At 51.4% G+C, this 57,671-nt stretch carries 52 protein-coding genes, 1 pseudogene and 1 riboswitch (1 of these 54 running past the window's edge); of the genes and pseudogenes, 38 read left to right on the top strand and 15 right to left on the bottom strand.

Going from position 1 to position 57,671, the window contains the following annotated elements; genetic code table 11:
- Positions 1-151, top strand: the 3' end of a protein-coding gene (locus HII30_RS20535; protein ID WP_169506910.1) for an NAD(P)-dependent oxidoreductase. It extends 482 nt beyond the left edge of the window; the window shows 151 of its 633 coding nt (coding positions 483-633); the start codon falls outside the window, past its left edge; its stop codon occupies positions 149-151.
- Between the two features lie 14 nt (positions 152-165).
- On the top strand, positions 166-1,818 hold the full coding sequence (locus tag HII30_RS20530) for an NAD(P)H-hydrate dehydratase (protein WP_169506909.1): 1,653 nt from the start codon (positions 166-168) through the stop codon (positions 1,816-1,818).
- On the opposite strand, the gene HII30_RS20525 is transcribed toward HII30_RS20530, so the two are convergent.
- Positions 1,813-2,268: a hypothetical protein gene (locus HII30_RS20525; RefSeq protein ID WP_169506908.1), complete on the bottom strand. Its 456-nt coding sequence runs from the start codon at positions 2,266-2,268 to the stop codon at positions 1,813-1,815. The genes HII30_RS20530 and HII30_RS20525 overlap by 6 nt on opposite strands.
- A 513-nt stretch (positions 2,269-2,781) precedes the next feature.
- On the opposite strand from HII30_RS20525, the gene ssuE reads away from it, so the two are divergent.
- The 7 genes from ssuE to HII30_RS20490 all read left to right on the top strand — a co-directional run bounded on the left by ssuE (position 2,782) and on the right by HII30_RS20490 (position 7,871).
- Complete coding sequence (ssuE, locus tag HII30_RS20520) at positions 2,782-3,333, top strand: NADPH-dependent FMN reductase (protein WP_169506907.1); 552 nt, start codon at positions 2,782-2,784, stop codon at positions 3,331-3,333.
- 31 nt (positions 3,334-3,364) lie between these two features.
- On the top strand, positions 3,365-3,955 hold the full coding sequence (locus HII30_RS20515; protein WP_169506906.1) for a P-loop nucleotide/nucleoside kinase family protein: 591 nt from the start codon (positions 3,365-3,367) through the stop codon (positions 3,953-3,955).
- A gap of 101 nt (positions 3,956-4,056) precedes the next feature.
- Positions 4,057-4,806, top strand: coding sequence for an AAA family ATPase (locus HII30_RS20510; protein WP_169506905.1), 750 nt, complete (start codon positions 4,057-4,059; stop codon positions 4,804-4,806).
- A 66-nt stretch (positions 4,807-4,872) separates the two neighbouring features.
- Positions 4,873-5,352: a hypothetical protein gene (locus HII30_RS20505; protein WP_169506904.1), complete on the top strand. Its 480-nt coding sequence runs from the start codon at positions 4,873-4,875 to the stop codon at positions 5,350-5,352.
- Positions 5,345-5,656 carry a helix-turn-helix domain-containing protein gene (locus tag HII30_RS20500; protein ID WP_169506903.1) on the top strand — a complete coding sequence of 104 codons (312 nt, stop codon included), beginning with the start codon at positions 5,345-5,347 and terminating at the stop codon, positions 5,654-5,656. Before HII30_RS20505 ends, HII30_RS20500 begins: the two co-directional genes overlap by 8 nt.
- A 299-nt stretch (positions 5,657-5,955) precedes the next feature.
- Complete coding sequence (locus tag HII30_RS20495) at positions 5,956-6,414, top strand: MarR family winged helix-turn-helix transcriptional regulator (RefSeq protein ID WP_246246789.1); 459 nt, start codon at positions 5,956-5,958, stop codon at positions 6,412-6,414.
- Positions 6,415-6,452: 38 nt separating this feature from the next.
- The gene (locus HII30_RS20490; RefSeq protein WP_169506902.1) at positions 6,453-7,871 is read left to right on the top strand and encodes a DHA2 family efflux MFS transporter permease subunit; all 1,419 of its coding nucleotides are present in this window, start codon (positions 6,453-6,455) and stop codon (positions 7,869-7,871) included.
- Between the two features lie 83 nt (positions 7,872-7,954).
- On the opposite strand, the gene HII30_RS20485 is transcribed toward HII30_RS20490, so the two are convergent.
- On the bottom strand, positions 7,955-8,986 hold the full coding sequence (locus HII30_RS20485; RefSeq protein ID WP_211184710.1) for a FecCD family ABC transporter permease: 1,032 nt from the start codon (positions 8,984-8,986) through the stop codon (positions 7,955-7,957).
- The gene (locus tag HII30_RS20480) at positions 8,986-10,023 is read right to left on the bottom strand and encodes a FecCD family ABC transporter permease (RefSeq protein ID WP_169506901.1); all 1,038 of its coding nucleotides are present in this window, start codon (positions 10,021-10,023) and stop codon (positions 8,986-8,988) included. The genes HII30_RS20485 and HII30_RS20480 overlap by 1 nt, the downstream gene beginning before the upstream one ends.
- Positions 10,024-10,194: 171 nt before the next feature.
- On the opposite strand from HII30_RS20480, the gene HII30_RS20475 reads away from it, so the two are divergent.
- The 6 genes from HII30_RS20475 to HII30_RS20455 all read left to right on the top strand — a co-directional run bounded on the left by HII30_RS20475 (position 10,195) and on the right by HII30_RS20455 (position 15,088).
- Positions 10,195-11,187: an ABC transporter substrate-binding protein gene (locus HII30_RS20475; protein WP_169506913.1), complete on the top strand. Its 993-nt coding sequence runs from the start codon at positions 10,195-10,197 to the stop codon at positions 11,185-11,187.
- Between the two features lie 136 nt (positions 11,188-11,323).
- Entirely contained in the window at positions 11,324-12,220 is an 897-nt protein-coding gene (locus tag HII30_RS20470) for an AraC family transcriptional regulator (RefSeq protein WP_169506900.1), read from the top strand.
- Between the two features lie 310 nt (positions 12,221-12,530).
- Positions 12,531-13,445 carry a phosphotransferase gene (locus HII30_RS20465; RefSeq protein WP_169506899.1) on the top strand — a complete coding sequence of 305 codons (915 nt, stop codon included), beginning with the start codon at positions 12,531-12,533 and terminating at the stop codon, positions 13,443-13,445.
- Positions 13,446-13,568: 123 nt separating this feature from the next.
- Entirely contained in the window at positions 13,569-13,880 is a 312-nt protein-coding gene (locus HII30_RS21965) for a class I SAM-dependent methyltransferase (protein WP_343045137.1), read from the top strand.
- A gap of 146 nt (positions 13,881-14,026) precedes the next feature.
- Complete coding sequence (locus HII30_RS21960; RefSeq protein ID WP_343045136.1) at positions 14,027-14,224, top strand: hypothetical protein; 198 nt, start codon at positions 14,027-14,029, stop codon at positions 14,222-14,224.
- A 54-nt stretch (positions 14,225-14,278) separates the two neighbouring features.
- Complete coding sequence (locus HII30_RS20455) at positions 14,279-15,088, top strand: DUF817 domain-containing protein (protein WP_169506898.1); 810 nt, start codon at positions 14,279-14,281, stop codon at positions 15,086-15,088.
- A gap of 90 nt (positions 15,089-15,178) precedes the next feature.
- Here the strand turns inward: HII30_RS20455 and HII30_RS20450 are convergent, their stop codons facing one another.
- Both HII30_RS20450 and HII30_RS20445 read right to left on the bottom strand, forming a co-directional pair.
- Positions 15,179-16,210: a ribonucleotide-diphosphate reductase subunit beta gene (locus tag HII30_RS20450; RefSeq protein WP_169506897.1), complete on the bottom strand. Its 1,032-nt coding sequence runs from the start codon at positions 16,208-16,210 to the stop codon at positions 15,179-15,181.
- Positions 16,211-16,703: 493 nt separating this feature from the next.
- Complete coding sequence (locus tag HII30_RS20445; protein WP_169506896.1) at positions 16,704-19,037, bottom strand: ribonucleoside-diphosphate reductase subunit alpha; 2,334 nt, start codon at positions 19,035-19,037, stop codon at positions 16,704-16,706.
- 197 nt (positions 19,038-19,234) lie between these two features.
- Positions 19,235-19,465: riboswitch (cobalamin riboswitch) on the bottom strand.
- A 290-nt stretch (positions 19,466-19,755) separates the two neighbouring features.
- On the opposite strand from HII30_RS20445, the gene HII30_RS20440 reads away from it, so the two are divergent.
- Together HII30_RS20440 and HII30_RS20435 are read left to right on the top strand one after the other, a co-directional pair.
- Positions 19,756-20,061, top strand: a complete 306-nt coding sequence (locus tag HII30_RS20440; RefSeq protein WP_169506895.1) for an MTH1187 family thiamine-binding protein — start codon at positions 19,756-19,758, stop codon at positions 20,059-20,061.
- Positions 20,058-20,429 carry a DUF3221 domain-containing protein gene (locus tag HII30_RS20435; RefSeq protein ID WP_169506894.1) on the top strand — a complete coding sequence of 124 codons (372 nt, stop codon included), beginning with the start codon at positions 20,058-20,060 and terminating at the stop codon, positions 20,427-20,429. The genes HII30_RS20440 and HII30_RS20435 overlap by 4 nt, the downstream gene beginning before the upstream one ends.
- Positions 20,430-20,513: 84 nt before the next feature.
- On the opposite strand, the gene HII30_RS20430 is transcribed toward HII30_RS20435, so the two are convergent.
- Complete coding sequence (locus HII30_RS20430; protein ID WP_169506893.1) at positions 20,514-21,104, bottom strand: DUF4352 domain-containing protein; 591 nt, start codon at positions 21,102-21,104, stop codon at positions 20,514-20,516.
- Between the two features lie 122 nt (positions 21,105-21,226).
- Between HII30_RS20430 and HII30_RS20425 the strand changes: the two genes are divergently transcribed.
- Positions 21,227-21,829, top strand: a complete 603-nt coding sequence (locus HII30_RS20425) for a SurA N-terminal domain-containing protein (RefSeq protein ID WP_169506892.1) — start codon at positions 21,227-21,229, stop codon at positions 21,827-21,829.
- A 1-nt stretch (position 21,830) separates the two neighbouring features.
- Here the strand turns inward: HII30_RS20425 and HII30_RS20420 are convergent, their stop codons facing one another.
- Positions 21,831-22,754 (bottom strand): helix-turn-helix transcriptional regulator, encoded by a 924-nt coding sequence (locus HII30_RS20420; protein WP_169506891.1) that lies wholly within the window; start codon positions 22,752-22,754, stop codon positions 21,831-21,833.
- 103 nt (positions 22,755-22,857) lie between these two features.
- Between HII30_RS20420 and HII30_RS20415 the strand changes: the two genes are divergently transcribed.
- From HII30_RS20415 to HII30_RS20405, 3 genes are all read left to right on the top strand, one after another.
- A complete protein-coding gene (locus HII30_RS20415; RefSeq protein ID WP_169506890.1) occupies positions 22,858-23,322 on the top strand; it encodes a VOC family protein in 465 nt (154 codons plus the stop codon).
- 158 nt (positions 23,323-23,480) lie between these two features.
- Positions 23,481-23,750 (top strand): phage holin family protein, encoded by a 270-nt coding sequence (locus HII30_RS20410; RefSeq protein ID WP_211184709.1) that lies wholly within the window; start codon positions 23,481-23,483, stop codon positions 23,748-23,750.
- A complete protein-coding gene (locus HII30_RS20405) occupies positions 23,747-24,499 on the top strand; it encodes an N-acetylmuramoyl-L-alanine amidase (protein ID WP_169506888.1) in 753 nt (250 codons plus the stop codon). The genes HII30_RS20410 and HII30_RS20405 overlap by 4 nt, the downstream gene beginning before the upstream one ends.
- 118 nt (positions 24,500-24,617) lie before the next feature.
- On the opposite strand, the gene HII30_RS20400 is transcribed toward HII30_RS20405, so the two are convergent.
- Complete coding sequence (locus tag HII30_RS20400) at positions 24,618-28,271, bottom strand: CheR family methyltransferase (RefSeq protein WP_169506887.1); 3,654 nt, start codon at positions 28,269-28,271, stop codon at positions 24,618-24,620.
- 36 nt (positions 28,272-28,307) lie between these two features.
- On the bottom strand, positions 28,308-28,679 hold the full coding sequence (locus tag HII30_RS20395) for a hypothetical protein (protein ID WP_169506886.1): 372 nt from the start codon (positions 28,677-28,679) through the stop codon (positions 28,308-28,310).
- Positions 28,680-28,909: 230 nt separating this feature from the next.
- Here HII30_RS20395 and HII30_RS20390 point away from each other — a divergent pair, with 230 nt between their 5' ends.
- Positions 28,910-29,569: a cobalamin B12-binding domain-containing protein gene (locus HII30_RS20390; RefSeq protein ID WP_169506885.1), complete on the top strand. Its 660-nt coding sequence runs from the start codon at positions 28,910-28,912 to the stop codon at positions 29,567-29,569.
- Between the two features lie 7 nt (positions 29,570-29,576).
- On the top strand, positions 29,577-30,134 hold the full coding sequence (locus tag HII30_RS20385; RefSeq protein WP_169506884.1) for a hypothetical protein: 558 nt from the start codon (positions 29,577-29,579) through the stop codon (positions 30,132-30,134).
- A gap of 395 nt (positions 30,135-30,529) precedes the next feature.
- Here HII30_RS20385 and HII30_RS20380 read toward each other — a convergent pair whose 3' ends face one another.
- Positions 30,530-35,179, bottom strand: a complete 4,650-nt coding sequence (locus tag HII30_RS20380; RefSeq protein ID WP_169506883.1) for a WIAG-tail domain — start codon at positions 35,177-35,179, stop codon at positions 30,530-30,532.
- A gap of 572 nt (positions 35,180-35,751) precedes the next feature.
- Here HII30_RS20380 and HII30_RS20375 point away from each other — a divergent pair.
- Positions 35,752-37,269 (top strand): HD domain-containing phosphohydrolase, encoded by a 1,518-nt coding sequence (locus HII30_RS20375; RefSeq protein WP_169506882.1) that lies wholly within the window; start codon positions 35,752-35,754, stop codon positions 37,267-37,269.
- Between the two features lie 77 nt (positions 37,270-37,346).
- Here HII30_RS20375 and tatC read toward each other — a convergent pair whose 3' ends face one another.
- Complete coding sequence (gene tatC / locus HII30_RS20370; protein WP_211184712.1) at positions 37,347-38,099, bottom strand: twin-arginine translocase subunit TatC; 753 nt, start codon at positions 38,097-38,099, stop codon at positions 37,347-37,349.
- Between the two features lie 60 nt (positions 38,100-38,159).
- Positions 38,160-38,396 (bottom strand): MerR family transcriptional regulator, encoded by a 237-nt coding sequence (locus HII30_RS20365; RefSeq protein WP_425496011.1) that lies wholly within the window; start codon positions 38,394-38,396, stop codon positions 38,160-38,162.
- A gap of 261 nt (positions 38,397-38,657) precedes the next feature.
- Here HII30_RS20365 and HII30_RS20360 point away from each other — a divergent pair, with 261 nt between their 5' ends.
- The 8 genes from HII30_RS20360 to HII30_RS20325 all read left to right on the top strand — a co-directional run bounded on the left by HII30_RS20360 (position 38,658) and on the right by HII30_RS20325 (position 45,476).
- Positions 38,658-40,262: a flavin monoamine oxidase family protein gene (locus HII30_RS20360; RefSeq protein WP_169506880.1), complete on the top strand. Its 1,605-nt coding sequence runs from the start codon at positions 38,658-38,660 to the stop codon at positions 40,260-40,262.
- A 50-nt stretch (positions 40,263-40,312) separates the two neighbouring features.
- Complete coding sequence (locus HII30_RS20355; RefSeq protein WP_169506879.1) at positions 40,313-40,858, top strand: RidA family protein; 546 nt, start codon at positions 40,313-40,315, stop codon at positions 40,856-40,858.
- 48 nt (positions 40,859-40,906) lie between these two features.
- On the top strand, positions 40,907-41,080 hold the full coding sequence (locus HII30_RS20350) for a twin-arginine translocase TatA/TatE family subunit (RefSeq protein ID WP_169506878.1): 174 nt from the start codon (positions 40,907-40,909) through the stop codon (positions 41,078-41,080).
- A 79-nt stretch (positions 41,081-41,159) separates the two neighbouring features.
- Complete coding sequence (locus HII30_RS20345; RefSeq protein ID WP_169506877.1) at positions 41,160-41,441, top strand: hypothetical protein; 282 nt, start codon at positions 41,160-41,162, stop codon at positions 41,439-41,441.
- A gap of 141 nt (positions 41,442-41,582) precedes the next feature.
- Positions 41,583-43,001, top strand: coding sequence for an ATP-binding protein (locus HII30_RS20340; protein WP_169506876.1), 1,419 nt, complete (start codon positions 41,583-41,585; stop codon positions 42,999-43,001).
- A gap of 76 nt (positions 43,002-43,077) precedes the next feature.
- Entirely contained in the window at positions 43,078-44,367 is a 1,290-nt protein-coding gene (locus HII30_RS20335; RefSeq protein WP_169506875.1) for an MFS transporter, read from the top strand.
- Between the two features lie 29 nt (positions 44,368-44,396).
- Positions 44,397-45,098, top strand: coding sequence for an oxidoreductase (locus tag HII30_RS20330; protein ID WP_169506874.1), 702 nt, complete (start codon positions 44,397-44,399; stop codon positions 45,096-45,098).
- Positions 45,099-45,476 carry a RidA family protein gene (locus HII30_RS20325; protein WP_169506873.1) on the top strand — a complete coding sequence of 126 codons (378 nt, stop codon included), beginning with the start codon at positions 45,099-45,101 and terminating at the stop codon, positions 45,474-45,476.
- A 62-nt stretch (positions 45,477-45,538) separates the two neighbouring features.
- On the opposite strand, the gene HII30_RS20320 is transcribed toward HII30_RS20325, so the two are convergent.
- From HII30_RS20320 to HII30_RS20310, 3 genes are all read right to left on the bottom strand, one after another.
- Positions 45,539-46,306: a tryptophan-rich sensory protein gene (locus HII30_RS20320; protein WP_169506872.1), complete on the bottom strand. Its 768-nt coding sequence runs from the start codon at positions 46,304-46,306 to the stop codon at positions 45,539-45,541.
- Between the two features lie 76 nt (positions 46,307-46,382).
- On the bottom strand, positions 46,383-47,999 hold the full coding sequence (locus HII30_RS20315; protein WP_169506871.1) for a response regulator: 1,617 nt from the start codon (positions 47,997-47,999) through the stop codon (positions 46,383-46,385).
- 3 nt (positions 48,000-48,002) lie between these two features.
- A complete protein-coding gene (locus tag HII30_RS20310) occupies positions 48,003-49,787 on the bottom strand; it encodes a cache domain-containing sensor histidine kinase (protein ID WP_169506870.1) in 1,785 nt (594 codons plus the stop codon).
- Between the two features lie 143 nt (positions 49,788-49,930).
- On the opposite strand from HII30_RS20310, the gene HII30_RS20305 reads away from it, so the two are divergent.
- The 6 genes and pseudogenes from HII30_RS20305 to HII30_RS20285 form a co-directional block, all read left to right on the top strand.
- Entirely contained in the window at positions 49,931-50,812 is an 882-nt protein-coding gene (locus HII30_RS20305; RefSeq protein WP_169506869.1) for a carbohydrate ABC transporter permease, read from the top strand.
- Positions 50,812-51,648, top strand: a complete 837-nt coding sequence (locus HII30_RS20300; RefSeq protein ID WP_169506868.1) for a carbohydrate ABC transporter permease — start codon at positions 50,812-50,814, stop codon at positions 51,646-51,648. Before HII30_RS20305 ends, HII30_RS20300 begins: the two co-directional genes overlap by 1 nt.
- 150 nt (positions 51,649-51,798) lie before the next feature.
- Positions 51,799-53,088: an ABC transporter substrate-binding protein gene (locus HII30_RS20295; protein WP_169506867.1), complete on the top strand. Its 1,290-nt coding sequence runs from the start codon at positions 51,799-51,801 to the stop codon at positions 53,086-53,088.
- A gap of 98 nt (positions 53,089-53,186) precedes the next feature.
- Positions 53,187-53,321 carry a hypothetical protein gene (locus tag HII30_RS21890; RefSeq protein WP_281363500.1) on the top strand — a complete coding sequence of 45 codons (135 nt, stop codon included), beginning with the start codon at positions 53,187-53,189 and terminating at the stop codon, positions 53,319-53,321.
- A 759-nt stretch (positions 53,322-54,080) separates the two neighbouring features.
- The gene (locus HII30_RS20290; protein ID WP_169506866.1) at positions 54,081-57,203 is read left to right on the top strand and encodes a DEAD/DEAH box helicase; all 3,123 of its coding nucleotides are present in this window, start codon (positions 54,081-54,083) and stop codon (positions 57,201-57,203) included.
- Positions 57,204-57,276: 73 nt separating this feature from the next.
- Positions 57,277-57,671: pseudogene (locus HII30_RS20285) on the top strand (hypothetical protein); the annotation flags it as partial.

Here is a 57,671-nt window from a genome sequence, read left to right as displayed (position 1 = left end):
GCGGACGGGGCAGTTCCGGATCGGAACGGATCGCCTGGTTGTAGACGAAACCGGGTCCAGCCATATTTCTGTAGAGGATTATGCAGTGGCCATGCTGGATGAGCTGGATGATCCCCAATTCACCCGTGCGAGGTTCACGGTGGGATATTAAGGAGTGAGCAGCACATGTATATTGTAAACACAGAACAGATGCGGGCGCTGGACCTTCATACGATCGAACATATCGGGATTCCGGCGTTTGCCCTCATGGAAAATGCCGGAAAGGCCATTGCGGAGGAGGTGCTGTCCCTGTGCCGGGAGGCAGGACAGCACCGCAGCGGTGCAGCGACAGCTGTCGCTGCACCCGGTGGGGGCGAGGCGCCCTTCGCCTCGCATGGCATTGCGGCAGATGCCTCGCTGCATCTGCCAAACCCGTCCGCGCAGCACTGGCTGGTGCTCGCGGGCAAGGGCAGCAACGGCGGCGACGGTGCCGCTGCCGCCAGGCATCTGTGTGAAGCGGGGCTCCGCGTCACGCTGCTGTACGCGGCGGCCGGACCGGCAGAGCTGTCCGGCGCCGCCGCCCTTCAGCAGGATGCCGCCGCGAAGCTTGGCATCCCGCAGAAGTTCCACGGCCGGGATGAGGCCGTGGAGCTGCGCGCGTACACGGGAATCGTGGACGCGCTGCTGGGCACGGGCGCGAGCGGCGCGCCCCGCGGCGCATACGCCGCGCTCATTCAGGCCGCGAATGACAGCGGCCTGCCGATCGTGTCCGCGGATATTCCCAGCGGACTGGACGCCGACACCGGCGCACGGCACGAGCCGTGTGTGCGCGCGTCGGTGACGGTGTGCCTCGCGTTCCTGAAGCGAGGCCTCGTGCAGTACCCCGGCGCGGAAGCTGCCGGCCGGGTGGTGGTGCGCTCCATCGGCATTCCCTCGTCGCTCTGCAGACAGCACGGCGTGAACACATTTCTGCTCACGCCGGACGTGCTGCGCGGGGAGCTTCAGTGTGACCCGAAGCGTCCCCGCTCCCCGGAAGGGCACAAAGGAACGTACGGTCATGTGCTGACTGCGGCCGGCAGCCGCACGATGAGCGGAGCTGGTCTACTGTGCTCACGTGCGGCCCTTCGTGCAGGCAGCGGCCTGGTCACCTGGGCGCTGCCGGAAGAATTGCTGCTGCCCATGTCAGGTGCAGCGCCTGAACTGATGCTGACACCGGTGGAGGCATCGGGCCGCAGCCGGGGGGTCTGGAGTGAAGCTTCCGCGGACAAGCTGATCCAGCTGCTGGAGAGCCGGGATGTCCTGGCCGCAGGTCCGGGAATCGGGCGCTTTGATGGAGACAGCGCCTGGGTCCGCCGCCTGTGGGAGTCCAGCAGCGTCCCCCTGGTGCTGGATGCCGATGCCCTGAACGCACTCGCGGATGCACCGGATACCGGGAAGTGGGTGCCGCGCCAGCACGACACTGTACTCACCCCGCACCCGGGGGAGATGGCTCGTCTTGCAGGCATATCCACGGCCGAGGTGCAGCGGGACCGGATCGGAACGGCTGTCGGTTATGCACTGCGCAACCGGGTGACGCTCGTCCTGAAAGGTTCAAGAACCGTCATCGCCTGTCCGGACGGACGAGCCTTTGTTAATGTAACGGGACATCCCGGCATGGCGACCGGCGGCACCGGCGATGTGCTGACAGGCATCATTGCGGGCCTGCTGGCACAGGGCTTGTCCGGACCGCAGGCCGCGGCGCTTGGTGTCCGTCTGCACGGCCTGGCGGGAGAAAGAGCCGCCCAGGCGCGCGGCCACTTCTCCTCCGTCACCGCCGGTGATGTAATCGAAGCGCTATAGCAGGCAGAAGAGCGGTACGAATAGTGCAAGGCATATCATCATCAGGGAATGGTGGAACAAGACTCTTCTGCTCCACCAGAACACCATCAGCATCAGAATGCCTGCGGCTCCCCGTACCCATACCGTATCGGTGCTTCCCCCTGTAAGCAGCGCAAAGCACAAAAAACCTGCTGCACCATACAGCGCAGCCTGCTTCATACGGCCCACCCGCGGGAAACATGAAACCACCGCATCTGCAGCTAACGATGCGCTTAGACCATAGCCGTAAATCCAGTGTTCCATCGGAATGGACACACCCAGTATCTTTCCGGACTGCCCGGCCGCCTGCGGCCAGAGCCATGAAAGTATCGTCAGCAGCAGCACAGCCATACCTGCACCAGCCAGCTTGTTCCAGGCATAAAACCCTGTATCCATCCGGCTGTTATTATAACGATTTTTTTCGGAATCCATCGGCGGCTTCCTCCTGCATCCTTCGATCTCTGTCAGCACCGGACTGACCTGCACGAATCTGCATCACTCCGGTCCTCCAGTTTATGCTGTATATCTATGCTGAAGACCGCCGGAACGTGCCGCCGCTGCGTATAAGCCGTAATTGTGTGAGAAGATAAATCTTTCATGTTCTCAATCATTCATGACCTCAATCATTTATGTGGTTGATATCCGCCATATAGTGAATCCTTCATTCTATAAACAGTCTGATCCTGTTAACAGGTCAACCCCTTACCTGTTCAGGAAGTGAATTGAATATCACAAACCGCCGCATTGACAAAGCGCAGGGCCGATTGATAACATAAATCAGAACCAACACGACCGGACAACCGGAGGACTTTGCAGCATCTTGTAAAGTCCTTTTTTCTGAATATGAGGCTGTGCATCTGTGCATCAAGAGCTTCAGTCATGAGAAAAGGATACGGCACACAGCAGCCCTGCGTGCAGACATACCAAACTACAGGAGTGATGAGCATGAAAAAAGCCGTTATTATTAACGGGAGTCCAACGGCAGGTTCCAGATTGACCGCAATTATGGAACAAGCGGAGCAGCAGCTGACAGCGAAGGGGTACGAGGTAAGCCGGGTCGACGTGGCCCAGCTGCCAGCAGAGGATCTGATCTTGGCTAGATTTGAGAGCGAGCATGTCATCAAGGCAAATGGCCTGGTGGCTGAAGCCGATGCGGTGATTATCGCAAGTCCCGTGTACAAGGCTTCTTTCACAGGTGTGCTGAAGACATTTCTGGATTTGATCCCGCAAAAAGGGCTCGCCGGCAAGGTCATTTTGCCCCTCTTCATCGGAGGCAGCCTGGCCCACTTGTTATCCATTGATTACTCGCTCAAGCCGGTACTTTCTTCCATGGGAGCGCGGTTTATTCTGGGCGGTGTCTACGCGGTGGATGCACAGGTGGCACGTACAGAGGAGGGCGGCTTCGAAATTGCAGAGATTCTGCAGGAGCGGCTTGATATCGCATTGGAGGAGCTGGCTGTGGAAACAGAACAGCGTATCGCCCACAAAGCAGAGTAATACAGCACAATAGAACATGAGGAGGTACGGCATGCAAAAGCTGGTCTTTTTTGTCGGTGTCGCCGGCACAGGCAAAACAACTGTAGCGAAGAAGCTCGCTGTCCGCATTCCGGCCGCTTTTCTGGACCGGGATACGGTCGGAGGACGTTTTGTCGAGAAATTTCTGGAGTCTAAAGGAATGGATCCGAACGATCGGGATTCTTCCTTTTACAAGGAGCATCTTCGGGATCTGGAATATGACACCACGAAGGATATTTGTATCGAAAATCTGAGCGCAGGCCAAAATGTGTTCATGATTTCCCCGTTCACCGCAGAGCTGAAAAACCGCGAGTGGATCGAAGAGGTCATCTCGGCCTCTGGTCGCAGTAAAGATGAAGTGGATGTTAAGGTTATCGTGGTAGCTCTGAAGGATATGGATTTGCAGAAAGAGCGCATTGTGGACCGGAAGACGGAGCGGGATCAATGGAAGCTGGAACACTGGGACGATTTTAAAAAACGGGTGGACTTTGTGCCTGAAGTCAATTGGGATATTCCGCCGGGATCCATCCATGTGTTTGACAACAGCGGGACGCTCACCGATGAAAAAGTGGAGAGGCTGTACCGTTTTATTCAAGGGGAATAAGTGGAACAAAGGGAATAAAGAACAGCCACACATCAGCGGTATTTCTCGGCAGTATGCTGGAAATGCCGCTTTTTTATTATCATATGGAAGGAGAGATCAGCATGAGTTATGGCATGACCAGAGCCTATCTTCGGAGTGTGCAGCTAATGAAAGACCAGGTGCCTTCTTTCGAGCGGTATCCTTTTAACCTTCCTGCGGTGTCTGCGATGGATTATCTGGAGTTTCATCCTCGAGTCACCTATATCGTAGGTGAGAACGGGATGGGAAAATCGACGGTACTGGAGGCTATTGCGGCAGCGCTTGGATTTAATCCGGAAGGCGGTACGCTCAATTTTTCATTTGCAACGGAAGAAACCCATTCGGAGCTCCACCGGTATATTCGGACAGTGCGGGGCGTGCGCAGGCCAAAGGACGGATTTTTCTTCCGTGCGGAAAGCTATTACAATGTAGCGTCTGAGGTGGATGCCCTGGAAAGAGAGCGGCCGGGCCTGTACGATTCCTATGGCGGGAAGTCCCTGCACCAGCAGTCACATGGAGAGTCATTTTTCGCGACCTTCCTTCACCGGTTCAGGGGACGCGGACTATACATTATGGACGAGCCGGAAGCGGCACTCTCGCCCTATCGCCAGATGGCGCTGCTTGCACGGATTCACGATCTGGTGAAGGAGGACTCTCAATTTCTGATCTCTACGCATTCTCCTATTCTTATGGCCTACCCGGATGCGGTGATTTATAAACTGACAGAACACGGGATGGAACCGTGCACGCTGGAGGAGACCGATCATTATATGATCACCAAAGAGTTCATCAACCATCGTGAAGTCATGTTGAATGAGCTGTTTAAGGATTAAACAAGAGAGGAGGCAAAAGGTATAAGCTGTAATTTATAATTTACATTTTATATCTTATACGGTATAATGAGAACAATAATTGAATTTCTGCCTGATGAATCAGGAGATGAACAAGCCCTTAGTCTAATCCATGATATTCGGTCTAAGATTGACAGTGATGAGGATATGAAGCAGCTTTTCATTTTCATTATGCGAGGTTTAGAATTCTTAGAGGGTCACGGCTTAGGAGCCTTGAATGAGTACTTTATTGATGAGACTGAAGATGGATTTCCATACACGATCCGCCTTGTAAAAGAACTTCGGAATCATGTTCCTCTGTTGGAGTTTCGAGTCAATTGGAAAAATGCCGGTGCCTTCCGGTGTGTCTTTTTTGAACATCGGGTAGGGGATTTGCAGGTATTACTAATGATTAAAGCAGTATTGAAACAGGCGACATATTCTCCGGAATTTGAGAAGATCGCTTTAGAATCAGAAAGCATTTATAAGGACTTTGTTAAGAACCCAGAGAAATACATTAACTTTCAAGGAGTTGATCAGTATGAGTAAAAAACTGGGGCAAAGTTTTAAGGAATTGAAGATGTCTGCCAGAGAAATTCCCGAAGCGCGGGAATATCTCGATAGTTTCTCCGTTGTGGTGGGGAACCTGGTTTTTGCACGGCGTAGAGCTTTGAAGTTATCTCAAGCGGAATTGGCTAAGCTGGCTGGCACGACACAAGCTAAAATATCTAACATTGAGGCTGCTAAACAAAATGTAACTATTGATACGCTGAACGGCGTGTTTTCGGTACTTGGATTAACTCAGTTGATCCCTGTATTTAATGATGAACAAGCGGCAACGCATTCTTACTAAAAAAGGCTGTCCCGAAAGATCAAAAAATCTTTGGGACAGCTTTTTCTATGATCAAAAATGAGTACTCCGTTTGAGAAGTATTCAAAACTACTACAGTGAATCGAATTACTTTTAACCGCTTGCAGAAGAGGAAATGGAGAATGTAATCGCAAAATGTATACTTTATCCGGGAAATGGTGTATAATTAAACGTTGTATCAACAGAAGAGGATCTCAAAATCAGTTAATTACTGTTTATTTAGTTAGAAAATATGAACTATATAGCGCGCGAACAACTGATTAGAAAAGGGAGTGACAAGGTTGCAGAACCCCCAGAACCCCAAGGATATCAATCCCGATCAGCTGATGGATGTGTATCGGGATTTATCGGATGCCTTGACCAAGCACCGGGTCGTATCTTTTTTGCAGCATTTAAAAAAACATGATCTCACACTGAACCAATATTCGATTCTTAGCTGGATTGACCAGCAGGGTCCCGCTCTTCCGGTTCAGCTGGCAGAACATCTGGAGCTGAAAGCCGCGAGCATTACTTATCTGGTGGATGCGCTGGAACAGAAGGGGCTGGTGTACCGCAAACCGAACCCTCGGGACGGTCGAAGTCACTACGTGGATCATACGGAAGCGGGACATGCACTTGTGCTGGATAAGCGAAACGAAGGCGACGACAGAATTATGAGCATCTTTCGCGCTATGGATGACGAGGAGCTGGATATGCTGTACGTCATGATGAAGCTGCTGCGGCGGAAGCTGTTCCGCTAGGACAACATGGATTTTTAGACAGGAGGGCATTTTAGCTTATGGAAGCATCGAAATCATCATCTTCTTTTTGGCTGATCATGTCAGCCATTTTTATCGGTAATTTTCTGGCCGTACTTAGTATTACGACAATTAATGTTACATTTCCGGTCGTCATGGACACGTTCGGCTCCAATCTCAGTACTGTACAGTGGCTGATGGCCGGGTATTTGCTGGCTACAGGCATTGTGGCTCCGATTGTGGGATATATGGGGGACCAGCTGAGCTATAAAAGGCTGCTGATCATCTCGCTGATAGGCTTTATGCTGTTTTCGGCACTCTGTGCGGCAGCCTGGAGCATCTATTCCTTGATTACGTTCCGCATCATTCAGGGGATTTTCGGCGGGATGATCATTCCGATCACGATGACGATCATTTACCAGGTATTTGAGCGTGAGAGGCAGGCTTATGCGATGGGGCTGTGGAGTTTAGCATCCATGCTGGCACCAGTGATCGGACCGACGCTGGGCGGCTGGATGGTACAGTATCTCGGATGGAAATCCATCTTTCTTCTGAACCTGCCGATTGGCGTATTGTCAGTCTGGATTGTAGGGAAATGCATTCCTTATTATAAGGTTGGAGAGAAAAAATCCTTTGATACTCCCGGCTTTCTGTCTGTAGTCTTCAGCAGCACACTGCTGCTCATTGCTTTTAGCCATGGCGGGGAATGGGGATGGGGCTCACTGAAGACAATGTCCCTGATGTTCATCGGTCTGCTGCTGCTCGCTTTTTTCATCCGGTGGGAGCTGAAGACCGAATCGCCGCTGCTGCAGCTGAAGGTATTCCGGTTCAAAAGATTCCGGTACAGCTTGATTCTGAACTGTATCGTAACGGTTTCGATGTACACGGGAACGCTGCTCGTGCCGCTGTATTTGCAGACGGTCCTCAATCTGTCGCCGATGGATACCGGATTGATTATGTTGCCCGGTGCGATCGCGATGGCTGCCGCGGCCCCGATCGTCGGACGTTTCTATCATGCGGCGGGGCCGTTTAAGCTCGTATTGTCCGGTATTTTCATTATTGTCGTGGCAACAGCGTTATTCAGCCGCATCGGTACAGGGACTTCGGTGCTGATCATTGCTCTGCTGCAGCTGGTCCGCTGTGTCGGTATTGCGCTGTGCAGTATGCCATTGACCAATGCGGGTATGAGCGCGGTGTCCCGTGAGTATTCCGGTCATGCTTCTTCGATCACGAACTGGGCAAGGCAGGGACTCGCCTCGTTGTCCATTGCGGTCTTCAGCGCCCTGATCGTTGCCCGCTCTGCCTACTATAAAGGAGAGGGCATCAGCAGCCGGCCGCTTGCGACGACGATGGGGATCGACGATGTCTTTCTCATCGGTACACTCATTGCTGTGGCCGCGCTTCCGCTGACATTTCTGCTCAACCGGAAGGAGCAGTCCCCTGTGGATATAGCAGCCTGAAGTTAAAAACCTCAAGTAGACGCTAAAAAGACACCTCGCGGTTGATCCATCAAACCGCGGGTGTCTTTTTTGTCATGCTAAAATTATAATTTCCGAAGCAGCAGATAAATAAAATACGGCGCACCCAGAATAGAAACAACGATGCCGACCGGCAGCTCCATCGGCGCCATGACGACACGGCCCAAGGTGTCCGCAGACAGCAGCAGCAGTCCGCCCAGCACAGCGGAGAAGGGAAGGGCTCTGGCGTGTCCGGAGCCGACCAGACGTCTGGCGATATGGGGGGCGATGAGCCCCAGGAAGGTGATTCCGCCGCCCACAGCAACGCAGGCACCAGCCAGAGCGACGGCAATGATCAGGAGCAGCCGGCGCTCTTTTTCAATCGGCACGCCTACCCCTGCTGCAATGGGATCACCCAGACGCAGTACATCCAGCACTCTTGATTTATAGACAGCCCAGGGAATCAGGATCAGGATCCAGGGAAGCAGCGACCAGACAAAGGTCCAGTTGGTGCCCCAGATGGTCCCCGACAGCCAGATGACGGCTTTCATAAAGTCCATGGGCTCCATTTTCATCTGAAATATAATCAGCCCGGCTCCAAAAGCGGCATTGACGCCAATACCCGACAGCAGCAGCCGAACAGGTGTTACTCTTCCCCCGCTCCAGGACAGCGTATAAATGAGCAAAGCGGCGGCAAAAGCGCCCAGTAAAGCCACAAAGGGCATAATCACAACCGACAGCCAGCCGGTAAACACCACACTGCCCTGGATAAAAAACATATACAGCACAACGGTAAATCCTGCTCCCGAGTTAATCCCCAGGATGCCGGGATCGGCGAGCGGATTTTGGGAAATGCCCTGCAGAATGGCGCCGGATACCGCAATACCCATGCCGACGAGAACGGCCATAACGATCCGGGGCAGACGGAACTGGAAAATGGTCAGCTGGTTTTCAGCTGTGCCGTTTCCGGTCAAGGTGGACATGACATCTCCCAATGGGATATGGATTTGGCCGGCATTGATGCCCAGCAGCATCACTACGATGATCAGAAGAGACGCTGCTGCTATGTATATTTGAAATCTTTTGTTATGAAGCGCTGTACGGTTTGATGTCTGCATCATAATTCTCTCCCTTCCTTGCGTGCGAGATAAAGAAAGAAGGGTACGCCGATGATGGCCGTGACTGCACCTACCGGTGTTTCAAACGGAGCATTCAGCATCCGGCCGATGATATCGGATATGAGCAGCAAAATACCGCCCAGCACCGCTGAACACGGAATGATCCAACGGTAGTCTACGCCTACAAGAAATCTTGTGATGTGAGGAATAACCAGTCCGATAAACCCGATGACCCCGGCGATAGACACCGCGGCACCCGTCAGGAGCAGCACGGCGAGCGTGCCTGCGAGCTTGACGAGCGTAATATTTTGACCCAGGCCTTTGGCGGTTTCCTCCCCCAGACTCAAGATAGAAATTGAGCGCGACAGCAGCATGGACAGCAACAGACCGCAAGCGATAAAAGGCAGTGCAAAGTAGACGTGCTGCGGCTGGACACTGGAGACACTGCCGGCGAACCAATAGCTGATGTCCTTCGATATATTGAAACGGAGTCCAATTGCAGTGGACAAGGAGCTCAGCAGGGCTGTGATAGCAGATCCCGCCAGAGCGAGCTTAACCGGGGTTGCGCCACCTCTGGAGAGTGCAGTTAATCCGAACACCAGAGCAGCTCCCAGACCGGCACCAGCCAGCGAGTAAGCCATGAGCCCCAGGTAGGTTACAGCAGGTGCAGCGGCAAGGGCGATCGCGATAAAAAAAGAGGCCCCGGAAGTCACACCGAGAATCGAAGGATCACCCAGCGGGTTTCGGGTCATTCCCTGCATGATCGCGCCTGATACGGCCAAGGCGGCTCCGATGCAGATCGCTGCCAAGGCGCGCGGCAGCCGCAGTTCACGGATAATGATATGCGAACTGTTCTCCGCATCATAATCGAAGAGGGCCTCCCACACATCCCGGTACGTCAGGTCGGCGGCGCCGAATCGAATGGAGATCATGACAGCGATCATCAAGCCGCCGAGTCCGGCTAATAATATGAGCAGACGCAGGAATGGATTTCGCTCACGGCGGGGACCGCGGTTCTCTAGCTTGGAAGAATTCATGTAAGATACTCTTTTCTATGTAAAGTTTCTGAAAAAATAATATTTGACAACAACTCTATTATATATTTTAATCTAATTGAAATCAATTATCATTATCACTAGATAGACGATATGTATTTTGAAAGAATATAGGGGGAATTTCACGTGTATAAAGGATTCAAAGCGAAAAAAATGGTACAGCTTCTGACGACAGGTCTGCTGGCCTTATCTTTAGCGGCATGCGGCAGCCAGGAAGACGATCCGAAGCAGGCGGCACCGGCGCCAGCACCAGCAGAACAGACGCCTGCGGCAGAGCAGCCAGCAGAACAGAATAGTGCAGAAGAAGGGGGGACCCGTACAGTTACGGATGCAATGGGACATGAAGTGAAGGTTCCGGCTAATCCCGAGCGGGTCATTGCTTCCTACTTGGAGGATCACCTCGTAGCACTAGGAATCAAGCCAGCCGCACAGTGGAGCACCAGCAAAGGGAGCGTACAGGATTACCTTCAAGGTGACCTGGAAGGCGTGCCGACCGTTCCGTATGATCTTCCATTTGAAGCCGTTCAAGCGCTGAATCCCGACCTCATCCTGATGGATTCTGCTTCGACGGTAGAGGGCGGAAAGTATGACCAGTATAATCAGATTGCACCAACATATGTTGTCAGCAAAGACGTAAACATCGATTGGCGTGAGGAACTGAACAAGATCGCCGAGGTTTTCGGCAAAGAGGATAAAGCTAAGGAAGTCCTGGACAGCTACGACGCCAAAGCGGCAGAGGCGAAAGCCTCCATTGAGCAGGCGGCAGGCAATCCGTCGGCGGCTGCAGTATGGCTGGTGGGCGGTAAGTTCTTCGTCGTCAGTGAGAATGTCTCCAGCGGCGGCGTAATGTATAAAGATCTCGGCTTGAAGGTGCCTGCGGTCGTGAAAGAAATCTCTGCGAGCGCAACAGGAAATTGGAGCGAGATTTCACTAGAGAAGCTCGTACAGCTCGATGCGGAGCAGCTGTTCGTGATTAACAGCGATGGTGCAGACTCGGATGTGCTGAGCGGAGCGCTCTGGAAGAGCATCCCGGCAGTAAAAGCCGGCAATGTCTATGAATTCTCCAAGAGCGAAAGCTGGCTCTACACCGGTCCAATCGCGAACAGCCAGATCATCGACCATATCGTGGCAAGCCTGGTGAAGTAAACATAACGCATTTCAAGCCTTGGGGCAGCCGCCCCAGGGCTTTTTGAATAGATGAAGAACACAACTTTATTGTGCACAAATCATTGCGACTGACTGTTTTGAGGCATCTATACTTGCATAGAAGGGAGGGAGAAAGATGGAATGGCTTGCGAACATGAACCGCGCCTTGGATTATATTGAAATGAACCTGTCCGGAAACATTGAACTGAGTGAGGTCGCCCGTCATGCGTGCTGTTCGTCACATCAGTTCCAGAGGATGTTTTCATTCATTACCAATGTGCCGCTTGCTGAATATATACGCCGAAGGCGCCTTACACTGGCGGCTATTGATTTGCAGAATCACGGGGCCAAAGTTATTGATGCAGCCCTTAAATACGGCTATGAGTCCCCGGTTTCCTTTGGACGGGCATTTCAGCAGCTTCATGGCGTCACTCCGTCAGCGGCTCGCATAGAAGGTACTGCATTAAAAGCCTATCCCCGGCTCTCCTTCCTGATTTCGATCAAAGGAGCGGAAGCGATGAATTATCGGATGGAGACGAAGGAAGCATTCCAGGTATTCGGATTGGAACGGGAATTTCAAATAGACGGAGGCGGTGAGATGCCGCAAACCCCGGCACAATGGTGGCAGCATTGCCACGAAAACGGAGCAATAGAACAGCTGGCTGCACGGGCTGGGGGACTTCCTTCCTTTGTGAGTCAGGATTTGCATAAGGTTCATGCCCTGTGCAGCTATAAGCACACGGGAGGGGATACCTTTCCTTATATGTTATGCGCGTTTCGGAATGAGTCCAGTGCAGTAGAAGGGTACTCAGTCATATCGATTCCTACGCTCACGTGGGTGGTGTTCACCTCGGAGCTGTTTACATGGGATGCCTTCGACAATATTATAGAGACGATGTACCGTCGGTTTTATGGGGAGTGGCTGCCGACAGCAGGCTATGAGCCAGTTGACAGCATGGAATTCGAAATTTATGGCAGCCGGGACGGACTTCAGTATGTTGAACTATGGTTTGCCGTACGCAAGGCACAGTAAACGTAACGAAACGCATCTTGCAGGAATTGAAGCAGGATAGGCCGAAATCAGAGTGGTGAAGATGACTGGGCTTAAAGAACGTAACCTGCTGTCTCTTTGGAGGCGGCAGGTTTTTTGTTTTGGCTATGTTAAACTTTGTTTTTGATATTCGATAATTATGAACGAGAGTTCTATAACAAGGGTAAAAGTGTGCTGTAAGAACATGCACTGGAGAGGTTAAACGTCAACGTTACCGTTGTAAGTCCTGTCGCCAAACATTCAATGACCTTACGAACACTTTGGCTTTAAGGAACGAGGAGGCAGACAATTCATGGGAGGAACAAATGTATGGGATGCGGAGTGGGAGGTTAACGAAGAGCAGGCGCGGACGCTGATCGGCAGACAATTCCCTCAGCTGTCATCGAAGCAAGTAAAGCCATTGGGCTGGGGTTGGGACAATACGGTTTTTCTCATCGGTGACGAGTACGTGTTCCGGTTTCCAAGAAGAACGATTGCCGTTGGCTCAATTCGTATGGAAGGGAAGCTGCTGCCGAAGCTGGAGGCATATATGACCATTCCCTATCCGAAACCGTTGTTTTATGGCGAAGCAAGTGACGAATACCCGGCGCCATTTCTTGGCTATGCCTACGTGTCAGGAGATTTCCCAATCGGTTTGACGGAAGAACGCCGGGCTTTATCGGCAGAGACGCTCGCGAAATTTTTGCGGAGATTGCATGAGTTTCCAGTGCAGGCGGCGCTGAAGTGCGGAGTTCAGCAAGATCATCGAAACTTGACGGACATAGCAGCGCGCAAAGTAAAATTGGAGGGCTTTCTATCTAAGGTGGTTGAACACTTATCGCCGGAGGAGTCTGGTGCGATCGAAGCGTATATTAACAGGCTGCAAAAGGACCGTGTCGAGGCGGTGAATGCACTGCTGCATGGCGATCTTCATTTCAAAAATATGCTTGTGAATGAGAACGGGATCGTTTCCGGCATCATTGATTGGGGAGATCTGAGCGTAGGCCATCCGGCTTGCGATTTGAGCGTTGCTTATAGCTTTTTACCACCTTACGCTCGCGGCGTGTTTTTCGAAACGTACGGAGGAGCGGACGAGGAAACGAAGCTGCTGGCGCGGCTGATCGCGGTATACATCCCCATACTGATCTTAATGCAAGCGGTCGATGACGGGAATGAAGCGATTGCGGTAGAGGCGAAATCCAACATCATGCGGGCACTGTCGGATTAGGCTCATTATTTCGTTGCGGCTATGGGGCTAGCTTGCGGTTTTCTTATGGTCAAATATCAACATTAGAATTTAACATAGTCTTTATTTTAATTCCTCATAACTTATTAAAAGGCAGGTGTAAATATGGAGAGTGTAATTCAGTATTACTCCCAGTTTGATGAGTGGGGCCGGCTGGACCGTGAACCACTGGAATTCATGATTAATCTGCATTACATCAAATCGTATCTGACAGGCACTCAAAAGGTGCTCGATAATGGTGCCGGACCAGGCAAATATGCGATGGAGCTGGCCAGGCTTGGGCATCGTGTCACGCTGTCGGATCTAACGCCTGCCCTTGTAGAAACCGCAAAGCAAAAGGCTGCAGAATTCGGATTGACACATCAATTTGATGGGTTTCATGTCATGAATGCTGTCCGGTTGGATCAGCTGCCTTAACCTCGCTTCAACATCCGCAGTTCTGGAAGCCGAATGACAACCTTGAAGCCATACAGAAGTTCAGGGAAACTGGATCTTTTAATCATAGTGACAAGGGGCGGTTTACAGGAGCCTATTATTTTGAGGTAGATGAGATTAAACCGTTTATGGAGAACCATGGCTTCAAAACATTGGATTTGATCGGATCTTCCAGTGTCATGTCCTTGCTGTCTTCGGAACAGGAGCAGTATTGGGCGGAGCAGGGGAAGAAAGATGAATGGCTGCGTTTTCTAATCTCTTTGGCAAATGACCCGTCCATTCTTGGAACATCCTCTCATCTGCTTTATATTGGAAGAAGGACGTAAAGAAAGACGTCTGATCATAATGATTGAGGCAAGCGTTTTGCCATAGGAGGAACCATGTCATTTATTCGCAAGCTGTGGACATTCGGAATGCAGCAGGCGCTGTCCTGTATTTTTCCGGTCATCATTTTTGCAGCTTTAGGGCTGACCAAAATCGTGGACATCCCCGGGCTGCCCCGATATGATCTGATACTTCTCATTTGCCTGCTGGCGCAGGGTGGTATGCTGGTGAGTAAACTGGAAACCTGGGATGAGCTGAAGGTCATCTGCGTGTTTCACGTCATTGGACTCATGCTGGAGCTTTACAAAGTACATATGGGTTCATGGTCATATCCGGAAGAAGCGTACAGCAAAATCGGTGGTGTGCCGCTGTACAGCGGCTTTATGTATGCCAGTGTGGCCAGCTATATCTGTCAGGCCTGGCGAAGGTTTGACCTGCGCCTGACCGGCTGGCCGCCAGCCGTGTTGACCGTGCTGCTGAGCGCGGCGATCTACGGCAACTTTTTTACACATCATTATGTGTGGGATTTTCGCTGGGTGCTTACAGCTCTGCTGTTCCTGGTCTTTTGGCGCACCGTTGTCTTCTTTCAGGTGTCAAGGGATACGTACCGGATGCCGCTGTCCTTGTCTTTTATTCTGATCGGGTTCTTCATTTGGGTGGCTGAGAATATTTCCACCTTTCTGGGGGCCTGGACCTATCCGGGGCAGGAGCGGACCTGGAGCCTGGTGCACATCGGCAAAATCAGCTCATGGTTCCTGCTCGTCGTCATCAGTGTCATCATCGTGGCACAGCTGAAGCATGTAAAGCAGGGGCTGGGACATGGAGCTGGAGGGAACAAGACAAACAACCCATCCAGTAAACTGTGAGTGGTGATCCAGTACTTCCAGAACCTAAGAAAAACCGTTCTGCCCGAGGGAAGGGCGGAACGGTTTTTTTGATAATAGATATAAGGACACTTACAGATCGTCAAACCCGTTGTCGTCCCCGACCTTGCCGTAGTTCCGGGATTTGGCTTCGAAGAAATCCGTCTTCGTGGCATTCAAGGCCTCGTCAGAGAACGGCTTGATCCACGGCATGCAGTTGACGTCTACACCTTCATAAGCCTTGTCCAGCCCCATCATCGACAGGCGGCGGTTGGCAATGTATTTGATGTAATCTGCCAGCTCATTCAGATCAATGCCTTTCACGTTGCTGAGCGTATAGTGCGCCCAATTCGTTTCCAGCTCCACGGCGCGGTTCACGGTACGGTAGATGTAGTCCTGGTTCTCTTTGGTGTCCAGCTCTGGGAAGTCCTTCAGCAGCTGCTTGAACACTTCGGCAAAGAAGTAGCAATGCTGATTCTCGTCACGCTGGATGTAGGAGATCATCTGGCTGGTGGACATCATCTTCTGGTCACGCGCCAGGTTGTAGAAGAATGCAAATGTGCTGTAGAAGAAGATCCCTTCCAGAATCAAATCCGCAACCATCGCTTCAAAAAAAGTCTGCGGCGACGGGTTGTCACGGAACGATTGATAGATGTCGGCAATAAACCGGTTGCGGTCCAGCAGCACCGGATCATGCTTCCAGTACTCGAAAATTTCCTTCTGTTCCTGATCGGATACGATGGAAGACAGCACGTAAGAATATGATTGGTTATGCACCACTTCTTGCTGCCCGATAATAGCCGAAATGGCCTCCAGCGAGGAGTCCGTGAAATACTTTTTCACATCCCCCACAAACATGGTTTGCATGGAATCCAGAACCGCGAGCAGCGAAATGTTGATTTTAAAGGTGCGCTGTTCTTCCGGATCCAGCCGTGGAAACTGCTGCGCGTCCTTGGACATTGGAATCTCATCCGCGATCCAGTGGTTCAGGAGCAGTACCTTGTACAGCTTGTACATATGCGGCATGCGAATATCGTTCCAGTTCAAAATGCCGGAGCATTCTCCTTCGATGATACGGGTCGAGCGGTTTGGCGCTTCCGTGTTAAAAATCTTTTGCATTTGCATGCTCATTTTCTCTCCTTGCAATCTATATTAGGGGATGGATGTCTATTCTCCAGCCACTCTTGTTCATCCTATGGGGAACGGATATCTATTCTCCAGCCGCTCTTGTCCACCCTTTGGGGGAACGGATATCTACTCTCCAGCCACTCTTGTCCACCCTTTGCCGGATTGTATATTAAGAGGTTGCAAAGGGTTCCCAAAGGCGTCTTCCGACTAGATATCCTTATCCTACGCAGCTTTTTTTCTAGCTTATTCAAACGATGCCTTTTGTGACAATCTGTTTTCTCTGATAACGCGTTTTTGCTTCGCATCGGGCTGCACAAACATCAAGCGTGCCCGAAGGGAGAAAAGCGATCCCAGCACTCAAGCCCCGTACCTCAGCCAAACTTCCGCCCTGCGCGGGTTGAAGTTCCGGGTGTCTAGAGGGCAGCGCCCTCGGGGCCCTCCCTTTGGAAAGGGAGGGTTTGGGAGGGATTCGAAAAGGTTAGGGATTCGGTTAACTTGCACATGACTCGCATTCTTCAATCGTCAGGGCCCGGCTGCGTACATAATACGTGGACTTGATGCCGGCTTTCCAGGCGTGCAGGTGCAGCTCCAGGAATTCCGATGCCCGGATATCGGGACGCACGTACAGGTTGAAGCTTTGAGCCTGGTCGACGTGACGCTGGCGGGCGGCGGCCATTTTGATGGACCAGTTCTGATCAATCAGGAATGCCGTCTTGTAGTACCAGATCGTCTTCTCGGACAGATCCGGAGCCGGGTTGGCGATTTTGTAAGTCGTTTTCTCTTCATAAGACAGCAGCTCATACAGCGGATCGATGCTGGCGGTTGAGCCGGCAATGATCGAGGTGGAGCCGTTTGGCGCGATGGCGAAGAGCCATGCATTCCGGACACCGTTCTGCTGAACTTCCTGCTGCAGCTCACGCCACTGACTGGTCGTCACATACTTGCCTTCATGCTCGCCGTCGGTGTACCCGCGGAAGGTGAAATACTCGCCGCTTTCCCAGTCGGAGCCCTTGAATTTCGGATAATGACCTTTTTCCTTCGCCAGCTCCATACTGGATTTCACCAGCAGGTAGTTGATGCGCTCATACAGGTTGTCGTTATAGGCTACGGCCTCATCCGACTCCCAGCGAATGCCTTCCAGGGCGAGCAGGTGATGCAGTCCGAATGTGCCGAGACCGACAGCGCGGTACTGGCTGTTCGTGTACTGTGCCTGCAGCACTTCAATATTGTTAATGTCGATGACATTGTCCAGCATACGTACCTGAATCGGTACAAGGCGCTCCAGCACGCCGGCAGGAACTGCACGGGCCAGGTGGATAGAGTTCAGGTTGCAGACCACAAAATCACCAGGGATTTTGGAGATCACGATCCGGGTTTGACCGTCTTTGGTCACCAGTTCTTCCTGTTCCACTACGGTTTGAGACTGGTTCTGCATAATCTCTGTGCACAGGTTGGACGAGTAGACCATGCCGTGTGCGGAGTTCGGGTTCGCCCGGTTTACGGTGTCACGGTAGAACATGTACGGTGTACCGGTTTCCAGCTGGGATTTCATAATCCGCTTCATGATGTCAATCGCTTGAACCGTGATGCGCGGCAGCAGCGGGTGAGCTACGGCTTCGGCATATTTGTCACGGAACTGGCCTTCGCCCAGCTTCTCATCATAGAAATCTTCAAGGCCCAGCGGACGTCCGTCCTCACTCTTCCAGCCCATCACTTTCTTCACTTCATGCGGGCAGAAGAGGCTCCACTCATCGCGTGCTTCAACAGCTTCCATGAACAGATCCGGCAGACATACGCCGTGGAACACGTCATGGGCTCTCATGCGCTCATCCCCGTTGTTCAGCTTCAGGTCAAGGAACGCGAGAATGTCTTTATGGAACACGTCCAGGTAAACGGCAACCGCACCTTTACGTGTGCCCAGCTGATCGACGCTGACCGCCGTGTTGTTCAGCTGGCGGATCCAAGGGATGACGCCGGAGCTGGTATTCTTATGACCGCGGATATCGGAGCCGCGTGCCCGGACTTTGCCGAGGTACACGCCGATCCCGCCGCCCATTTTGCTCAGACGTGCTACGTCAGTGTTGGAGTCGAATATGCCCTCCAGCGAGTCGTCGACCGTATCGATAAAGCAGCTGGACAGCTGTCCGGCCACTTTTTTACCGGCATTGGACATGGTTGGGGTAGCTGCGGTCATATATAGATTGCTCATCGCCCAGTATGCTTCTTTTACGAGATCCAGGCGTTTTTCTTCAGGTTCGTTATGCATAAGGTACATGGCAATCACCATGTAGCGCTCCTGCGGCAGCTCCATGACGCGTCCATCGAAATCAGTAGCGAGGTAGCGCTCTGCCAGTGTCAGCAGGCCAATGTAGTCAAACAGCAGGTCACGCGTATAGTCAATCGTATCGGCAAGCTCCTCGATCTGAGCTTTACTGTAGCTGGTCAGAAGTTCTTCGCGGTAGATGCCTTTTTGCACAAGCTCGGTGATGAGCGGATACAGCGCACCGTAAGGCTCTTCAGGATAAGCTTTGTAGCGGCGGTGAGTCGCCGCTTTTTTATAGAGAGACGTCAGGAGGGAGCGGGCTGCTGCGAATTTCCAGTTCGGCTCTTCCTTAGTGACCAGTTCCAGGGCAGACATGGTGAACGCGCTGCTGATCTCCTCACCGGAGACCTGCTCTCCGCGCAGTTTGGATTGTACGCCGCGCAGAAGCCTTTCTTTATCGAGCATGTCCAGTTCTTTCAGAATACGGTCGGCATAGACGGAGAGACGGATTTCATCAAAAGCCAGCTGACGGTTATTGGGTTTTACTACGAGTTGAGGCATAAATAATTCCCTACCTTCCTGAGGAAAATTAAAAAAAACATGAAAAAAACATTTTCGGCGTACCTCCCGGGGAAGGGACGAAAATGTTACTGTGCGCTGTGAGTGAAACATGCCTTGGATCACATCCGGCTATTAGCCGAAAGGATCTGCTTATGTACAGACGCCATTCGTAAACACTTCCTATATCCCCGTAGGATTGGTGTATGGTCATACAGGCAGGTCTCCTGACTTGGGCACATCGCCGGCGCCTTCCCAAAGACATATAGATTTAAGTCTTCAGTGGCATAAAGCCGGGATGGGGAGAAATCGCGAAATCTCTCGCCTATAGCCCTTTACAGTGGCGGGACCGTGATGGATTTGCACCATGCTTCCCTATTAAGTCTGATGATCATCAGGATCATCAAGACACCTGTATACACTATATTTGGTTAGTAATAATTAATTTAACCCAATATGTTGTATCTGTAAACGAGAATCTGAAAAAAAGGCACAAAATGAATTATAGCAAATGAGCAGACAATCTGCCAATGTGGAAACTCACAAAAGAGAGTGGGATTCCTCACATTCTGCCGAAATGCGTCACTTTATTAGGAGATTCACCTTATATGAGAGATTGCTATTTTGGCGAAGAAGAGGGAGAGGTTTGGGGATGTTTTGAGATCGTGGCAGGAACTGTTAAAATATAGCTATCTTCGTTAAAACAAGGGAGGCACATATCATGGCGATTGCCGAAATCACAGTCATTCCGATCGGTACGGGAACCACAAGTCTCAGCAGCTATGTGGCAGAGATGCAGAGGGTGCTGGAGCAGCAGGAGGGCATCTCCTACGAACTGACCTCCATGAGCACCATTATCGAAGGAGAGCTCACTCCGCTATGGCGGGCGATTGCAGCTCTGCACGAAGCACCTTTTCTGTCAGGAGCCAAGCGAGTATCCACATCTGTCAAAATCGACGACCGCCGCGATAAAGCAGGATCCAGCAAACAGAAGCTGCAGTCGGTGCAGGAGAAGCTTGGAGGATGATCGCTACGCCGAAGCTGAAATGGATTCTTGCGGCACTGCTGCTCATCTCCTTGCTTGGATGCAGTCAGCCCGCTGATGAGGCGGGGGATTATATCATCGAAAAGAATGAAATGGATTTCAACGGCAGCCAGAAATCTGCGATAACGGTTGTGAAGGACATCACCCGGTCAGAGGCTAATACAGGCACCTTTTCAGAGTTCAGTCGTGATGATGAGAAGGAGATTATAATTTATTTTATAGAAGATGCCGAGCTGTATGAAGATCTTGAGGTTGGTGAGAAAGTAACGGTGGTTACCACCTATGTCATGCTTTCCAGACCATCTTTAGCAACCGCAGAAGAAGTGGTCCGGCATGACGTACAGGGATAGAGGAAGCATTGTGCACACAAAAAAACACCCCTTAAATGGACATATGCTGAAACCCAGCCAGTCTATTTCAAGGGGCGTTATGTACTATTTCGGTTCTACTTCCCAAACGGCGGGCTGACCGTCGATCGACATCATGCTCTCATAATGAAGTTCCCATGTCCCTTCTTGCTGGGGAACATCAAAGTACAGCGCACCTTTGGTTTTTTTACCGGCTGGAATGTCTGAGGACAAAGCCTCCTCATCACCGGGCAGTGCAGCGTTCAGTTCAAAGCCGTCTTTATCAAACAGCTTGAAATTCATCGCATCTACAAAAGCACTTTCCGCTGTCGTATTGTCTACGATCACATTGATTTTTACAGCATGGTCCTCCTGCAGCGGGTCGTATTCATTAATACGGCCCTCAAACGTGTTGATATCAACCACGGTAATTTTCACACCATCCACGTTCAGCGTGTCACCCGTTTTGGCGGCTGTTACCACCTCTTTAGGTGTATCCTCAGTCGTGTCTTCTGACGCTTTGTCGGCCGATACAACGGTTGGCTCCTCAGCTCCGCTGTCCATGTTATCTTGTACTTCCGGGCTGGCCTCTTCCTTGACCACCGTCTGCTCTGAACATGCGGATAACATCAGCACAGTCAATATCGCTGCGAATCCTAACTTCAAACCTTTTTTCAACGTAATCCCCCTCAAAACAAAGTAGAAACATACTATCAAAAATAGCAATATTTTACTACTTCCTTTATAATCCAAGGTATATCGTGGTAATAAGAGCAGGCGGCAAATAGGAGGAGTGGCCAATGAGGATAAACAAAAAAATAGTGATTGCAGTCATTGTTGCGATAGGAGCTCTTACTGTAGGAATGATATCGACGAACACCAAAATGAACAATAACGCTGTGAAGGAAGTATTGGTTCAAGTAGGTTCAAGTGAAATTACAAACAGTCAATTTTTGAACTATAAAGAACAAAACAGTATTACACCTTCAACGCTGACGGACTCAGAGATTCTGAAACATATGGTTAGGGAAGAATTGTTTTTACAATTAGCACAGCGAGAAGGTGTTTCCGCAACATTAGAAGAGGGAAGACAGGAAGCCAAAAAATACAGAGAAATATTAAGTCAGCAGCCTAAAGAAGTACAGGACACTCATAAAAAATTAATGAAAGCAGATGGAGTTACAGAGGAAGAACACTGGGAGAAGCTTGCTCCGCCTCGCTACCAAAATGTGCTGTCCAAGCAAAATTTAGCGGATAAGCTATTGAAAGAAGCGGCCTCTGCCCAGCAAAATGCGGATGACTTTGATGCCGTGTTGTATTTAAAACAGTTTAAAGAAGACTTGCTAAAAGCAGCAATATCAGACGGCAAGGTTACGGCTGTGGGAGATATATCAATCTATTAAGTCACTGTAAGTCGCTCCTATAATTCTCGACCATTTGATTCAAGTAGACCCGAAATGCTTCCACATAGCTTTTCGGGTCTACGATTTTCAGATTTGTGCCGAATCTCGCTATAAATTGGAATCCGTGACTGTTCTGCGGCACATGGATTGTGGCTAGTAAATAATCAGGGCTGTAGTCTTCAATGCTCTTTCGTCCATATCTTTCAATGAAATGATCTTTGATGCCCGGAAAAATCAAGGCCTTGACGGTCACCAGATCTGGCTGATAACCTGCGTGCTGTGCTTGCTGCAATACATCATCACGTGGGGTAAATGTTTGTTCATTCATGGTAAGGTCGTCGATCCGGGATAGTTTAAACGTTCGATACCCCATACGCGCTAAACAGAAGCCTTTCAAATACCAGCTCATCTCGCTGAAATGAAGCTGATATGGCTCGACTGTTCTTTTTGTCGCCGTATCCTCTTTATCTATGTAATGAAATGAGATCAATTTCCTCTTTAATATAGCCTCTTGGCAAGTCTTCAAGGTTTGACGAATCTCAGACCGGCCCTCCCAATCATAAAAAGATAATTGAATGGAACTTTTCGGAGCCAATGGACTTACCATGGCTTCTATTTTTTTGATCGTCACCCCGATTTCTTCAGGAACCAGAAGCTGTTCCAGCCCGCCAAGCGCAGTCAGGATGTTCTCCAGATCAGAGCTGCTTAACAGACGCTTATCGACCTTGTATTCTTCCATAATCCCATAACCGCCATGAACCCCGGTGATCGCATAGATCGGAATGTTGGATAAACTCAAGGTTTCCATATCACGGAGAATCGTTCTCTTGGATACATGAAACATTTGCGCAAATTCATTTGCCGAAACCATGTCCTTTTTCAGTAATATCATAATGATACATATCAATCGCTCTATCTTATTCATGTCATTTTCCTCTTTTATTTATTTTCAGTTATGAAATGACGACAATAAGATGTCACCGTTTATTTATTATACTTCATTTATAACACGAAGGAGGTTAGGTTTTATGTCAGCGATTGCCTATTTAAATTTTGATGGACATGCAGAACAAGTGATTGGATTTTATTCGGAGGCTTTACGTGCAGCAGATGTGAAAAAAGTGAGATTTGGGGATATTCCGCAGGATCCTACCTATCCACTTCCAGATAATGAGCTGAATATGATCATGGAGTCTTCCATTGCATTCGCAGGCGGAAAAATCATGATGTCGGACATTTTGCCTTCCATGAAGTCGGTAACCGGCGAGCTCGTGCAGGGAAATAATGTATGGATCAGTCTGGTCATGGATGATAAGGAACGATTGGGAGCATATTTTCAGGCTTTGTCTGAGGGCGGTCATGTGATCATGCCATTAAGTAATACGCCATGGTCATCCTGCTTTGGAATGCTGGTCGATAAGTTTGGGATCAGCTGGAAATTCAATAGCGATGCAGAACAGTTTCTTGATAACGTCCTATCGAGCAAACCGTAGCTTGAATTTGGAAGGCGCAGACTCCACAACAGGAGGATGCGCCTGTTTGCGTTATCCGTGGATTCCGCGAATCCTCTCAAGCTTTGTCCTGCAACCGCACAACCGTCTGCAAGATGTGTCGAATAGAATAGTACATGCAGCAGCAAGGGGGGAGAGAAATGGGGTGGACTGTAATCTATGAAATGATTGATCCGCGGCTGCTTATGGTCGTATCTGCTTGCTGGGTCATCGGCTACATCTTGAAGAATACACCGAAGGTACCGGACTGGAGCATTGTATATATCATTATCGCGGTTGCGATCGGCTTAACGTCGTGGATGCTGGGTTGGAATGTAGGCTCGGTCATCCAGGGTATTCTGGCAGGTGCATTTTCGGTATTAGGTCATCAGGCTGTCAAGCAGGCTGGAAAGAGAGGGGACGATTCATGAAAAAAGTATGGATTGACGCGGGCCACGGAGGAAAGGATCCTGGAGCGGCCGGAAACGGACTGCAGGAGAAGGATGTTGTGCTTACACTTGCACTCGGAATTAAAACAAAATTGGAAGCCGAATACCAGGACGTACAGGTGCTGCTCTCCCGGTCTACGGACGTGTTTCTGGAGCTGCCGCAGCGCACAGCTGCAGCCAACCGGGCCGGAGCTGACATTCTGGTATCCGTGCACTGTAACGCAGGAGGCGGAGCAGGAGGCTTTGAATCCTTTCGGTTCACCAATCCCCGGGCAGAGTCGGTTACGCTCCAGAACCACCTGCACACAGAAATCATGGCGGCCCTGCGGCCGTTTGGGGTGACGGATCGGGGACAAAAGGCGGCCAACCTGCATATGGTCCGGGAAAGTGCCATGCCGGCAGTACTGACGGAAAATCTGTTTGTTGACGTATCTTCCGATGCAGTGCGGCTGAAGCGGCCAGAAGTGATTGCGGCGCTGATCCAGGGACATGCAGCCGGAATAGGTAAGCATCTGGGCTTGCAGCCCAAGAAGGTAGATCCTCCGGCCGGACAGCCGGGGCGTGATATCAATGTGGTCAGTCCCTGGGCAGCATCAGCTTGGGATGAAGCCGTAGCGAATGGCCTGTTTGACGGCAGCCGGCCGGGTGCTCCCTTGACCCGGGAGGAGGCGGCTATCGTCTTTAATCGGCTGCGGAATCAAATGATTGCTTTAATGAAGAAGCAGACCTGATCATGGAGTAGAGAACTGGAAAAAACCGGCATGCCGGCTATGATCCGTTGACACGGGACATAGACAGCATGCCGGTTTTGAGCTGCAATGACGATACAAGGAGGGACCGCTGCTTTATTTAAACAGCCGTTTCGGTCACAGGCTGCACGACACAGCAGGGGATGCTGATCGTTACGGTCGTGCCGGAGCCTTCCTCGCTTTCAAAGAGGATCGTGCCTTTATGATTTTGAATGATTTTGTAGCTGACCATCAGGCCGAGGCCTGTGCCTTTATTTTTGGTGGAATAGAACGGTTCTCCCAGCTTCGCCAATTTACTGGCCGGGATTCCTGCGCCATTATCGATAAACTGGATGGTAATATGCTCTTCATCTTTATGAATATCAGCGATCACATCGACCCGGCCGCCGGCTGGCATGGCTTCAATCGCATTTTTGAGCACATTGATAAATACCTGCTTCAGCTGATTTTCAACCCCCAGTACCTTCAGGCCTTCTCCAAAGACCGCGTGCATCTCCACATTATTCATATTCGCCTGGGATTCCAGGAGCATCAGCACGTCCTGCAGAATCGGGGAGAGGTCCTTTTCCAGGAAATCGACAGCCTGCGGCTTGGCCAGGACCAGCAGCTCGCTGACAATCTGCTCAATGCGGTTCAGCTCGTTCAGCATAATCTCGATATACATATCGTTGCCCATGCCTTTATTGGACATCAGCTTCGTAAATCCTTTTAAAGCCGTAAGCGGATTGCGGATTTCATGCGCGACACCGGCAGCCAGCTGGCCAACGGCTGACAGCATTTCGTTCTTGCGCATCATTTCTTCTGCATGCTTGCGGTCGGTGATATCCTCTGAAAACTTAACGAATTGAATGATGTGCTCCTGTTTGTCGCGGATCGGAATGATTTTAACCGATTCCCAGAATTGGTCGCCGTTCTTCTTCTGGCCGGTCAATTCGCCAACCCACTGCCCGTCTTCTTTGGCCAGCTTCATAATGTGGTCGATCGAGCGGTTGTCTTCAGGACTCTGGCTGCATTCACGAAGATGCTTGCCTTTCAGTTCGTTCAGGCTGAATCCGGTAACCTCGGTATACCGGGGATTAATGTACTCCATACAACCCTTATCGTTCATAATGGCTGTAATACTCGGACTTTCCTCCACGGCATAGGAAAGCTTCATCAGCTCTTCGTTTACACTCTTTAGATCGGTGATATTCACGAAGGTCAGCACGACACCGCTGATAAAATTATCGTCGGTCCGGTAAGGCAGGATACGCATGCTGTACCATGTGCCGTTCTGGCTCTGGATCTCTTTCTCGAACGGGACGAGTGTCTGCAGTACCTGCTTCGCATCATCAACGAGCGAACCGTATTTAAAATGATGGGATATATGATCAATCGGCCGTCCGTAGTCGACCTCCATCAAGTGAATTTCCTTGGTGATGGCCGGCGTAAAGCGGCGCACACACATACGCTTGTCCAGAAAAATGGTACCGATCCGCGTGCTGACCAGGAAATTCGTCATATCATTATTGACATCGGTAAGCTCCTGGATCTTGAATTGGTATTCTGTATTGACGGTTACTAGCTCCTCGTTCACCGACTGCAGCTCTTCGTTGGCACTTTGCAGTTCCTCGTTTGCGGCAACCAGCTCTTCATTGGTGGCCTGCAGCTCTTCATTCGAGGTTTCCAGTTCCTCGACCGTTGCCTGCAGCGATTCCTCCGACCGCAGAAGCGCCTGCTCCAGCTCGATGATCCGGGAGCTGACGCGGCCATCGATTTCCAGAGGCTGTGAGACGACAACCGTCTCCGAATCCGGCTGCTTCGGTTCCTTGAAGAGAATGAGTATATATTTATCATAGGCTTTATTTTTCAGGGAAAAGGGGCGGATATGCAGATCCGTCATCTTTTCGCCGTGATTGGTTGAAATCATCAGGGAATGAAAGGTCAGGCTCCGCCGCTGTTCCCGCACCTTCTGTACACCGGACGATACGGCAGCCGTCACGTTGGGGTCAATCATTTTGTACAGGTTCCAGCTTGGTTTGCCTTGGGCCAGCACCAAAAAATCGTTGATCGGACCGTTCAGGTGAATGACATCATTGTTCTGGTCAATGATCATACCCGGAGCAATATGTTCCTCGACCATCATCGTCTGAAGATCATCCAGTCTTTTTACAGGTGAAGCATCCTTTGGATTGACAGATGGGAGAGCTGTCCGCCGGGAGGAAGGGGATGGAGACAGGCGACCTTCCATGGAAAACATGCGCGGTTCTTCAGCGGCGGCTGAAGCTTTATGTGTGAATATGTTCCACCTGCGGTCGAACGCTTCAAAATGATTGGCGAACCGTCCGATCGTCTCGCTGGGCCCCAGAAACAGAAAGCCGTCCGGATTGAGGGCGAAATGGAACAGAGACAGCACCTTTTGCTGCATTTCAGGCTGAAGATAGATCAGCATGTTCCGGCAGGTGATGAGGTCTAAATTGCGGAACGGCGGATCTTTGATTATATTTTGCGGGGCGAATACGACCATTTTGCGGATTTCCTTGCTGACCTGGAACATATCATCGTCCTTGATAAAGAACCGATCCTGATCCTCCGGGGACAGATGGCTGATGGTGCTTTCAGAGTAAATACCCTGGCTGGCGTATTCAATGGACTCCTTGTCCAGATCGGTTGCGAAGATTTTGATGGTATATGGAGCTTCCAGCATATCGGCATATTTCCTCATCAGAATGGCAACCGAGTACGCTTCTTCGCCGGTAGAGCAGCCTGCTACCCACACCCGGATTTCTTTCGCAAAGCTTTTGCGTTCAAAGAGCTCAGGGAGAACCCGTTCGTACACAATATTAAAGGCTTCTGAATCCCGGAAGAAGTTAGTGACACCGATCAGGAGATCTTTTCTCAAGGCCTGCAGTTCTTCCTTGTGTTCATCCAGATATATCATGTACGCAGCAAGGCTGGGCACATTGTAGATGGCCATGCGCCGCTCGATCCGTCTCAGGACACTGTTGCGTTTATAGTAGGTGAAATCGACCCCGCAGTCCTGGCGGATTTTCTCGAATATCAGCTGAACATATTGCTCGGTAGTAATGGTTTCTCTGACAGTAGACACATTCTCATAGCCTTCTCCATGGACATGGAGCATCAGGCGCTCGGTCATTTCTTTGGGCGTTAGTATAGCATCGGCGTTTCCAGATAAGCGCGCACTGCTGGGCATGCCGTCATATTTGGCGGTATGGCTGTCCTGGACGATAACCAGCCCGCCGGAATCTTTAATATCCTGAATCCCGCGCGAGCCATCGGTTCCGGTTCCGGACATGATGACAGCCACGGCCTGGGACTTGCATTCAGATGCCAGAGAGCGGAAAAACATGTCAATCGGCAGATGCAGATTTGTATTTTGCCTCGGTTCTGCCATCTTCAGCCTTCCTCCAGCAATGGACAGCATGGTGCGCGGAGGACTCAGATAAATAAAATTGGGCCGGACCACCATATCGTGTTTCGCTTCACGGATCTGCATGGTGGTGTATTTTTTAAGAATTTCGCTCATTAAGCTCTTATAATCCGGCGACAAATGCTGAATGAGCACAAAGGCCATTCCCGTATCTGCGGGCATATGATCGAAAAACACTTCCAGTGCCTCCAACCCCCCGGCGGATGCGCCTAATCCCACAACATGGGAGGGAGCTTGTTCCTCGTTTTGTAATTCAGCTGACGTTTCATTCTGAGTGACGGTGGCGGCGGGTTGCAGTACTTCGTTCTGTTCGTTTTCGATCATTTTGCCATTCCCCTTCCGTGCTCTAATGGTGAGGTTCTAATGCTTGGTTTTTTGTTCCAAAGCCAGAATTGCATCGGTTAGATATTTACGGTATGCAAGTTCTGCAGACTTGTCCAAAGTGTCGACCAAATGCAGGTATTGTTCGATATAGCGGAAGTTATCAGTTAGTGTATTCGTTTTCATTGCATGTTTCCTCAAGATCCCTTCAAGCCAAAGGGCATAATCTGTAAATACCGTTGTATCTTCAAGCTCGAGGGCTGTCTCCAGATGCCTTAGATGATGGATATTATCCTCTCTGCATTTCATGCGTCCCCGTTCTCCATACTGTTCCAGCAGCGAAGGGTCAGCCTCGTATATCCTAGCGATCACCTGATGGATCAGTTTGTCATATTTGCCGGCCATGTTCATGATACTAACCTCCTGAAAACACATCTCCATGGTTAAATATATTATAATGGAAATGGAATGGTCTGGAAGTCTTTATTTATCTATTATAGTGAAAAAAATCGGCAGGTCGTCCGATTCGACAAAGCTTACTTTCAATCGTCAAAAATAGCCCTGGTATGATGTATTGCAATCATATTACAATGTTAAACGTCACAATATTACCGTAAAATTAGAAGGTGATTCCTTTGAATATGGAAATTGAACACATGGCTGAGCTGATGCTCAGCGGGTCGACGGAAGCTTGCTGGTCCAAGGTGATCAGCTGCATAGAAGCAGGCCGCAACAGTCTGTATATCTATGATCAGCTGCTGACCCCTGCGATGCGTTATGTCGGATCGCTGTGGGAGCAAAATTTGATAACGGTGGCTGAGGAGCATTTGGCCTCCGGGGTGTGTGATACGTTAATTGCGCGCTACGGATTTATGGTCAAACCAGAGCAGGGGCACGGAAGGAGAGCCATGTTTCTTTGCGTAGAGGACGAGCACCACGACCTGGGTATCAAAATGGCAGCGTCACTCTTTCAAGAGCAGGGCTTCGATACCCGTTTTTACGGCAGAAATCTGCCGCTGGAAGCCGCGATGCTGAGCGCGATGAATTGGAAGCCAGAGGTCATTGGATTGTCAGCCTCTATTGTGTATCACCTGCCGAAGCTAAAAGATTATGTAGAAGGTTTGAAGAGTCTGAGTTACAGACCCGATATCGTCGTCGGCGGACGGCTGATTGAGCGATACGGGATACAGGAGACATTGGGGGATCGCGCGCTGTTCTTCCCGGATCTGCTGCAGCTGAATCACTGGCTGATGCATTACGGAGCAGCAGAGACCGAGGTTTTGTATCAGAATATGGGGTGAATCACTTATGGAATACAGGGAGCTTCCTGTTCCTTATTACAAAATCAATCGGGAGTTCCAGGTATTATCCTGTTCTGCCGCCGCTGAATTCATCTTTCCCTCCACGCCTTCCTGGCTGAATCTGGTGGATGAAGGGTCGCAGATCAAAGCGAAGAACTATATATCTTCCACACATACGAACCAGCGGGTGGAACTGATCCTGAGTACGATGACACAGCCGTTTGTACCATTTGATGTCTATCAGCGCTGGGATCAGGATGGCTCAGGCCATCTGGTCTGTATCAGCCGGGCGCATCAGTATACAGCAGTGGTGGAGAAGCTGGGCGAGCTGCAGCAGGAGCTGAAGCAGGGCGTGTACCAGCGTGAGGCTCCGAAAGAGCGCCTTGGTGTACAGGCGTATTTAAATGTTAATCGGTCGCAGAACCGTGAGCTCTGCAGCGCGCTGGAAACCGTGAGGGATCTGGTGGATCAGATGTATCCCAGCCTGGTGGAAATCAATCAGACCGATTATGCAGACATTATCCGGCGGGTGATTGATAACGGACTCAAGAATAACTCCTTGTAGTTCTTTTGGGGAAATCCGTCCGTGATTGGGAGATGCCTGGTTTGTAAAAGACTCTTTGAGCCGCGTGGTCAGCAAAGTCTGGCCGTGCCATATTGCTGAAGGGGCTGTCCCGCAAGATCTTGGATCTTGAGGAGCGGCCCTATTTTGCTGTGTTAAACGCCTCGGCAGCAATAAGCTTGAATTTCAAGCTTATTTTCCTCTTTTTACCGGCTGAATCCAGTTTAAGCCTGATTTTCAGTCTTAAACTGGATGGAAATCTCATCACAGACGAAAAACAGAGCAGAAAGTAAAAAATAAGCCCGAAAAACGGGCTTATTGAGGTAATGACTTCTGTTTTTAAAGAAATAAGCTTGGAAAACAGGCTTATTTAAAAAGTTGGGGCGAGCCACTTCATACTACATCGATGGACCAATGGCGATCCAGGACAGGAAGCCGTGGCTCTGTGTGCAGTCCGGCTGGCGGATCACATCAAGTACCGCGGAATCGGCCTGCTGCTGTTTCAGGGAAACGAGAAAAGCGGGGTGATTGCTCATGGCCACAATGACATAGTTAATGGCGGCAAACGGCTCATCAAATGTGACGGTGACGCTCGTCTGCGTCTCTGCACCCTGGAATACAAAAGCAGAGAGGCCAAACTGCTGGAGCGACGGTTGAGCACTGCTGCTCCGCACCGGGCTGAAGCCGAGATGCTGAGCCTGAATGGCGCCATCCGCTACATGAGCGGATTCCACCGCCGCACCAGCAATCTGCTGCCCGGTCACCGATCCAGGCACCAGGTGCTCGGTGCCAATGGCATGAGGCGCCAGGTGATCGGCGTCAACAGCATGGTGAGCGAGATGTTGAGCCTGAATGGCGCCATCCGCTACATGAGCGGATTCCACCGCCGCACCAGCAATCTGCTGCCCAGTCACCGATCCAGGCACCAGGTGATCGGCGCCAATGGCATGGTGAGCGAGATGCTGAGCCTGAATGGCGCCATCCGCTACATGAGCGGATTCCACCGCCGCACCAGCAATCTGCTGCCCGGTCACCGATCCAGGCACCAGGTGCTCGGTGCCAATGGCATGAGGCGCCAGGTGATCGGCGCCAACAGCCTGGTGAGCGAGATGCTGAGCCTGAATGGCGCCATCCGCGACATGAGCGGATTCTATTGCCCCATCAGCAATCTGCTGGCCTGTTACGGCGCCGTCGGCGAGCTTTTCCCCATGCAGGGACCGGTTCCGGATATGATCACCCGTCACGGCTTCGGTCTCGATATGATGGCCGCCGATGCTGCGGGCCTTCAGGTGATGAGGGAGTACGGCTCCCTCGGTCAAATGCCGGGATTGAACGGCGCCAGCCTGCAGATGTGCCGCTCCGGTGCTCTCCGGCTGGAGATGCTCATGCGTCACTGCCCCGGACTGTATATGTGCTTCGCCGATGCTTGCGTCAGCAATCTGGGCTGAACCCACAATGCCTTCCCCGAGATGGCTGGCGGTAATAATGCCGTCAGCCAGATGCTTCGTCTGGATGATCCCTGCAGCCAGATGCTGTGATTTCACGGCGCCTTCCTGCACATGCTCTGATGCAATGATGTCCGGCTGCAGATGAACACTGGAAATCGCGGCAAGCTGAATCTTCTGCCCACTGACTGCTCCATCTCCGAGCGCAGCCCCGTTAACCGCTCCGGCGGCCAAATGGGATGCAGCAATGGAGCCTTTCTGAAGCTTGCTGCCCGGCAGGCTTCCCTTCGGCAGCAGGTCTGCAGAACGCACATCCTCTGCCAGATGCTCCAGTGTGACGCTGCTCTTCTTCAAATGGTATCCGTAGATGGATTCCTGTGCCAGATGCCTGCCTTCCACCGATTCCAGGGCCAGATGCTGTCCGGTAACGGCCTGGCTTGCGATTTTGTCGGCATGGATCGACCCTGTCTGAAGAGCTTCTGACGATACGGATAAAGGGGACAGATGGATACTGTTAATGGCGCCCTCTGCAATTTTGGCAGACTGAACCGCCTGATCCTTCAGCTGAGACCCTGTGATGCTGGCTTCCTGAATAATAAAAGCATTCCGTACTTCTTCACTCAAGTGGCGGCTGTCGACAGCGCCTTCGACCAGATGCATGCCGGTGAGGGTCCCGCCAGCGATGCTGGCACCGTTGATTGTGCTCTCCGCCAGCTTCTCTCCAGTCAGCGTTCCGTCCTGAATCAGGTCACCGGTGATGGCTCCACTCTCAATATGCTCAGCGTTGATGCTTTGCTTTTGCAGGTGATGCGGCAGAACAGCCCCTTCGGCGATATGCCGGGATTGGACGGCTGCTGGCTGCAGATGCTCCGCCCCGGTGCTTGACGGCTGCAGATGGACATAGGTGATGGACTGGGTCTGCAGATGATTTCCCGAAACAGAAGAAGGAGCGATATGCCGGGCGTTCACTGCGTTATCCTGCAGATGCAGGGACGTGATGCTGCCTTCAGACAGATGGCTTCCATTCACAGCCTCAGGCTGCAGATGCTCACTTCCGACAGCTTGATCTGCCAAATGCACCGAGCTGATAATCGCTTTTTGCAGATGGTCCCGGGTGATGGAATCTGAAGCCAAATGCTTCTCCTCTACCGCACGTTCCGCAAGATGCGGGGACTGAACGGATTCAGCTGCAAGGTGGACGGATTGAATGGCACGTTCCTGCACATGCTCTGCCGTGATGGATTCTGCCTGGAGCTTGCTGCTGCTGATAGCGTAATCCTGAATGGCTGTCTCCGATACCGCGGATTTGCTTAAATGGCTTTCGGCGATGGAGCCGGGCGTCAGCTTACGGCCAGGCAGGCTGGCATCGGCAAAAAGATCTGCAGAGCGGACTTCCTCCGCCAGATGGCTCAGGGTTATGCTGTTCTTTTTCAAATGATAGCCGTAAATTGACTCTTGAGCCAGGTGTCTGCCATTTACGGATTCCAGAGCCAAATGACTGCCTGTTACGGATTGGGCGGCTATTTTATCCGACGTTACAGAGCCGGTCTGCAGGGCCCCGGAAGCAACGGAACCAGAAGCCAGATGCCGCTCCTGCACAGCACCTTCCGCAATTTTGGAGGAATTGACACTGCTCTCAGCCAATTTGGCGGCACTTACGGATAAATCCGTCAGCTTGTCGGTCGTCACGCTTTCCGGAGACAGCTTGAGTGAAGTGACGGCATGATCGGACAAATGCTGCGGGAAAATGGAGCCTTCTGCAAGGGCATCATCGGTCACGGAACCGGGAGCGAGCTTCTCCGAGGTGACAGCACCCGCGGCAAGCGCAGAGGTGGAGATGCTTTTATCAGCCAGATGCCGGGTGGTTACAGCACCGGTGGCCAAATGCTCCTGCTGCACAGCCTGGTCCTTGATTGCAGAAGAACCGATACTGCCGTCTCCCAGGTGTACCTGCCGGATCAGGCCTGCAGCGAGATGGAAAGAGGTAACGCCTCCTGCCGCCAAGGTTTGACCACTGACGGAGCCGGGCGCAAGCTTGCTGCCATCTACACTTTCGGGTGCGAGCTTCTCGGTGGTTATGGATTCATTTTGTATATGATCGGAGGATACGGAATCTACGGCAAGATGCCGTTCCTGGATGGAATCAGGCGCAATGGCGCTTCCTTCTACGGCACTTGAACTGAAGTGATGCGGCCGGATGGTTCCATCCTGAAGGTGATTGCCTTGAATGGACTGGGGGGCCAGGTGTTCAGCGTGAACCGACTGCGGAGCAAGCTGTTCACTTTGTACAGCACCTTTTCCGATATGACGTGTTTGTACCGCTTCATCTGTAATTTTGCTGGGCAGAATGCTTTGATCTGCAATTTTGGAAGCGGTGACGGACTGCTCTACCAGCTTGGCAGTGCTGACCGACTGATCCGACAGCTTCGTGCTTGTGACGCTGGCTTCCCCCAAATGCCGGGTCTGGATGCCGCCGGCCGCCAGCTGCTCTCTGCCGATGGACGAGGGCTGAATCTGCTCAGGCCCGATTAACCCTTGGGCCAGATGCCTGGCTGTAATGGCTTCATCACGAATGTGTGCGGCACTGATACTGCCAGCTTCCAGCTGATCCGGACCGACCGCTGCATGATCCAGATGCATGCGTCCAACTGCGCCGGGCGCCAGATACACCCCGGTAATGCTCTCCGGCTGAAAATGCATGCCGCTGAGGGATTGTGGCTCAATTTTACTGGCCGTAATGGCACCGTCCCGGATTTTGGAAGCTGTAACCGCGCCGTCAGCCAGTTTGGAGGTATGCACGGCCTCGTTAGCCAGGTGGCGTGTATCCACTCCGCTGGAAGATATTTTGGAAGCAGTGACGGCCTCATCATCCAGCAGATGTCCCGGAATGCTCATCGGGCTGAGATGGCGGGGAAGAACAGCCCCGTCGGCTAATTTCTCCGAGGTGACGGCATGCTCTGCCAATTTTGCGCCGCTGATGCTTTCCGGTTTGATCTTGTCGCCGCTGATGGCGTTATCTGCGATATTGCGGTCTGTGATACTGCTGCCAGCCATGTGCTCGGCGGTGATCGAAGAGGGCGCAAGTTTACTGGACGTAACGCTCCCGTCGGCAAGATGAATGGAAGTCACCGCATAATCCTGCAGCTTGTCACTGCCGACAGAGTGTGCTGCCAGTTTAGAGGAGGTCACGGCACGGGAGGCGATTCGGCTCTCTGTAATGGCGTATTCCCCGATGTCTTCCGTATAAATGAAAGGTCCCTTCGAAGCCGGCATCTGCCGTTCATCCACCAGCTGTTGACGGATTGCGGCAGGAGAGGGGATTGCCACGGTTTTGCTGACAGGTGGTGCCTCCATGACCGGCATTTCCTTCACAGCATCAGGTTCTATTACAGCTTCCTGAGGTGATGCGATGTCCATCTGCGGCTCATTTGTCTTTGCAGCCGGAGGTGCCGGCGGGGCTGCCGATAATACCAATGCCTCCCGATCCTCTGATTTATGGCGTTTACCGCTTCGCTCAGGCAGATCAATTTCCTTCATGTTAGGATCCACCAGATAACGCTGACTGAGATCCTTGACTGTTGAACTCTTCCCTCGTTTCTTCAAAAGACTGCACGCTCCTTCCGATGTTCATCTTCGGCATCATATGCACCGGAATGGGCAGCTGTCACAATTTCATGAAAAAGCACCCGGCAGCTGTGCTGCCGGGTGCTTTTAAGTCGGGATGCCCTGTTGGGGCGTCATATGTGAATGTTCATATACATACTTATATAAAATTTAACGCCTGACTGCCTTGTAGGCTGTACAGTTGGTTCCTGTTGAAGTCAAGTGGATCATTACTTCCAAAACAACAAAAGCCCTGCCTCTCTTTCGTCCTTGCGGCTCCGATGACCGCGCCAGTGAATCGAAAATACCAATGTCCTTTTTAAACTCATACTTTTTGGGTTAGAAAATAGGAATTTACAAACTTCTAGAAGAAATTGTCGTGAGAATCAATAATGCGAGGAACTTTCACGGGGTCAAACTTCATATAACACTTGAAAATTATATCAGAAATTTTCAGAAAAAGCAAGGGGCTTGGGCAATCGTGGAAAGATAAAAATAAATGGCTTGATTTTTTCGCGGTTTACACCGATATTTCTAGATATAAACATTTGCAGAAGAAAGTAGGCATTTTCATGCAGCTGTATAAGTCCTTTCTCCATCAGCTGATACGTAATTACGTGATTGGTTCCCTGATCGCAGTTGCTGTGGTTGGTGGTGTGATGCTCACGACGACCGTCAAATTTTCTTATATCGAAGGTATACGGCTGCTTGGGGTCATCGGCGGTTCGTTTTTCATTATGCTGACCGCGGAGTTTTATTACTTTTTCAAACATCTGCGTCTCATACGTGAAGCTTTACAGGATCAGGATGCGGGACTTGGCAAGCTGGAAGAAGCTTATTTAAGAGCGCACCGGATGCCGCGTCAGGCGGTGTACCGTATTTTCGGTCCGCATCTGTTAGGCTTGGCAATTCCGGCTGCCGGAGTAACCATCTGGATGATCCAGCACGGACTGCTCCAAATTCCGCTCTTTTATGTTTGGATCGGGGCACTGGGCGCGATCATGATCGCCAGCTGTCATGCCATGATTGAGTTCTTCCTGACCGCAGCGGCCATTCGTCCGGTTGTCAAGGAACTGCGCCGTCAGGCATTGAACCGGTATGGTGTGGACTTTTCGTTGGAGGGCCATGTTTTTACAGCGATTCGAACCAAATTTCTGCTCAGCACGATGCTGATCGGCACGTGTCCGCTGTTTCTGTTCAGTCTCGCGGCCCAGGTCCGCATTGAGGAGTTCAGTGAGCTGATGGCTCAGGACTATTGGGGCTGGGCCGGCATCATTCTGCTGCTGGGTGTAGGTTTCGCCTATATCGGTGCGCTGCTGATGACGCAGGATGTGAACCGCCCGATTCGGCAGCTGTACAAGGCGATGGATACGGTGAAGGAGGGGCGGTTTGTTCAAACCTCCAATTTGTACTCTGATGAATTTTCCAGCTTGATTGCCGGATTCAATATGATGGTCAGAGGACTGCAGATGAGGGAGGAGCGGAACCGCAAACTTCTGGAAAGCTATTTTGCTGCGCTGGCTGCAGCACTGGATGCACGAGATCCGTATACCGCAGGTCATTCCCTTCGTGTGGCGGAATATTCCGTGCTGATTGGCCAGCTTGCAGGCCTGAATGAGCAGAATATTGATTTTTTACATAAGACAGCCTTACTGCATGACATCGGAAAAATAGGCGTGCGTGATAACATCCTGCTAAAAGAGGGGAAATTGACGGACGAGGAATTTTCCCAGGTGAAAGCTCATCCGGCACAAGGGGAAAACATATTGCGCCAGATTGAACCGGCGGATGCCATGGCACCCTTCCTCGAAGGCGTGCGCTCTCACCATGAAAGATATGATGGTAAAGGGTATCCCGACGGGCTGTCGGGTAAAGATATTCCGCTGTTTGGACGCATTATTGCCGTCGCAGACGCCTACGATGCCATGACTTCTGACCGACCATACCGGAGAGGGATGAGTTCAGCGGAAGCGCTCGACATTCTGGAGAATGGGCGCGGGACTCAATGGGATCCTGATTTTGCCGGCATGTTTGTGAGATATATGCGCGCCAATGAAGGCCAGCTTAAGGAGGCCGCTCACTGGGTATAAGGTATTAGAATCTGTGAAGAACCAAAGAAGTGGCGATATGAGGGCTGACCCTGTATCGCCACTTTTTTTGTCTTAGCCTATGCGCGCTGCTGTCCGAGCACAGCATCTTCACTATCATGGCATTCCTGTTCTTCCTCGCGCCGGTGCATCCACCGTGCGAGCAGTGCACTCAGTTCGTAAAGACCAATCAGCGGGACGGCGACCATCAGGTGGGAGATGATATCCGGCGGTGAGATCAAGGCTGAAATCACCACGAGCAGCAGGTATGCATAACGGCGCATGCTGTGCAGCAGGTCGGGATTCAACAGCCCGATCCGGGTCAGAAACAGGACTACCGCAGGCAGTTCAAACGCCAGGGACAGAGGAAGCACAATGTTAAACATGAAGCCAAAATACTGTGCGACTCCGTAAGTCTCGACCAGATCCATTTGTGTATTGATTCTGGCAGTGAAGGCCAGACTCATTGGAAACACGACGAAATAAGCAAAGGCCAGGCCGGCCATAAAGCAGAGTACCGAAAAAGGGATGAATTTGAGAGCTGCTTTTTGCTCCCGCGGGGTCAGGCCATCCCTGACGAACAGCCACAGCTGATATAACGCGAACGGCAGTGTAACCAGCAGCGACAATACAAGAGCAATACTCATGTAAATTCGCAGTCCATCCCAAGGGGAGAATACATTCCAGGTGACCTGAAACGCTGGGGAATGGATTTTTATAACAGTCAGAAAACCCGGAGCTGCAAGAAGACCGCCGGTCATGCCGAGCACGAAGACTGCAGCGACCGCCATGATTCGTTTACGGAGCTCTGCGATATGACCGACCAGACTCATTGAGGGCTGGATATTCACATAGAACTCTCCTTTCCGTATATAAAGCCTTGTCTTCGCTGCTTAAGGATAGATAGGGGTGCATCTTCGTCTGTGCGATCTGGGGCTTTCCCTTAGTTCTACTGTATTAAATCCCTCCTGCATTTTCTGATGGATGTCCATCAGCTTCTCTACATCCTGAAAAGAATATCTTCGATTGCCTCCTTTAGTCCGATCCGGAAAAATCAGCTTCCTCTGTTCGTAATACCGGATTTTCCTTTCTGTAAGTCCTGTCAGCTCACAAACAACTCCAATACTCATGACCTTGCTTTCCACAGCCATCGCCTCCATTTGTAAATATAACTGACGTGTATATGCCGTGTCATCCAACGGAAAAGCATCTCACTCCTTAATATCAGGGTTTCATGAAACTTATTTTATGTAAAAAATCCAAAAAAAGCAATTATTTTTCATAAAATATAAAATATATGTAAGGATATCTAACATAATTTAACTCAGATTTCTTTTTCTCTGCTAAGATCAGCGTATCAACTGATTTCACGGCAAAGGAGTGGCGAGGTCATGGCGACAAAAGAAAAACAGGAAGAAATGACACGAAGGCAGTTTCTGACAACAGTTGGAAAGGTAGGAGGCTCCGCCGCCGTATTCAGCCTGATGGGCACAATGGGCCTGTTGGCACCGGAGACGCTGAAGGCTGCCGAATTCGTTCCGCCGGGTCAGAGCGATCTGAAGCTGAGTGGACGGGGCGGGAAGAAGATCATCATTCTGGGGGCGGGCCTCGCAGGAATGACCGCTGCTTACGAGCTTGGCCTTGCTGGCTATGACTGCACGATTCTTGAAGCCAAAAGCTTTGCCGGGGGACGATGCTGGACGATCCGGAAAGGAACCTCCGTATCTGAGATTGGAAGCGGACGGCAGACGGCGCGTTTTGATTCCGGTATGTACTTCAATGTTGGTCCCATGCGAATTCCACAGTTTCACGTTACGATGGAATACTGCCGAAAGTTCGGCATCGCTGTTGAGCCGTTCAATAATGTGAATGAGAGCGGGTTTTACTATAACGAAAATGCCGGAGCGCTCTCGAACCGCCGGGTGCCGAAGAGAGCGGCGAAGGCTGACGTACGGGGGTACACTGCAGAAATGCTGGCGAAAGCAGTCAACCAAAACCTGTTGGATCTACCCCTGACGTCAGAGGAGAAAAATAAACTGGTGGACTATTTGCGAGCAGAAGGGGATTTGAGTCCGGACCTGTTCTACAAAGGCTCATCGCGGGGCGGCTACAAGGAAGAACCGGGCGGAGCGCTGGACGGCGGGGTGAGGCGTGATCCGTTTGACCTGAAGTCCATCATTGACTCTGGCTTTGGCAGATATTTCAGCAATGAATACAGTTATGACCAGCAGATGATGATGTTCCATCCGGTCGGCGGCATGGATAAGATCAGCGAAGCATTTGTCAAACGAGTGGGGAACCGTATTCGGTATCGTGCAGAGGTCAAAGCCATCCGGCAATCGGGCGAGGGGGTCAAAGTGCTCTACAGCAGTCCTGATACCGGCGTGCAAAAGGAAATCACCGGAGATTACTGCATCTGTACAATTCCGCTGAGCGTGCTGAAAAACATTCCAGCCGATTTTTCTCCGGAAATGTCCAAAGCGATTGCCAGTACTAATTATGCGTCCGCGGGCAAGATTGGCCTGCAGTTCAAGCGGCGCTTTTGGGAAGAAGATGACCACATCTATGGCGGCAGCAGCTTGACGAACATGGACATCACACAAATCTTTTATCCGCCGAATGACTATTTCTCGAAAAAAGGGATCCTGCTCGGATATTATGCTTACGGTGGAAACGCCGACAAAATCGCGAATCTGTCCTATATCGAGAGAGAGCGGCTGGCACTCTCCCAGGGAGGGAAGATTCACCCACAATATGCCAAAGAATTTGAAGCTTCGTTCTCGATTGACTGGAAGAAGACGAAATATCAGGAAGGGGGATGGGCTTCCTACAGTTCGGACGACCGCAAGTCCTTTTATCCTGCACTCTGTAAACCGGATAACCGCATTTACCTTGCCGGTGAGCATCTGAGTTATATGACAGGCTGGCAGTCCGGTGCGATCGAATCGGCACGAATTGTTGTCAAAGATATTCATACCCGGGTGATGAAGGCGTAGATGGTTCCTGCTGACCGTAATTTAATCTGAATGAAAGAGGGAGATTGTTGATGAATAAGAAACTGAAAATGGCCCTTGCGTTGACGATGCTGTTAAGTGCCTTAGGAGCTTCCGTTTACGCCGACAAGCCGGCATCTACACCGAAAAAGCCGGTTAAAGTGTCAACAGCCCCTTCTTTTTATGGAAGTCCTACATCCTCCATTTCAAGCGGTGTGATCGTACCGGAGGGCTCCTCCTACCTGTATACAAGCGGCACGGTACCTCCGCTGCTGAACAAGGACGGCAAGACGGTATATGAGCGCTACGGAGATACAAAGACACAGGGAATTGGAGTCCTGACTGAAATTGAAAAGCAGTTAAAGGCACAGGGCTTGACCATGAAGGATGTGGTTTATTTACGGGTCTATGTGACCCCGGATGCAGCTAAAAACAATGCCTTTGACTACGCTGGCTGGTTTGCAGCGTATGCTGATTTTTTCAATACCGCCAAGAATCCGGTTAAGCCTGCCCGTTCTACAGTAGGTGTGGCCAGTCTGGTCAGTCCGGATTGGCTGATTGAGATCGAGGCCGTGGCGGTTTATCCGAAGAAGAAATAGGGCTGCGGCGGTATTTATACAGCATCTTACTATACAAGGAGTGATATCATGTTTCAGAATGTAGGCTTTGCAGGCATCATGATGATTCTGGTCGTTGTCCTGATCCTCTTCGGTCCTTCCAAGCTTCCGGAGCTGGGAAGGGCTGTAGGGAGAACACTGTTTGAATTCAAATCCTCGGCGAGGGAACTGGTCGGTGATCATAAAGAGGAAGAGAAGAATTAGATTCATCCCGCCTTGTATGGGGTAACGTTCCATATAGAAACATTGACAGCTGAGTACAAGGTAAGGGGAGGCGATGATGATGTATAACAGCAAAGTGGTTACCGGCAAAATCATTGAAATTCGCGACGATCATGTGGTTACTCTTCAAGGAGACACGGTCAGCACGTATCACCTGAAATATTACATGATGACGAACGAAGAAATCCTCTCCTTGCCGGAAGCGGAAGCTGCCAAGGTACGGGCTTCAGTAAGCCAGCCTGAAGAGGCAGAAGATTCTGTATTTTCGGGATGGCTCCGCAGGGAAAGAAATCCGCTCACGTCCTGGATTCCTTTGTTGAAAAAAAGTGCCAACCGGGCTTAAACCAAGCAAGGGTGCCGTTTATAACACGGCATCCTTTTTTTCATGTATAAAGAAACTTTTAATCTTGGAAATATGCTACAATTGTAGTGCTTATTCGACATGATATTTCCCGCAAAATGACATTTTAGCCCAGGAGGGTCCATGCACTCTTTTCTCACAACGTTCTTACTAAACACTGCTGTGCTCATTACCACTGCCTATCTGGCTAATTTGTTCTATAAATACCTCCTCATTCGTGCATCGCTGTTTGTGATGTACTTCATTTCTATCCTTCTATTAATTTTAGGCGGGTGGGCCTGCTCTTTTTTCGGGTACCGCTTAAGCGAAAATATTATTTTTGATTTGCGCTTTGTACCGCTGATCATCGCAACGTTTGGTTATCCGCGGGCCTTTCCGATGATCGTGATCGGTACAGGCATTGGACTCATGCGGTTTACTTTTGGTTTTAGTGAGGCGGCCGTGGCCGGATTTATCAATTTGACGATCCTGGGCATATTATGTGCGTGCCTGAATATATGGTTCAGAAAGAGCAGGAAGTCTCTATTCCTGAAAGGATTTATTGTCGTAGGTTCCGTCAATCTTGCCAATACGTTAAACATCGCTCTGTTCGGCGTGCTCCCGGCCGATGAGTTTCTGCTGCATGTGGCTTCGGTAACATTTCCGCTGGGGATTGTGCTGAGTGCTGGCTGTGCGCTGTTATTTTATGAGTTCTATCTGGAACTCCGGAGAATAGGACAGCTGCGTGTCGTCAACAAGGAGCTGTCAGAGCAGAAAGAGCAGCTCGAGCGGGCCCAGATCATTCTCGAGGAACGGGCCAAGGAGCTGGCGATTGCCTCTCAGTACAAGAGTGAGTTTGTCGCCAACATGTCGCACGAGCTCCGGACGCCGCTGAACAGTATTATTAACCTTGCCCAGCTGATTCACGAAGGAGATGAGGGGCGTACGCAGGAGGAAACTGCAGAGTATGCGCGGCTCATCTATCATTCCGGCTATGATCTGCTGACACTTGTCAACGATGTTCTTGATTTGTCAAAAGTGGAGGCAGGCCATCTGGATATCGAAATGGATGAGGTGAACATCCGGGAAATTGTATTCATGCTGCATATGATTTTTGAGGTGAACGCTGCCAAGAAGAATCTCTTGTTTGAGCTGAAGCTGAGCGAAGACGTGCCGGAAGTTCTGGTGTCTGACCCCCACCGCTTGAACCAAATTTTAAGAAACCTGCTCTCCAATGCGTTCAAATTTACGAATGAAGGCAGTGTGGTCCTGCAGGTTTATATGAAACAGCAGGCTGAGGAAGATCGGCGCTGGATTGTATTTTCTGTAAGTGACACGGGGATCGGGATCCCGCAGAACAAGCAGGTGTCGATCTTCGAAGCTTTTGAACAAGGGGATGCTTCCATCACGCGCAAGTATGGAGGGACAGGGCTCGGGTTGTCGATCAGCCGGGACCTGGCCCGCCTCCTGGGCGGGTATATTCAGGTGGTCAGCAGTCCTGACCGGGGAAGCACGTTTTCTCTGTATCTCCCTGTTCAAACGGCGATTGAAATGCAAACTTAAAATTTTACATATTGCCTTATTGACAGAGGCTATTCCGGGTGTAGAATGAGGTCAATAAGAGTTTTATCCCAGCCATTTGAAGTCATCGAAGGAGTGTATCATCATCAAGGCGGTAAGAGTTGCACCTAAGCCTCAGCGGCTGGTGTCCAGCCAGCGCAAACATCTTTTGACCGCGACCTGGGAAGGTGTCCCGGCAGTCATTTATCAGACCCTGTTGGGGGGACCCTTTTTAACAGGTTACCTGCTGTATTTGGGTGCGGAAGCTGCCATGATCGGGTTTGTGCTCGCTGTCACAACATTTTTTAACGTTCTGCAGATTTTGACAGCTTTCCTGGTGCAGCGGCTCCGCTACCGCAAGAAGGCGATGTTGATTTCCACTCTGCTAAACCGGGTGCTCTGGGGAGCAACGGGTCTGATTCCGTTCCTGTTTGACCGGGAATGGTGGATTCCGGTCTTCCTGACCCTTTATTCAGCTGCATTTATTGCAGGTACGGTATCAGGTATGCTGTGGACTTCGGTGATCAGCGATATGGTCCCTGCAAAGGTTCGCGGACGCTATTTTGGAATCCGCAATACGATACTGAATGCTCTGGGCGCTCTGGTACTGTTTCTCGGAGGGACAATGCTGGACTGGTATCCTGGCGGCAAAGGGTTTCTGATTCTGTTTATCATAGCCTGGGTAGCGATTGCTGCCAATATGACCTTGTTCCTGTTCTACCCGGATCCGCCGTTTGAACGTTCCACAGAAACCCGGTTCCTGCCCATGGTGCGCAAGCCGCTCTCAGATACTCCGTTTATCCGTTCGACATTATTTCTCGGCGCTTGGCTGTTTCTTCAGACCCTGGTCGTTCCGCTCTTTTCCTACGCGATGCTGGATGTACTGAATATTACATATTCGGTCGTCTCCATGATGACCGTCGCGCAGACAGCGGTTATGATGATCGGATTTTATGTATGGGGTAATCTGAATGCCAGATACAGCAACCGGACGCTGCTGTTCTGGACACTTCCGCTGATTGCCTCCTCCTGTGTGGCATGGGGCCTACTCTCGGTACTGCCTGTGATTCCAGTACTGCTGCTGTCACACATGCTGCTTGGAGCCGGTGTAGGCGGATTTAATCAGCTGGCCTTTAATTTTATGATCGGTGATACGCCCAAAGGGGATCGTCCGATGTTCATTGCCATGTATTCCGCCATTACGGGCATGGCTGCATTTCTCGGCCCAATGATCGGCGGCCAGGTATTCAAGCTGCTGCTGGATGCTCCGGTCTGGATGCAGCACTATGGATTTCAGCTTCTGGTCGGACTGCTGATGCTGCTGACCGCATGGACGCTGGGAAGAAAAGTACTGCTTGCTGCTTCCTAATGAAGCTTACGGATAAGGGGGAACTTTTGATGGGAGTAACTTGTCTTGTCATGGGCGCAACAGGTCTTGTTGGGCACGAGGTGACCCGCGGGCTGCTGAACAGCCCGGAGGTAGAAGAAGTCCGCATCCTGGTCCGGCGTCCGCCGGATTTCAAGCATCCGAAGCTGAAGGTGGTTGCCGTGGATTGGGACAAGCTTTCTGTTCACCGGGAAGCTTTTCATGGGGTAGATCGTGTGTTCAGCTGTCTGGGAACGACCATTAAGAAAGCTGGATCCAAGGATGAGTTTCGCAAGGTGGATCAGCATTATGTGCTCGCTGGTGCTCATTTGGCTCTGGAAGCGCAGGTTCCTCAGTTTCTGGCTGTAAGCAGCGTCGGTGCTGATCCCCATGCCAAAGCTTTTTACAGCCGGGTCAAAGGTGAAGTAGAAGAGGAGCTGTCTTCCTTGGGATTCAAGGGCATGCACCTGTTCCGTCCCTCGTTACTGCTGGGAGAGCGAAAGGAGCGGCGGTTCGGCGAAGATATCGCCTCAGTCGTGATGAAGGGGCTGGATTTTGCTTTTCGGGGTAAGCTGGCTCCCTACCGGGCGGTTCCTGCTTCCACAGTAGCCCGGGCGATGATCAAGATCGCCATCAGCAGCCCCGGCGGCATTCATATATACCCGAACGAAGTGATTCATGTCTTGGGGAAATCAGGGGATGACATAATTCCATCAAAAGGAGATGTACATTAAATGAACAAAAAAATCATCAGCACGACAAAGGCGCCTGGAGCAATCGGCCCTTACAGCCAGGCCGTGGAAGCCGGAGGTTTTCTGTATACTTCAGGCCAGCTTGGCTTGAATCCGGAAACCGGCGAATTTGCAGAGGGCGTTACAGAGCAAACCCGGTTTTCGCTGAATAATGTGAAGGCTATTCTGGAAGAGGCTGGACTTACCCTGGATCAGGTTGTGAAAACGACCGTTTTTCTCAAGGACATGAATGATTTTGCCGCGGTGAATGAAGTGTACGGCAGTTTCTTCTCCGAACCATACCCGGCACGCAGTGCCGTAGAAGTGGCTCGCCTGCCAAAAGACGGTCTGGTTGAAATCGAAGTCATCGCAATCAAGTAACATAATCAAGAAAAAACTGCCCTGGCCTCAGCATCTGCTGTAGAACAGGGCAGTTTTTTAGGTTAGTACCGGTAACTGTGCTGTCTTCGTTTAAAGATCATCAGCCATAGGGCATACAGGAATACCAGCGCTCCCAGCACAAAGGCGGTCAGCATGATGGTTCCCTCATCCCGGTGCTCCACCGCGATGGCGATATAGGCCCAGACAAACACAAGCGGAAGAATTCCGTCACGAGGCGGATAGCTGATAGCAACCGCAAGGATCACGCCGATGCACAGAAGGGCAATGCTCCAGCCCAGCTCCGATAGACCAAGCGGGGACCAGCCGTTCTTGTAGATGACAATGCCGACGTTTACCAGAAATGCGGCACTCACCCAGCCCAGATAGATACTGAAGGGAAGCTTGACCAGCCAGCGTTCACCGGGGCTTGGAGAAGAGATGCCTCTGGTCTTTCGGTACAGCACAAAGATGGAAGCCAGAAGCAGCAGCATGGCGAATACGGACCATTCGATGTAGAGATAGTGCCAGAGAAAGAGCCAGGCCATATTGAAAATACATGATAGAATAAACCAGATGCCGGTGGCGCGTACGGAATCCCGGGAACTGGTATCTCTGCGCAGCTGGTAAATAACGAATCCGGCCAGCAGGACATAAATGAGTGACCAGATGGAGAACGCATAGCCGGCTGGCGTGATATAAATGTAAAACTGATCGGAGATATCTCCGGTGTTTCTGCCGCCGAGCGGCAGTGCATTGGACAAAATATTGATGGTAATCACGGCAGCGAACGCAGCAGCGTTCCACCAGCGATAGGGATGCTTATGATACATTACGCTTCCTCCTCCTTCTATATTGATTTTACCCAAAATCATCCCCATAACACGATAAATTTAACCGAAGGGTTAATTATGTAGACTGTGCCTTTCGATATTCATTAGGCGTCTGGCCCTCCAGTTTTTTAAATACTTTACTGAAGTATTTCTCATCTTGATACCCGACCATTTCTGCTACACTTGCAATCCGCAGGGAAGGATTCAGCAGCAGCATCTTGGCTTTCCCGATGCGGAGCTGGCCCAGAAAATCAGACAGCGTCATCCCGAATTCCTGCTTGAATTTGCGGGAGATATACTCGCGGCTCAGAAAAAAACGGGACGCAATATCCTGAAGAGAAACTTCTTCCGAATACGCGTGCTCCAGATACCGGGCGATATCATGAATGATATGATTTTCTCTGGAATGGCTCTGGGTCAGAACTCGTGAGGCAGCTCCAAGCCGTCCGGTGAGCTGGAACCTCCAGTCTTCCCATGAGAGGAGACCGTCACGATCCAGCGGCAGGATAACAGGGAAATCGAGGTTGATCTCATCATCCTCCAGTGGTACATACTCGTGGGACTCACCCGGTTCAGCCCAGTGCTGCTGCATCCAGTCCCATTCCGAATTCCACCTGATGAGCATCTCCGGTGTCAGCCATGCATGCTGCCGCACTTCCTGCAGCCATTCATCGGCCGCGGCCTCATATTTGCTTGGACTGCCGCTCAGTGCAGCCATGCGAAATTTCTCCTCATAGGAAGCAAGCCGGGGCGCGCGGCTTGTCCCGCTCTCTCCGCATCGTTCTGAATGAATCAAGCCATTCTTCTGCAGCAAATTCCGGTGCAGGAGACGCTGCTCTGCATTCAACAAGGAGCGGGGAAGGTCATCTGGAAAGACTTCAGCCTGAGCTGTGCCAAAATGGGCCTGACGGCGCAGGGTTGTATACATTCCTTCATTTATACGCTCCAGAATGGAATGAAAGGTGTCAGGCGCTCCCCAGTACAGGATCACCACCAGCCCGGGCTTATCCATATGCCGGAAGGCTGTACCTTTATCCTTTACCAGTTCCATGCAAATATTAATCAAAGTGAAAATGAGCAGTGCACGGCGGCTGCGGAATTTCATTAAAAGCTCCGAATCGAAATGAATATCCGAGATGACCGCCAGGCAGCAGGTTCTGATTTCCGGCGGCAGCTGAAGCTGCTGGCCAAATTGTTTCAGAAGCCCCTGCTGCCCGCTTCCGATCATCGTAAGATCGGTAAGGAGACGGTCCAGAAACAAGGGTTTCATCTGATTCATTTCAATGAGCTTTGTAGTGAGGCTCAGTCTTTGATCCTCCTCTTTGCGCCACGCTTCGACCGCTTTACCCAGGGCTTCATCAAGAGCCTCAGGCACCACAGGCTTCAAAATATAATCAAGACCTCCGCTGCGGATCGTGTGACGGACAAGATCGAAATCGTCATAGCCGCTGATCACGATTACCTTGATCTCGGGCATGCTGGCATGGAGCCAGGTCAGCAGTTCAGCACCATCCTTGCGCGGCATACGCATATCCGTGAGCACAATCTGCGGCGGTGTCTGCTGAATCGCAAGTACCGCTTCCTCTCCGTCTGCCGCCTCCATTACCTCTGTAATACCATGCTTCTCCCAATCAGCCAGCAAACGGATGGCATCCCGAACATGCTTTTCATCATCCACGATTAATACTCGCATTGATTATCCACCCCTTACGTTAAATTCAAGGGTGACAGCAACACCCTGTGGTTCGAGATTTCTGATGCTCAGCTCTGCGGTAGGGTCGCTGTATAAAATAAGGCGAAGCAGCACATTTTGAAGTCCGATGGAGGAAAGAGGCTCTCCTTCCGATACCTCGCCGCGGGATGCTCTGGCATCATCCAGTATGTCTTGAATACGCTCCAGCTCTTTCGGATCCACAGAGGATCCGTTATTGGACAACTGCACCTTCAGTCTTCCCGGGCCTGCCATTCCTGCGGAAATGGACAGAGAGGCCAAGCCGCTTGCGGAATCTTTCCCATGTTTAAAATAGTTTTCCGCCACTGGCTGCAGGATCATCTTCGGTACCGGGACGCTCAGGACGTCCGGATCAATATTCCATACGACTTCCAGTCGGTCGCCAAAACGCTCCTGCTGCAGATCCATATACTTCTCCAGATGCCCGATCTCATCTTTTAACGTAACCATATATTCCCCGTTCCGCATGTTGTACCTCATCAGTCCAGCTAGAGAAGAGAGGAGAGCATAGATGCGGGGCACCTTGTGCTGAAGTGCCAGTGTTCCAATCGACTGCAGGGCATTATACAAAAAATGCGGATCGATCTGGGCCTGGAGTGCCTTGAGCTGGTTCGTTTTGTTGGCAAGCTCAAGCCGGTACTCCCGGAGAATCAGGTTGTTGATCGTATCCATCATCTGTCTGAATCGCCGGGCCAGCGTTCCGATCTCATCAGGACTGTTCACATCCACTTCTACATTCAGCTTGCCGGACTGCACCTCGTTCATGTAACTGGCCAGCTGCTGGATCGGCCGCGTAATTCGGATCGAAATCCACAAGGTGCCGAAGATGACGATCAGCAGTGTCACAAAAGCAATGACAGCCTGAATGCTTGTCAGCTTTGTAGACTGCTTGTACAGGGACTGATGGGGAATCTGTTTCACCAGTGTCCACCCGGCAAAAGGCAGCTCCAGCTTGTCATAAATACTTACAGCTTGTTCTCCGTCATAATATCCGTTCAGGTTCCCCGTTATTTCCCTCAGCAGTTTTTTATCTCCAAATTCCCGTCCAATGTCTTCTTCATTCACGCTGTACAGCACCTTTCCTGTCTCGTCCAGGAGATAAAATAATTCCTCTTCCGGTGCGAATAGCGGCTCACAAATCGTAATGATCGTATCCAGCTTTAAATCAATAGCCAGCAGAGCCAGCTGCTTGTCGGACGGAACATTGGTGATGGCACGGTAGAACGTAATGACATGCTGCTCGGAAAGATCCGCAGGGCGGGGCGGGAAGCCATAGCTGTGACTGGGATGGACCGGACCGAGTGCGACCTGTCCCTGGCTAAAATGCTCCGGCTTCTCGTAAGGCTCGGTGCGAAATTCACGGCGGGGTACACTGCTTGTGATCTGGGTCGACTGTCCGGTCAAATGATTATGCATATAGATCTGAAAAATATCCGGATTCGTATTCATAACGGACTGCAGCGTAGTGTAAAGTTCGGCAACCACCCGATAATTGTCTGGACTGAGCATCAGGTTGCTCAGAAAATGAGGGTCGGAGTATACCGACAAGGATGAGCGGTTCACATTATCCAGATAGTTGATGAGATTGGTCTTCCCCTGGTAGATCAGACGCACATTCTCTTCGACGGTTTGATCCCGCACGGATTCCCGTGTGTACATATGCGTAATCATAAGTGACAGCAGCAGGGGGATCGTCGTCGCGGCAAGCATGAACTGGATCAGGCGGGAACGGATGCTTCTGGTTTTCATAGGTCACCTCGGATAAGAGCACAGGCAGCGGACTGGTCAATATATTACACCTAATGGTTCATCATTCTCCGTGTTTATGGCCTGTTGGCTGCCCCATAATAAATGGAAGACATGAACTTTACTACAGAAAGAGGGAGATCCGGATGAATCGGACAAAAGCATCCAGGCTGCTTCAGCAGCTCATATTTGTGGGACCTTCCACTCTATTTTTTGCACTTATCATGATCATTCCATTCCTGCTCGGTTTATATTACTCCTTCACGAACTGGAATGGAGTATCAAGTCAGGTCCAGTGGGTTGGATTGGACAATTTTATAACCATATTCACCAATGACACCAAGTTTCGTGACGCCTTCTGGTTTACGACCCGGTTTACGGTGCTTGGCGTACTGCTGACCAATGTACTGGGGTTTTTCCTGGCTTATCTGCTCACCAAGCCGCTCAAAACGCGGAATGTGCTGCGGACACTGTTTTTTATGCCGAACGTTATCGGCGGTTTGCTGCTGGGCTTTATCTGGCAGTTTATCTTTGTCAAAAGCTTTGCGGCGATCGGCGATCTGACAAATTTGGCCTTTTTCAATCTTCCCTGGCTGGGGACAAAAGGGACCGCTTTCTGGGCGATTGTGATCGTATTCGTCTGGCAGACGGCGGGTTACCTGATGGTCATTTACATCTCATCCCTCAATAATGTGCCCAAGGATATTCTGGAAGCTGCTGAAATTGACGGGGCCAGCCGGGGCCAGATCCTGCGGAGCATCATTATTCCGCTGGTCATGCCTGCCGTGACGGTCTGTCTGTTCCTGGCGATCTCCTGGTCTTTCAAAATGTTCGATCTGAATCTGTCGCTGACCAAAGGTGGTCCGTTCGGTTCTACGGAATCCGTGGCCATGAACATCTACTATGAAGCCTTTACGAACAACCGGCTCGGATTAGGTACAGCCAAGGCCGTGATCTTCTTCGTGGTCGTTGCGATCATCACAAGTCTTCAGGTTCGCTTTACGAAACGGAAGGAGGTTGAAGCCTGATGGATACCGTTAGAAAATACCGTGCAGGCACCTTTGTAACAGAAATCATCATGATCATTGCAGCGCTCATCTTTCTGATTCCGTTCTATTTCCTGTTCGTGAACTCGGTAAAGACGTTTGGCGACCTGCTCCGGGATTCCGCCGCATGGCCGTCTGCGATGGAGTGGGGAAATTACGCCCGGGCGTGGACAACCATTAACTTCACGGCCGCGTTCTGGAACTCGGTGATCGTAACGGTGGCCAGCAATCTGCTGCTGGCGCTCATCAGTTCGATGACTGCATACCAGCTGGTGCGGCGGGACAGCCGCTTCAACCGGCTGTTGTTCGCCTTGTTTGTGGCTGCGATGGTTATTCCGTTTCAGTCGATCATGATTCCATTGGTGAAAGTAACGGCAGCGATCGGGCTTACGAACAGTCTGCCGGGACTCATTGTCTGTTATCTCGGATTCGGGGTACCGCTCAGTGTATTTCTGTTCCACGGCTTTACCAAGTCCATTCCGCTGGAAATTGAGGAGGCCGCAACTGTAGATGGCTCAAGTCCATATGGCGTATTCTTCCGCATTGTGTTTCCGCTGATGAAGCCGATGTTCGTAACGGTCATTATTCTAAATACGCTGTGGATCTGGAATGACTACCTGCTGCCGTCCCTGATCCTGTCCTCTGAACATCTGCGGACGATTCCGATTGCGACATTCGCGCTGTTCGGACAGTATACCAAACAGTGGGATCTGGCGCTGCCCGCGCTTGTGCTGGGCATCCTGCCTATTATTCTGTTCTTCCTGCTGATGCAGAAATACATTATTGAAGGCATCACATCAGGAGCAGTCAAGGGATAGTGAATGATGCGGCGGTGTTCAAGATGGTCAATTCCATCCACCTTTTATATCAATATCATACCTGATATAACGATTTAAGGTTATTTATACTGATAAAGTAAACGATAATCTACAGGGGCTAACCAGATCAACCCAAGGGAGGAACAACCCATGAAAAAGAAATACGGAACACTCGCGCTTGTCATGGTTCTCGCATTGTCCGCACTGCTGGCCGGCTGCGGAGGCAGCAAAGAGAGCGGAGGGACAGCGGGCAGTGGTGGTGAAGGCACCAAGACGCTGAAAATTTTTCAGTTTAAAGTAGAAATTGCCGAGGCATTAAATCAGATGAAAGCGGAATATGAGAAGGAACATCCAGGCATCAAGCTGGATATCCAGACGGTTGGCGGAGGATCTGACTATGCATCCGCGCTGAAAGCGAAATTTGCGTCCGGGGATGAGCCTGACCTGTTTAATGTCAGCGGTTACAGAGACCTGGACACCTGGTTTGAGAAAGTCGAGGATTTGTCGGACCAACCATGGGTAGATGATGTGGTAGACGTTGCAAAAGAACCGATGACCAAGGATGGCAAGCTGTATGGCCAGCCGATGGCGATCGAAGGCTACGGGATTATTTACAATAAGAACCTGTTCCAGCAGGCGGGAATCACAGAGCTTCCGACAACGCTGAGTGAGCTGGAAGCTGCAGCCCGGCAGCTGCAGGAAGCAGGCATCACGCCGTTTGTGAACGGGTACCAGGAGAACTGGATTTTGGCCAACCATCTGCTGAATATCGGCTTTGCCCATCAGGAGGACCCGGACGGCTTTGTGAAGAGCCTGAATGAGGGAAAGGGCACAATTAAAGGCAATGGCGTCATGGACGAGTGGATCAACCTGTTTGATCTGACGATGAAATACGGACAGAAAAATCCGCTGACCACGGATTACAATACGGAAATCACGACATTTGCAACCGGTGAAGCTGCGATGACCCAGAACGGCAACTGGACTCAAGTACAGATCGACGGCATTAATCCGGAACTGAACATCGGCCTGCTTCCGATGCCGATCAACGACAATGCAGAACAGAATGACAAGCTCCCGGTCGGGGTGCCGAACAACTGGGTCGTGAACAAAAACTCCGGCATGAAGGACGAAGCGAAGGAATTTTTGAACTGGCTGGTGACGTCCGAAACCGGGAAGAAATATATCACGGAAGACTTCAAGTTCATCCCGGCCTTCAAAAGTATTGAAGCCAACAGCGAGCTGCTGGGTGATCTCGGTACTGATGTGATGAAATACAGTCAGGACGGCAAAGCGTTGTCCTGGGAATTCAACAAATTCCCGGACGGCGGTATGAATGAGTTCGGCAGCATCATGCAGGGGTATGTGGCAGGCAATGTGAACAAAGACCAGCTGTTTGAGGCGCTGGACCAGGCATGGGCTGATTTGAAGGCGAAGTAACTTTTACAGGCGAAGTAACGTGGAAGGGTGTTTCCGGTCCAATGGACGGGGAACATCCTTTTTTGCTGCAGCGGGGCAGGTGGGGGCTCTGATTAGGGATGCGTGCTAGCGAGCGGGCAGCAAGTGGCAGGTGGCAGGCAGCAGGTGGGTGGCATTGGGGTGACGTGCAGGAGAGATGGCCGGTGGCAGATGCAGGAGAGATGGTCGTTGACGTGAAGGTGAGATGCCAATGAGAGATGAGGTGATGAGATACGGGTGAAGCATCCGATGGAAACCCGGCGACATGCAGGTGAAAGACCTGGTGAGATATCCGGTGATAGATGTGGTGCCACGCTAGTGAGATGCCCGTTGACATGCACGTGACGTGTGGGATGCTCGGTGAGATAGGGGTGATGTATGGGGTAAACAAGTGAGATACGGGTGTGACATATGGGTGACGTGTCCAGGGATAAACCAGGTGGTACAACATGTTATTTGCAGATGATATCAGGTGATATCCCAATGACGTACGTGGACAAATGCAAAATGACATTCGGCTGAGATCCCAGGTGACATCCCCGGTAACGGATCCGCTGACATTCCCCTGCCCAGATTAAGGTTGTTTTTCAAGCTTATTTCTTATGAAAAAGAAGTATTTTCCTCAATAAGCTTGGTTTCCAATCTTATTATTTCAATTCTCGGCCATTTCTTGTATGCAGGGAGACTTTCGGCTATTTTAAGACTGATTTTCAGTCTTAATTGCCGCTTGGCGGGAAAAATGAGAGAAATAAGCTTGAAATTCAGGCTTATTTCCAGTGCCTCTTCTCGCAATATGGATTGAACCGTCTCTCAAACCTGTGCAGCCACGCTGCATTCATAGAATGAATTGTGCCTGCAGCAGCCTCATTGGCAGCGATGTGAAACATGAAAGTTAGATCCGGTTTTGAAAAACACCGGCAATGGTTTAAAATAGGAATAATATCTGTAAAGCAGGAAAAAGACAGGAGACAACGATGAATCAACCGCTGTATGGCGTATGGCTAGGAGATGCATTCTTTTGTTTTTCAGGCGAAATGTCAGAACCCCGAGTGGACGCCTGGAGAAGAACAGTGAAAAAAATACAGTTCCCGGATGGAACACGCCCCTTCGGCAGCGCCGTCCTGCGGCTTGCGGAAATGCGATTTCCGTCTCCCCTGGCAGGGACAGAAGGCGGACGACGGAGTGAGCGGAAGAGCCTGGGCGGCAGAACGATGGAAGGGTTGGCCCTGCAGCCGCTTGATGCCTTTGTGTTTCTGCTGGCTTTGGACACGGAGTTTTATAAGCGTCAAGGTCTTGTGCCAGGGGAAGAGATGGCATTCTGGTGTAAAGCCGCACGATTTGCGCTGGATCTGCTTCTTCGTGGGCGGATCGCTCCAGGTACGGCCGAGGTACCGCTGGCCGGAAGGCGCCGCAGCGCTTCGATGCATGTTTTGAAGGCCGTGTGGAAGCCGCAGCTGATCGGTGAAGACAGTGAGCGCTTCCTGCAGCTGGCTTCCAGCATGCCGCCGATCGGGATCGGCGTTCCCGCGGCATTTGCGGGTCAGGAACCGGGGAGCAAAGAGGAAGCGGGCGCCGTGATCTTATATTCTTTTTTATCCGCTTTAATCGATGCAGAGGTCAGGGAAGCCGTCAGGTCTTCCAGCAGCAAGCTCTCCCGCTATTTGAGAGACTACCGGCGGGGAAGATCCCCGCTCAGTGAGCTGTGGTGGAACAGCCTCCTGACCGTCAGCAGGGATATTCCAATCCAGGGTGTGGCGGACGAGATCGAGGAACTGGCGCACGAGGTGGAGGAGACAGGTCTTACCGCACAGCCTTTCTCAGAAGGCGAAGAAATGCCTTCCGAGCAGGGAACCATCGTCCTTGGTTTAAGGCTGGAGCCTCCGCTGGCTGAAGGACAGGATCAGTGGCGCATTTCGTTCTGGGCGGGCAGCCGCGAGGACGAGGGACTGCTGGTCACAGCACGCAGCATTTGGCAGTATGAGGAGCAGGATCAGCTGATTCGCGGCCGGCTTTATAACTCTATCCAGGAACAGCTGCTTATGGAGTTGGGGCGGGCCTCGGATATTTCGGCTGAAGTCTCGGATGGGTTGACTGGCCCGGCTCCGGAAGCATTTGTGCTGCCGCTGGAGAGATTGAGAACCTTTATGAAGGAATCGGTTCCGAAACTGACGCGGGCAGGCATCAAGGTGCAGATGCCGTCAAGATGGAGCCGGGAAGGCAAACGCAGGGTCGGCCTGTCGCTGAAAATGACGACAGATTCCGGCAGCGGCGAACAGCCGTTTCCGGTTCTGGGCATGCAGCATCTGGTTACATTCGAGGTGTCTGCAGCCGTAGGGGGCCGTCAGCTGACACGTCATGAGCTGATGGCACTGGCTGAGGCCAATATGCCTTATGTCGAGTTCCGAGGTGAATGGATTGAGGTAGACCTTAAAGAGATCAACCAGGTCCTGCGTTTTATGAAGCGTCATGAACAGGGTGAGATGGAACTGGCTGAATGGATGCATCTTACGGCAGATATGGACGATGAACGCATGTGGAAGGGGCTCTTTATTGAAGAAGTGGAGAGCACGGGGCTGCTGTCCTCCCTGCTTGAGGGAGAAGGTCCTCGTACACTGCCGGCACGTCCGGTACCTGATGCGCTTCAGGGCCAGCTTCGTCCGTATCAGGTCAAGGGCTATCAGTGGCTCAGTGTGATGCGTGATCTCGGTTTCGGTGTCTGTCTGGCCGATGATATGGGCCTTGGTAAGACCGTGCAGGTCATTACCTGCCTGCTGGACCGGCCGGAGAATGGGATGCCTGGAGCAAAGGGGCCATTACAGCAAAGATCCCCTGTGCTGATTGTTTGTCCGACGTCTCTTTTGGGCAACTGGCACCGGGAGCTGCAGCGTTTTGCTCCGGATCTGTCCATCTACATGCACCACGGGACGCGGCGGCTTCGGGGAGAGCTTTTTCAGGAAGAGGCTCTTAAATACGATATTGTCCTCACCACATATCACCTCGCTGGACGGGATGGACCGGATCTGTCTGCTGTGCAGTGGTCGAGCGTGATTCTGGATGAGGCCCAGTATATTAAAAATTATCGGACCAAGCAGGCGCAAAGTGTTATGAAGCTGTCCGCGCCGCACAGGGTGGCCATGACCGGTACGCCGGTGGAGAACCGTCTGGCAGAGCTGTGGTCGATCTTTCACTTTTTGAACCCGGGTTACTTGGGAACATTTCATGCTTTTCGCCAGCGTTATGTGCTGGGGGAAGGCCAGCAGGAGCGGCTGCGGGAGCTGCATGCTCTTGTTTCACCGTTTATGCTGCGGCGTTTGAAGAGTGACCCGGACATCCAGAAGGATCTTCCGGAGAAGCTGGAACTGAAATCATACTGTCGGCTTACAGAAGTCCAGGGAGCGCTGTACCAGGCGATTGTGGATCAAATGGTGGGCCAGCTCGGGAACAGCTCCGGGATGGCACGTAAAGGCCTGGTCCTGTCCTCCTTGACCAAGCTGAAGCAAATTTGCGACCATCCGCTGCTGTTTCAGGGGGATGAGAGCCGGCCGCTCCGCAGTGAAGTTTCCGGTAAAATGGAGCGGCTGCTCGAGATTTTGGACAGTATTGCGGATGTGGGCGAGTCAGCCCTGATTTTTACGCAGTATGTGGGCATGGGCAGTCTGCTGGTGAAGATGCTGGAGAAACGTTATGGTCAGGCACCGCCTTTCCTGCACGGCGGCGTGCCGAAGAAGGAACGAGATGATATGATCCGTGATTTTCAGGAGGGCGAAGGAACGCGTTTCTTCGTGCTTTCGCTCAAAGCGGGCGGCGTCGGCCTGAACTTGACCCGGGCCAACCATGTGATTCACTATGACCGCTGGTGGAACCCTGCGGTGGAGAATCAGGCGACAGACCGGGCATTCCGGATTGGGCAGCACAAAAATGTGCAGGTGCACAAGCTGATCTGCCAGGGAACGCTGGAAGAACGGATTGACGAGCTGATTGAACAAAAGAAATCCTTGTCCGAGCAGGTTGTCGGCTCCGGGGAAACCTGGCTGACGGAAATGTCCGATGGGGAGCTGAAGCAGTTAATTGAGCTGCAGAGCCAGGATTGGATGTAAGCTCAGGGATAGATGTGAAATATCGTAAAGTGGCTGAAGCTAGCACGATTTCTGCTGGAAGGAGTGTAAGGGGATGGAGAACGGAAAGGATGCCGCAGGCCGGGTATCCATGCATGTAACGCCCGGAGAATTACGCGTCAAGCTTGCGGGTGAACCGGACCATGAGGCTGTATTCATGGCGCCGGTCCTGTCGCCCGCCGAGCGGGACGGCGTGCTGCGCCGCCTCGGCGGCGACCCGCAGGCGCTGTACCGCCTGCTGCAGGGCCGTCCAGCCCCATGGCTGGACGAAGCGGTCCCTTCACCCGTACCGGGTGAAGGATCGGCCGCGCGCTGCTCCTGCGGGCGCGCAGCCTGCAGCCATGCCGCCGCTGCGCTGGAAGCCGCGCAGCAGCGGCTTGCGGCGGAGCCGCTCCAGCGGCTGGCGCTGCTGGGCCTGCCGCGGGAGGCGCTGCTGGCCGGCGTCTTCGG

The sequence above is a fragment of the Paenibacillus lemnae genome, from assembly GCF_012933385.1.
Classification (GTDB): domain Bacteria; phylum Bacillota; class Bacilli; order Paenibacillales; family Paenibacillaceae; genus Paenibacillus_AQ; species Paenibacillus_AQ lemnae.
The sequence above is the reverse complement of the archived record's forward strand: the minus strand, read 5'-3'. Positions and strand labels throughout refer to the sequence as shown.

Bases quoted from the DNA above. Each gene is read 5' to 3' on its own strand.
- HII30_RS20530 (WP_169506909.1), top strand. From the start codon at position 166: ATGTATATTGTAAACACAGAACAGATGCGGGCGCTGGACCTTCATACG.
- HII30_RS20525 (WP_169506908.1), bottom strand. From the start codon at position 2,268: ATGGATTCCGAAAAAAATCGTTATAATAACAGCCGGATGGATACAGGG.
- ssuE (WP_169506907.1), top strand. From the start codon at position 2,782: ATGAAAAAAGCCGTTATTATTAACGGGAGTCCAACGGCAGGTTCCAGA.
- HII30_RS20515 (WP_169506906.1), top strand. From the start codon at position 3,365: ATGCAAAAGCTGGTCTTTTTTGTCGGTGTCGCCGGCACAGGCAAAACA.
- HII30_RS20510 (WP_169506905.1), top strand. From the start codon at position 4,057: ATGAGTTATGGCATGACCAGAGCCTATCTTCGGAGTGTGCAGCTAATG.
- HII30_RS20505 (WP_169506904.1), top strand. From the start codon at position 4,873: ATGAGAACAATAATTGAATTTCTGCCTGATGAATCAGGAGATGAACAA.
- HII30_RS20500 (WP_169506903.1), top strand. From the start codon at position 5,345: ATGAGTAAAAAACTGGGGCAAAGTTTTAAGGAATTGAAGATGTCTGCC.
- HII30_RS20490 (WP_169506902.1), top strand. From the start codon at position 6,453: ATGGAAGCATCGAAATCATCATCTTCTTTTTGGCTGATCATGTCAGCC.
- HII30_RS20485 (WP_211184710.1), bottom strand. From the start codon at position 8,986: ATGCAGACATCAAACCGTACAGCGCTTCATAACAAAAGATTTCAAATA.
- HII30_RS20480 (WP_169506901.1), bottom strand. From the start codon at position 10,023: ATGAATTCTTCCAAGCTAGAGAACCGCGGTCCCCGCCGTGAGCGAAAT.
- HII30_RS20475 (WP_169506913.1), top strand. From the start codon at position 10,195: ATGGTACAGCTTCTGACGACAGGTCTGCTGGCCTTATCTTTAGCGGCA.
- HII30_RS20470 (WP_169506900.1), top strand. From the start codon at position 11,324: ATGGAATGGCTTGCGAACATGAACCGCGCCTTGGATTATATTGAAATG.
- HII30_RS20465 (WP_169506899.1), top strand. From the start codon at position 12,531: ATGGGAGGAACAAATGTATGGGATGCGGAGTGGGAGGTTAACGAAGAG.
- HII30_RS21965 (WP_343045137.1), top strand. From the start codon at position 13,569: ATGGAGAGTGTAATTCAGTATTACTCCCAGTTTGATGAGTGGGGCCGG.
- HII30_RS21960 (WP_343045136.1), top strand. From the start codon at position 14,027: ATGGAGAACCATGGCTTCAAAACATTGGATTTGATCGGATCTTCCAGT.
- HII30_RS20455 (WP_169506898.1), top strand. From the start codon at position 14,279: ATGTCATTTATTCGCAAGCTGTGGACATTCGGAATGCAGCAGGCGCTG.
- HII30_RS20450 (WP_169506897.1), bottom strand. From the start codon at position 16,210: ATGCAAATGCAAAAGATTTTTAACACGGAAGCGCCAAACCGCTCGACC.
- HII30_RS20445 (WP_169506896.1), bottom strand. From the start codon at position 19,037: ATGCCTCAACTCGTAGTAAAACCCAATAACCGTCAGCTGGCTTTTGAT.
- HII30_RS20440 (WP_169506895.1), top strand. From the start codon at position 19,756: ATGGCGATTGCCGAAATCACAGTCATTCCGATCGGTACGGGAACCACA.
- HII30_RS20435 (WP_169506894.1), top strand. From the start codon at position 20,058: ATGATCGCTACGCCGAAGCTGAAATGGATTCTTGCGGCACTGCTGCTC.
- HII30_RS20425 (WP_169506892.1), top strand. From the start codon at position 21,227: ATGAGGATAAACAAAAAAATAGTGATTGCAGTCATTGTTGCGATAGGA.
- HII30_RS20420 (WP_169506891.1), bottom strand. From the start codon at position 22,754: ATGAATAAGATAGAGCGATTGATATGTATCATTATGATATTACTGAAA.
- HII30_RS20415 (WP_169506890.1), top strand. From the start codon at position 22,858: ATGTCAGCGATTGCCTATTTAAATTTTGATGGACATGCAGAACAAGTG.
- HII30_RS20410 (WP_211184709.1), top strand. From the start codon at position 23,481: ATGGGGTGGACTGTAATCTATGAAATGATTGATCCGCGGCTGCTTATG.
- HII30_RS20405 (WP_169506888.1), top strand. From the start codon at position 23,747: ATGAAAAAAGTATGGATTGACGCGGGCCACGGAGGAAAGGATCCTGGA.
- HII30_RS20400 (WP_169506887.1), bottom strand. From the start codon at position 28,271: ATGATCGAAAACGAACAGAACGAAGTACTGCAACCCGCCGCCACCGTC.
- HII30_RS20395 (WP_169506886.1), bottom strand. From the start codon at position 28,679: ATGAACATGGCCGGCAAATATGACAAACTGATCCATCAGGTGATCGCT.
- HII30_RS20390 (WP_169506885.1), top strand. From the start codon at position 28,910: ATGGAAATTGAACACATGGCTGAGCTGATGCTCAGCGGGTCGACGGAA.
- HII30_RS20385 (WP_169506884.1), top strand. From the start codon at position 29,577: ATGGAATACAGGGAGCTTCCTGTTCCTTATTACAAAATCAATCGGGAG.
- HII30_RS20375 (WP_169506882.1), top strand. From the start codon at position 35,752: ATGCAGCTGTATAAGTCCTTTCTCCATCAGCTGATACGTAATTACGTG.
- tatC (WP_211184712.1), bottom strand. From the start codon at position 38,099: ATGAGTCTGGTCGGTCATATCGCAGAGCTCCGTAAACGAATCATGGCG.
- HII30_RS20365 (WP_425496011.1), bottom strand. From the start codon at position 38,396: ATGAGTATTGGAGTTGTTTGTGAGCTGACAGGACTTACAGAAAGGAAA.
- HII30_RS20360 (WP_169506880.1), top strand. From the start codon at position 38,658: ATGGCGACAAAAGAAAAACAGGAAGAAATGACACGAAGGCAGTTTCTG.
- HII30_RS20355 (WP_169506879.1), top strand. From the start codon at position 40,313: ATGAATAAGAAACTGAAAATGGCCCTTGCGTTGACGATGCTGTTAAGT.
- HII30_RS20350 (WP_169506878.1), top strand. From the start codon at position 40,907: ATGTTTCAGAATGTAGGCTTTGCAGGCATCATGATGATTCTGGTCGTT.
- HII30_RS20345 (WP_169506877.1), top strand. From the start codon at position 41,160: ATGTATAACAGCAAAGTGGTTACCGGCAAAATCATTGAAATTCGCGAC.
- HII30_RS20340 (WP_169506876.1), top strand. From the start codon at position 41,583: ATGCACTCTTTTCTCACAACGTTCTTACTAAACACTGCTGTGCTCATT.
- HII30_RS20330 (WP_169506874.1), top strand. From the start codon at position 44,397: ATGGGAGTAACTTGTCTTGTCATGGGCGCAACAGGTCTTGTTGGGCAC.
- HII30_RS20325 (WP_169506873.1), top strand. From the start codon at position 45,099: ATGAACAAAAAAATCATCAGCACGACAAAGGCGCCTGGAGCAATCGGC.
- HII30_RS20320 (WP_169506872.1), bottom strand. From the start codon at position 46,306: ATGTATCATAAGCATCCCTATCGCTGGTGGAACGCTGCTGCGTTCGCT.
- HII30_RS20315 (WP_169506871.1), bottom strand. From the start codon at position 47,999: ATGCGAGTATTAATCGTGGATGATGAAAAGCATGTTCGGGATGCCATC.
- HII30_RS20310 (WP_169506870.1), bottom strand. From the start codon at position 49,787: ATGAAAACCAGAAGCATCCGTTCCCGCCTGATCCAGTTCATGCTTGCC.
- HII30_RS20305 (WP_169506869.1), top strand. From the start codon at position 49,931: ATGAATCGGACAAAAGCATCCAGGCTGCTTCAGCAGCTCATATTTGTG.
- HII30_RS20300 (WP_169506868.1), top strand. From the start codon at position 50,812: ATGGATACCGTTAGAAAATACCGTGCAGGCACCTTTGTAACAGAAATC.
- HII30_RS20295 (WP_169506867.1), top strand. From the start codon at position 51,799: ATGAAAAAGAAATACGGAACACTCGCGCTTGTCATGGTTCTCGCATTG.
- HII30_RS21890 (WP_281363500.1), top strand. From the start codon at position 53,187: ATGCGTGCTAGCGAGCGGGCAGCAAGTGGCAGGTGGCAGGCAGCAGGT.
- HII30_RS20290 (WP_169506866.1), top strand. From the start codon at position 54,081: ATGAATCAACCGCTGTATGGCGTATGGCTAGGAGATGCATTCTTTTGT.